A 56,783-nucleotide genomic window follows, 5' to 3' on the forward strand; every position below is an offset into this window, starting at 1 on the left:
GTCCCCCCCCCCCACCCCACCCCCCCCCCCCCCCCCCCCCCCCCCCCCCCCCCCCCCCCCCCCCCCCCCCCCCCGCGCCGCGTAGTGAGGCTTACAGGCGCTCGGGGGCGCGGATGCCCAGGAGTGCCAGGCCCCGCTGGAGCGTGCGGGCCGTGATGTCGCAGAGGAAGAGGCGGTTCTCGACCAGCTCGGGAGGGTTCTCGTCGCTCAGTACGTGGCACTGGTCGTAGAACGTCGTGAAGTGCGAGGCCAGTTGGTACAGGTACGCGGCGAGCTTGTGCGGTTCGTACGCCGACGCGACCTCCGCCAGCACCTCGCCGAACTGGTCCACGTGCAGGCCCAGCGCCCGTTCGGCCGGGGCCAGTGCCAGCTCCGGGTGGGCGGCCGGCTTCGCGTCGCCCGCCCGGCGCAGGATCGACTGGATACGGGCGTACGCGTACTGGATGTAGACGGACGTGTCGCCGTTCAGCGAGACCATCTGGTCCAGGTCGAACTTGTAGTCGCGGGCGGCGGACGTGGACAGGTCGGCGTACTTCACCGCGCCGATGCCCACCTGTCGGCCGCGCTCGGCGATCTCCTCCTCGCTGAGGTCCTTCGCCTTTTCCCGTACGACCGCCGTCGCCCGCTCGACCGCTTCTTCCAGCAGGTCCACCAGCCGTACGGTCTCGCCCTCACGGGTCTTGAACGGCTTGCCGTCCTTGCCGAGGACCGTGCCGAACGCCAGCTGAACGGCGTCGACCCCGTCGTTCAGCCAGCCCGCCCGGCGGGCGGTCTCGAAGACCATCTTGAAGTGGAGCGACTGGCGCGCGTCGACCACGTACAGCAGGGTCGTCGCCGACAGGTTCCGCACCCGGTCGCGGATCGCGGAGAGGTCGGTGGCCGCGTAGCCGTAACCGCCGTTGGACTTCTTGACGATGAGCGGGACCTGATTGCCGTCCGGGCCCTTCACATCGTCGAAGAACACACAGAGCGCGCCCTCGGAGCGGACCGCGACCCCGGACTCCTCCAGCAGCCTGCAGGTCTCTTCCAGCATGTCGTTGTAGCCGGACTCGCCGACGATGTCGGGGTCGCGGATCTCCATGTCCAGCTGGTTGAAGACCGAGTAGAAGTAGATCTTCGACTCGTCCACGAACCGCTGCCACAGGGCCAGCGTCTCCTTGTCACCGGCCTGGAGGTCCACCACCCGGTCCCGGGCGCGCGCCTTGAACTCCTCGTCGGAGTCGAAGAGCGTCCGCGACGCCTTGTAGAGGCGGTTGAGGGAGGACATCGCCTCCTCGCCGGAGGTGGCGGTGCCGGCGGTGCCCTTGTGGTCCAGCTCGTGCGGGTGCTCGATCAGATACTGGATGAGCATGCCGAACTGGGTGCCCCAGTCGCCGATGTGATGGCGCCTGACCACCTTCTCGCCCGTGAACTCCAGGATCTCCACCATCGCCGCGCCGATCACGGCGGACCGCAGATGCCCGACGTGCATCTCCTTGGCCACGTTCGGCTGCGCGTAGTCGATGACGGTCGTGCCCGGCTCCGGCTCGAACGGGACGCCGAGCCGGGCGTCCGCCGCGCGGGCCGCGAGGGTCTCGATGATCGCCCGGTCCGTGATCGTGATGTTGAGGAACCCGGGTCCTGAGACCTCGATGTCCTTGATCACGCCATCGGCGGGGAGCGACGCGACGACCCGCGTCGCCAGCTCGCGCGGGTTGCCCTTGAGCCGCTTGGCGAGCGCCAGGAGTCCATTCGCCTGGAAATCGGCCCGGTCGCTTCGGCGCAGCAGCGGGCTCGCGGGACCGGCCTCCGGCAGGGCTGCCGAGAGGGCGTCCGCGATGCGCTGATCGACGGTCGAAGCGAGGGAAGTGACCGAGGCCATGGGCTGGTGCCGTTCCTGTCGGGTACGGAGGGAAGTCCTGCCCAGTATCCCATGGTGTAACAAGCCATTTTCGCTCTCCTGGGGGGACCTGGGAGAATGGCGGCCGCCGGAATGTTTGGGCGTACGAGAAAGAAGTAAGGACGTGCCGATCGTGGCTCAGAGCACCGAGACCGACTGGGTCTCCCGTTTCGCGGACGATGTCATCGCCGAGTCGGAGCGACGTGCGCCTGGCAAACCGGTCGTCGTCGCGTCCGGACTCTCCCCCTCCGGCCCCATCCACCTGGGGAATCTCCGCGAGGTCATGACCCCGCACCTGGTCGCGGACGAGATCCGCAGGCGCGGTCACGAGGTCAGGCATCTGATCTCCTGGGACGACTACGACCGCTACCGCAAGGTTCCGGCCGGCGTTCCCGGTACGGACCCGTCCTGGGCCGAGCACATCGGCAAGCCGCTGACGTCCGTGCCCGCCCCCGCGGGGTCCGCGTACCCGAACTGGGCCGAGCACTTCAAGGCGGCGATGACCGAGGCGCTGGCCGAGCTGGGCGTCGAGTACGACGGCATCAGCCAGACCGAGCAGTACACCGCCGGGGCGTACCGCGCGCAGATCCTGCACGCGATGAAGCACCGCGCGGACATCGACGCGATCCTCGACCGCTATCGGACGAAGGACAAGCCGAAGAACAACGCTCCCCAGGGGCAGAAGCAGGGGCAGGGCGGCCAGAAGCAGGGGCAGAAGCAGCCCGAGGAAGCCGAGCTGGAAGCCGCCGAGGGCTCGGGCGCCGCGGCCGAGGACGACGGCAGCGGCGGGGCCGCCGGCTACTTCCCGTACAAGCCCTTCTGCGGCGGCTGCGGCAAGGACCTCACCACCGTCACCGCGTACGACGACGAGACGACCGCGCTCACGTACACCTGCGCGGAGTGCGGCTTCTCCGAGACCGTCCTGCTCAGCGAGTTCAACCGCGGCAAGCTGGTCTGGAAGGTCGACTGGCCGATGCGCTGGGCGTACGAGGGCGTGATCTTCGAGCCGTCCGGGGTCGACCACTCCTCGCCGGGGTCCTCGTTCGTCGTCGGCGGGCAGATCGTGCGCGAGATCTTCGACGGCGTCCAGCCGATCGGCCCGATGTACGCCTTCGTCGGGATCTCCGGGATGGCGAAGATGTCGTCCAGCAAGGGCGGCGTGCCGACCCCGGCCGACGCGCTGAAGATCATGGAGGCGCCGCTGCTGCGCTGGCTCTACGCGCGGCGCAGGCCCAACCAGTCGTTCAAGATCGCCTTCGACCAGGAGATCCAGCGGCTCTACGACGAGTGGGACGCGCTGGAGCGGAAGGTCGCCGACGGCTCCGTCCTGCCGGCCGACGCCGCCGCGTACTCCCGCGCCACGAGCACGGCGGCCGGTGCGCTGCCGCGTACGCCGCATCCGCTGCCGTACCGCACGCTGGCCTCGGTCGTGGACATCACGGCCGGTGCCGAGGAGCAGACCCTGCGGATCCTGAGCGAACTGGACCCGGCTCGTCCGCTGGCCTCGCTGGACGAGGCGCGTCCCCGGCTGGACCGCGCGCAGAACTGGATCACCAGCCAGGTACCGGCCGAGGCGCGGACGATCGTGCGCTCCGAGCCCGACCGGGAGCTGCTCGACTCGCTCGACGCGCGGGGGCGCGAGTCGCTGCGGCTGCTGCTGGAGGGTCTGGACAGCCACTGGTCGCTGGACGGGCTGACCACGCTCGTCTACGGCGTGCCCAAGGTCATGGAGGGGCTGGCGCCCGACGCCAAGCCGACGGCCGAACTGAAGACCGCCCAGCGGTCGTTCTTCGCGCTGCTCTACCGGCTGCTGGTCGGCCGGGACACCGGGCCGCGGCTGCCCACGCTGCTGCTGGCGGTGGGCGCGGACAGGGTGCGGGTGCTGCTCGGCGGCTGAGCCGGGGCCCGGTTGGGCCGGGGCCCGGTTGGGCCGGCGTCCGGCCCGGCCGGGCCTTGTCCCGGTCTCGCCGGGCTCGGTCCCGGCTCGCCGGTGAGGCCGGCCGGTCGGCTCCGGCCGCCCTCGGTCGGCTCCGGCCGCCGCGGGCGGGCTTACTCGTCCAGGTCCTGTCCGACCGGACAGGACCTGGTGCTGTGACCGGGATGGCCCACCGTGACCGGACGGCGGCTCGCGGGCCGAGCGCACGCGCAACGGCTGGTATTACTGGGGCATGCAGGAAGAGACGGCACGCTCCGCGATCGACACGTTCATCTCCGCGTTCAACGCCTCGGACGACAGCTATGTGACTGCCCTGCTCTCCCAGGCCCTGACCTCAGACGTGGTCTTCTGGGGGCCGTTGGGCCGCAGCGAAGGAATCGCGGCGGTCGAGCGGTTCGTGCTGGACATCCGGCGCCACCCGGCGGGGACCGGCACGATGGTGCGCTGCTCAGCGGTGGACATGCCTGGGGAGTGGGCCCGGTACCAGTGGGTCTTCACCACGCCGGATGGAGGCCCCCGCCTGGCGGGAACGGACGTCGTCCATCTGCGGCGGAGCCTCATCGACCAGGTCATCGTCTTCGCGGGAGAGATCGAGCCGTCCGCCTCCTGAGCTGTCCTCCTGAGCTGTCCTTCCGCCGCTGTCCTTCTGTCGCCGTCCTTCTCGTGAACCTGTCCCTTGCGGCACTCCGGGGCTGCGGTTCATCCGACCGTCACGACCACCAACCCGGCGAACCTACGCGGTCACAGCACTAGGCGATGTACTCCTCGTCCAGTGCCGCCTGGTACCGGGAGCGGAATTCCTTCAGGTAGGGGCGCAGCGAACTCTCGCTCAGCGGGCCGCCGGTGCGGCCGGTGATCCCGTACAGGTCGACCAAGTACAGGCCGAACTGGCGGCCGTTGGGGTAGTCGCCATGCTCGCTGATGTACTTGCGGAAGGCGTTGAAGTACGCCTCCTCGCGTGAGATGTCGTCGGGGAGCGCGGGAACGGGCAGTTCCTCGGGCTGTTCCTGGACGGGCGCGGGCTCGGCGTACTGCCGCTGTTCCGGGGCCTGTTGGGAGGCCTGTTCCGGCTCCGGGGTCGCGTACGGGCCCTCCACGCGCTGATTGGGCACCCCGCCGAGCGGGCGGCTGCGGCCGGGGCCGGCGGGGATCATCACCGGGGCGGCGGGGTCCTGGCCTTCGGCGTACGCGGGGTTGTACGCGCCCTCGTACCCCGCCTCCTGCACATGCGGGGCCGCGAACCAGGGGCTCGGCTGGGGCTGGGGCTGGGTCTGGGCTTGGGGTTGGGCTTGAGGCTCAGGCTGGGGGTGCTGCGGCTGCGGGGACTGCTCCGGGTGTTGCCGGGGGTCGGTCTGCTGCTGGTGCTGCTCCTGGGGGTCCTGGTCCTGCTTCCGCAGCTGCGGCGGGATCGGCTGCTGCTGGGGCTGTTGAGGCTGGGGCTGGGGCTGGGGCTGCTGTTCCGTCGGCTCCGGGGACGGAGACACGGACGGGCCCGCGGCGGGTATCTCGGCCCGGCCCTGCGGGAGTTCGGCCACCGGGGGCGGGGGCGGCAGCAGCACCGGTTCGATACCGGCGGCGGCCAGTCCCGAGGGCGCGGTGTCGGCGAGCGGTACGCCGTACTTCGCGAGCCGGAGCGGCATCAGCGCCTCGACCGGCGCCTTGCGGCGCCAGTTGCGGCCGAACCGCGCCTGAAGGCGCGACTGGTAGATGAGCCTGTCCTGTTCGAGCTTGATGACCTGCTCGTACGAGCGCAGCTCCCACAGCTTCATCCGGCGCCACAGCTTGAAGGTGGGCACGGGCGAGAGCAGCCAGCGGGTGAGCCGTACGCCCTCCATGTGCTTGTCGGCGGTGATGTCCGCGATCCGGCCGACCGCGTGGCGCGCCGCCTCGACGGAGACGATGAAGAGGAGCGGGATCACCGCGTGCATCCCGACGCCCAGCGGGTCCGGCCAGGCGGCGGCGCCGTTGAAGGCGATCGTCGCCGTCGTCAGCAGCCAGGCCGACTGGCGCAGCAGCGGGAACGGGATCCGCATCCAGGTCAGGAGGAGGTCGAGCGCCAGCAGAACGCAGATACCCGCGTCGATACCGATCGGGAAGACCAGGGAGAAACGCCCGAAACCCTTGGCCTCGGCGAGTTCGCGCACGGCGGCGTAGGACCCCGCGAATCCGATCGCGGCGATGATCACCGCTCCGAACACCACGATCCCGATGAGAATCCGGTGCGTGCGTGTCAGCTGCATCGCGGCCACCCGCGATCTCCTCCCGTATTCGGCCTGTATGGGGCGTCAGGTACTCGACAACAATCACTCGACGCCCCGACACCCGGCGGGCACAGCCTGGCACATGTGTGCGGAGGGCGTTGCGCGGGGAGCGGAAGCCGGCCGTCAGGACGCGGCTTTGGAGCTCTCCCCGGCGCCCGGCGCGTCGCTGGAACCGCCCGGCGCGTCACCGGAGCCGCCCGACGCGTCATCGGAACCGGCGGCGACGGCCGCCACGGCTTCCTTGGCCGCCTTCTCCGCGTTCTTCGTCAGATCGGCGGGGCTGGGCGACTTCGCGCCCGCGTAGCCCGCGCCGTTGTAGGTGAGGGTGACGACGACGTTCTCCGCGCGGGCCACGACCGTCGCGTACGCGAAGTCCTCGTCGGTCTTCTTGAGGGTGTACGTGACCAGCGTCGCCTGGTCGCCGACGCCGGCCGTCTCGACGGACTTGAGGCTCTTGGCGCCCGCCGTGCCCTGGGCCCCGGCGACCTCCTTCGCGTAGTACTCGCCGGCGCGCTTGGCGCCGCTGCCGAGCGTGGCGTCGGAGTCGTACCGCATGAGGGAGACGTCGAGCCAGCGGTACTGCGAGCCCTTGACGCCCTTGTCGTCCAGACCGTTCCAGGAGCAGCTGCCGCGGGTGTCGATGTCGCTGGACTTGCCCGACGTACCGGCCTTGGACTTGACCTTGGGAACGAGCGAGCCGACCGTCTTCGCGCCGATCGTGGCGCAGGCGTCGGGGAGCCCGCTGTACTTGGCCGGCGCGATCTCCGGGGACGGCGCGGCGCTCGGGCTCGACGAGGAGCCGTCGGCGCCGCTCTTGTCTCCGGAGTCGGACGAGCAGCCGGCGACGACGAGCATCACCGGAACGGCTGCGCAGGCGAGTATGCGGGTGAGTCGCGAGGCTGAACGGTGCATGGTTCCTTCAGTCGGTCGGTTGTCATACGGTCCGATCGGCCACGGTAACCGCCGAGCCGGGTCCGCGGGCTGCCGGAGCGGGAGTCCGTGCCCCGCGCGCGCGGGGCGGGCGGCCGGGACGAGGGCGGCTACTCGTTGAGCTGCTCGGCGAGCGTCCGGGCCAGTCCCCGCGCCTTGTCCTGCAGTTCTTTGCTGTCGGGGACCACGGTGGGGTGGGCGGGCTGCTCGGTGTACCGGACGGTCACGATCACGTTCGATGTGCGGAACACCACGCTCACCGTCCGCTGCTGAGCGGCCGCGCCGGAGCGGGCGAGGACATCGTCCAGGAAGGCGACGTCACCGAGATTGTCCAGGACGCGGGGTTCGAGGCCCTCGGAGGTCGTGCCGTCCGAGGGCGCGCCGGAGCCGGAGACGGAGCCGGACGGGGTGCCGGAGGGCGTACCGGACGGGGAGCCGGTCTGTGCGCTCGTACCGGAGTCCGTACCCATACCGGAATCCGTCGCGGAGGGCGTGCCGCCCGGCGTTCCGGGAGCCGTGGCCGCGGGCAGGCCGGCGGCCGTCTCCGCCTTCGCGTAGACCTCCTGCGCCCGGTCCGCGTCGCTCACGGCCGGGTCGTACGACACGACGCGTTCGAGGTCGATCACCAGCTGGTTCGACGCGTCGGGGGAGGTGGCCTTCCAGCTGCACCCGACGCGGCGGTCCGTGTCGTATGTCACAGCGGCCGTGCCCTCGTACGCCTTCGTCCGCTGGTCCTCGGGGAGCGAGGCGACGCCGGGCAGCAGGTCCTTGAGCATGGAGCGCGGCACGGAGCCGCAGGGCTCGCGGAGCGTGCGGTACTTGCCGGGCTGAGCGGCGGTGGCGGTGGTGGGGCCGCCGGGCTTGGTGTCGGTGATGGTGCCGTCCGCGCCACCGCCCCCCGAGCAGCCGGCGACGACCGCCACGAGGAGCGCCGCCAGGCCGGGTACGTACGCCTTGCGCGCCTTTGGCTGCACGGTCCCGGGCTCCCTTCTGTACGGGGTTCCGCGCGGGGCTCCGCGCGAAAACTGCTTGCCGCCGTATGACGGTCGATGGACACAATGTCTATCGCACGCGACGCCGTCGATGCTGGTCGGCCGTCTCTTTTGACGGCCCTGGTTCCGGCTTTTGCGTTATAGGACTTTCGGGGGAATTGAGGCGTTATGTCGTATGTAGAGATGCCGGGTGCGAAGGTACCGATCCGGATGTGGGCGGATCCCGCGACGGTCGAGGAGGGCGCCCTCCAGCAGCTCCGGAATGTCGCCACACTGCCCTGGATCAAGGGCCTCGCCGTGATGCCGGACGTGCACTACGGCAAGGGCGCGACGGTCGGTTCGGTGATCGCGATGCACGGTGCGGTCTGCCCGGCGGCGGTGGGCGTGGACATCGGGTGCGGGATGTCGGCGGTGAAGACGTCCCTGACGGCGAACGATCTGCCGGGTGACCTGTCCCGGCTGCGCTCCAAGATCGAGCAGGCGATCCCGGTGGGGCGCGGCATGCACGACGAGGCGGTGGATCCGGGGCGGATGCACGGGTTCGCCACGGCGGGGTGGGCGGATTTCTGGGAGCGGTTCGACGGAGTCGCCGATTCGGTCAAATTCCGTGAGGAACGCGCCACGAAGCAGATGGGAACGCTCGGCTCGGGCAATCACTTCATTGAATTCTGTCTGGACGAGTCGGATTCGGTCTGGCTGATGCTCCACTCCGGATCGCGGAACATCGGCAAGGAACTGGCCGACCACCACATCGGCGAGGCCCAGAAGCTGCCGCACAACCAGGGGCTGATCGACCGGGACCTGGCCGTCTTCATCGCGGACACCCCGCAGATGGCGGCGTACCGGAACGATCTCTTCTGGGCGCAGGAGTACGCGAAGTACAACCGCGCGATCATGATGGGGCTGTTCCAGGACGTGGTCCGCAAGGAGTTCAAGAAGGCCCGGGTGACCTTCGACCAGGTCATCTCCTGCCACCACAACTACGTGGCGGAGGAGCGGTACGAGGGCATGGACCTGCTGGTCACGCGCAAGGGCGCGATCCGTGCGGGCAGCGGCGACTACGGCATCATCCCGGGCTCCATGGGCACGGGTTCGTACATCGTGCAGGGCCTGGGGAACGAGGCGTCGTTCAACTCGGCCTCGCACGGCGCGGGCCGGCGGATGAGCCGTAACGCCGCCAAGCGCCGGTTCTCGACGCGGGACCTGGAGGAGCAGACGCGGGGCGTGGAGTGCCGCAAGGACTCCGGCGTCGTGGACGAGATCCCGGCCGCGTACAAGCCGATCGAGCAGGTCATCGAGCAGCAGCGGGATCTGGTGCGGGTGGTGGCGAAGCTGAAGCAGGTCATCTGCGTGAAGGGCTGAGCCGGGTGGCCGGGACCCGGGCCGTGAGGTCCTGCCTCTCCGTCCTGATGGTCCTGCCGTTTCGCGGGAGGGCGGCCGTCCCCCGGTGTTCCGCCGGGGGACGGCCGCTCAGGTCTCCCTGACCGGCGAGTGCGGCGTCACAGCTCGCGGTGGACCTTGGAGTTGGACGCCTGGGCGCGGGGGCGTACCACCAGGAGGTCGATGTTGACATGGCTCGGGCGGGTGACCGCCCAGGTGATGGTGTCGGCGACGTCGTCGGCCGTGAGCGGTTCGGCGACGCCCGCGTAGACCTTCGCCGCCTTCTCCGTGTCGCCGTGGAAACGGGTGGTGGCGAACTCGTCGGTCTTGACCATGCCGGGGGCGATCTCGATCACGCGGACCGGTGTGCCGACGATCTCCAGGCGGAGGGTCTCGGCGAGGACGTGGGAGCCGTGCTTGGCCGCGACATAGCCCGCGCCGCCCTCGTACGTGCCGTGGCCGGCGGTGGAGGAGACGACCAGGACCGTGCCGTCGCCGCTCGCGGTGAGGGCGGGAAGCAGCGCCTGGGTGACGTGGAGCGTGCCGAGGACGTTCGTCTCGTACATCCGGCGCCAGTCCATCGGATCGCCGGTGGCCACCGGGTCGGCGCCCAGGGCGCCCCCGGCGTTGTTGATCAGGACGTTCACGGAGGGGAAGCGGCCCAGCTCGGCGGCGAAGGCGTCGACGGCCGCGCGGTCGGTGACATCGAGGGCGTACGCGGTGGCCTGCTGCCCGGCGGCGGTCAGTTCGGCGGCGAGGGCCTCGATACGGTCCTTGCGGCGGGCGGTGACGATGACGTGGTAGCCGGCGTCCGCGAGTTGGCGTGCGGTGGCGGCGCCGATGCCGCTGCTCGCTCCGGTGATGACGGCGATGGGGGTCCCCGCGGCGGTCATGACGTACTCCTCGCGCGTGTGATCGATGATCGATGTCGGACACGGCCAGGATAGGCAGGGTGCGCGGGCGGGTGCCCGTGGTGTCCGGAGCGCGGACCGCCGTGCTGTCAGGGCGGTGGCCGCGGGGCGCGTACGTGACTCCGCCGTGCCCGGGGGCCGCGTGTCATGTGGGTGACCGGGGGCGCGCCGGGCCTGCGGATGGCCCGGTTCTCGGTGTGATGATCGGTATGTTCCCGCCATGGGTGTCAAGCACAGGGCGTGGCTGGTGGCGGTGTCGGTCGTCGCGACGGTGGTGACGGTGACGGGTGCGGGGCCCGACGTCGGGGCCGGGGCCGGAACCGGTGCCGAGGCCGGGGCCGCTGGTTTCCGGGGTGGTGTCGTGCCGGAGGCCGATCTCTCGCACCACGGGCATGTGTCGCTGTGGAGCCAGCAGCTGTCGGTCCGCTTCGAGTCCGAGAACCACGGCCCGTCCGCGCTCGCGGACGCGACCGTACGGCTGGCCTTCTCGGTGTCTCTCGCGGCCGGTCAGAGCCTGCCGTCGAACTGCGTGCGGGGCGGAGACCGGGTGGTGCTGTGCCGTACGGGTCCGCTCCGGGCGGTCGGGCGGAGCCCGGAGACCGTTCTCGACCTGAAGGCGGCCGGGCGGCCCGTGGAGGCGGTCGTGGAGATCGACACCGCCTGGAACGGCGGCGCGAGCGACCCGAACCCCGAGAACCACCGGCACCGGGTACTGGCCCCGGCCACCGGGGACCCGTACGCCTTCTGACCGCGTCCTCTCCGGCCGCCCCGTGATCCACGGGGGCTAAGCGTGATCCACGGGAACTACGCGGCGGCGTCGCCGAATTCCCTTACCGCGTCCTCGACGATCGCCGCCAGCCTCGCGTGGTGCGCGCCGCGCCAGTACACCCGGCCACAGGCCGTGCACTGGGCGAAGACGTCGTACGACCGCTGGGTGCCGTGCTCCAGCCGCTCCCGGACGGACTCCTTGTCGGCGGGGCCCAGGCCGCCGTTGCAGGCGGTGCAGCGGGTCCATGGCGCGAGGGCGGGGGCGAAGCGTTCCAGCACGTCCCGGAGCTGGACCTCGGGGCGGTCGCTGTAGATGTACGCCCCGGCCCAGATCTCGCGGCGCCGCAGCAGCCCGCGGTCCCGGGACAGCATCACCCGGCGCTCGGCGGCGGAGAGGGTGGCCAGGGCGGGATCGCCGAGGTCCTCGTTCTCGTACGCCGCGTCGATGCCGAGCAGCCGCAGCCGTCGCGCGAGCGTGCCGAGATGGACGTCGAGCAGAAAGCGGAGGGGAGCGCCCGGCACCCGCTGGGGGCGGTTCACGGCCCGTACCTCGACGGATTCGCCCGCGGCGGGGATGTGCGAGACGGGCACCTCACGGCCGTCCACGAGCAGCGCTCCGGCCTCGGTGAGCGGGACGCCGAGCGATTCGACCGTGTGACCGAGCGTGGACGCACCGTCGGTGAGGAGGGACGTACGTCCGTGACGCCGCTCGGCGGGAACGAAAAGGCGCAGCTCGGGGGCGAAATCGATCTGGATCTCCGGTCCGTTCACGTCGTCAGGATGCCATCGGACGCGGGGGCCGGGCCAGGATTTTCCTGGTCATCGGCGCCGGGTGTCAGATCCAGCCGCCAGTCGTTGGCGCGCATCAGACGCCCCTTCGGGTACTCGACCTCGCACTCGCCCCTGAGCGAGAACCCCGCCCGGCGGCACAGCGCGTTCGACGAGCCGTTGTCTACGGACGGGAAGGCGTGGAGATAGCGGTGCCTGTGCTCGGCGCGCGCCTTCGCCACGACGGCCGCCGCCGCTGCCGCCGCGATGCCGCGCCCCTGATGAGCGGTGAGCACCCCCCAGCCCGTCTCGTACACCTGCTGTCCCTGCCAGGTCTGCTCCCAGAACCCGATCGTGCCGACGGCCTCGCCGGACAGCGGCAGCACGATCCGGAACATGCGGCCCCGGCCCGTCCGGTCCGCGCTCAGGTCGACGTACCGCCGGTGCCGCGTGAGCAGCTGTTCCTCGGTCTCGGGGCCGCCCAGATGGCTCATCAGCTCCGGCGCGTTCATGGCGCGGAGCAGGCCGAGATCGCCCTCGGACCAGGGATCCAGCCGTACCCCCGGTGGTTCGCTCCGTGTGGCAGGCATGTCAGGCGTGTGAGGCATGTCAGGCACTGTAGGGCGGGGGTCTGACATCGGGGCGTCCGGCCGCCGGCGGCCCGGCGTCCGGAGGGCCGGCTTCCGGGGGGCCCGCGGCCGGGGGTTTGGCGTACGCCGTCGGAGGGACTCCGACCGTCGCCGTGAAGTCCCGTACGAGATGGGCCTGATCGCTGTAGCCGAGTTCGGTCGCCAGCTCCGCCCAGTCCACCTCCGCCGCCGCACCCGCCGCCACACCCGTACCCGCATCCGGCCCCGTAGCCGTTCCGGACTCCGCGCGCTCCAGGGCCTCGTGGATGCGGTAGCGCAGGATCACCCACTTCGGTCCCACCCCCACATACGTGGCGAAGAGCCGTTGCAGCGAGCGCACCGACACCCCTTCCGCCTCGGCGAGCGGGGCCACGCGCCGGATCGTGCGGTCCGTACGGATCCGGTCGGCGAGCGCCATGGCCCGCGCCGCGCGCGGGTCCTGGCGCGGGCCCACGCCCAGCAGATACGCGTCGAGCGCGGCCACCCGCGCGTCCTCCGTGGCGTCGGGCGGGCCGAGCACCGCCGCGATGTCCGCGGCGGTCGCCGGCATGACCTCGGCGATCGGCACGCGCCGCCCCGTCCACTCCGACACGGGCCATCCCGGTGCGAACGGCCGGAAGCCGCCGGGCCTGAACTGCACCCCGCACACCCGGCCGCGCCCCTCCAGCTTCCGCGTGAACAGCTCCAGACCGATCCCCGCGACCTCGCCGAAGGCCGGGCTGTCCGCTCCGCGGCCGAACCGCTGGAACACGACATTGACCGAGGGGTGCGGCACGACATGGGAGGCGTAGGGCTGTTCGAGATCCCAGTCGATCAGCCAGTAGTGCTCCAGATACGGCCGCAGGGCCGGAGCGGGCTCGCGGCGCCGGAACCGTACCCGCGCGAAGAGCCCCGGGGCGTCGACGATGCCTTGGGTGTCACGCCGCGGTCCTGCCACGTACGGATCCTATGTCGCGTTTCTTCAAGACGCGGGGGACGCCGATTCCTACGATGACCGCCATGAACGACACGATCAGCAAGACGGCCACGAACGACACGATCAGCAAACTGCTGGAGGTGGCGGCCGACCGTACCGTCACCGTTGTCCGGAACATCACCGACGACCAGCTCACCGCCCCGACGCCGTGCGCGGAGTACGACGTGCACGCCCTCGTCGACCATCTCTTCCAGGTCATCGTGAACTTCCAGGCACTGGCCGCCAAGAAGGACTCCGACTTCGGCGCCGCCCCCGAGCATCTGACGGGCGCGTGGCGCGACCGGTTCGCCGACGAGACCGTGCGGCTCGTCGAGGCCTGGGGCGCGCCGGGTGCCGAGGAGGGCACCTCGGGGGCGCTGGGGATGCCGGCCAGGACGGTGGGCGTGATGGTGGTGGGCGACCTCGCCGTGCACGGGTGGGATCTGGCGCGGGCCACGGGGCAGCCGTACGAGCCGGACGCGGCGCTCGTCGGGCTGCTCGGGACGGAGTTCGGGGCGCTGGCTCCGACGGCGCGCAAGATGGGGGTGTTCGGGGAGCCCGTGGCGGTGGGCGAGGACGCGGGGCCGTTCGAGGCGCTGCTGGGCGCGACGGGGCGGGATCCGGGCTGGAGCCGCTCGTAGCCCGTCTGAAGCCCGTCCGTGGCTTGTCCGTGGCTTGTCCGGGGCCCGTCTGAAGCCCGTCCGTGGCCTGTCGTGGCGTCCGTGTCGTCGTCAGCTCTCTCCAGCTCTCCGCGTGTCGGCTCAGTGGCCGGCCGGCAGCTGTCAGCCTTCCGCGGCGGGTCCGTCGTCCGACGGCAGTGCCTGCTCGGCCCAGATGACCTTGCCCTCCGCGGTGTAGCGGGTGCCCCAGCGTTCCGTGAACTGCGCGACGAGGAACAGGCCCCGGCCCCCCTCGTCGGTGGCCTTCGCGTATCTGAGATGCGGCGAGGTGCTGCTGGAGTCGGAGACCTCGCAGATCAGGGTGCGGTCGCGGAGAAGCCGCACCTTGACCGGCCCGAGGGCGTAGCGGATGGCGTTGGTGATCAGCTCGCTGAGGATCAGTTCGGTCGAGTACGCCACCTCGGCCAGCCCCCACTCCGCCAGCTGCCGGGCCACGGCGGCGCGCAGCCGGGACACCTCCGAGGGATGGGAGGGCACCTCCCACTCCGCGATCCGGTCGGGTTCGAGCACGCGGGTACGGGCGACGATGAGCGCGATGTCGTCGCTCGGGCGGTCGGGCAGCAGCGCTTCGAGCACCGCGGAGCAGGTCTCCTCCGGGGCCCGGTGCGGGTGGGACAGCGCGGCGCGCAGCATGTGGAGCCCTTCGTCGATCTCCCGGTCGCGGTCCTCGATGAGCCCGTCGGTGTACAGCACCAGATGGCTGAACTCGGGCAGGCGCATCTCCACCGTCTCGAACGGCAGGCCACCGAGCCCCAGCGGAGTCCCGGCCGGCAGATCGAGGAACTCCACGCTGCCGTCCGTGCCGACCAGCGCGGGCGGCGGATGGCCGGCGCGGGCCATGGAGCAGAGCCGGGTCACCGGGTCGTAGATCGCGTAGAGACAGGTCGCGCCCGTGATCACGGCGCCGCCGCCCGCGATGCCCTCGTCGTGGTCGATGCGGGTGATCAGATCGTCCAGGTGGGTGAGGATCTCGTCGGGCGGCAGGTCGAGCGTCGAGAAGTTGTGGACCGCCGTACGCAGCCGGCCCATCGTCGCCGCCGCGAGCAGGCCGTGTCCGACGACATCACCCACCACCAGGGCCACGCGGGCGCCGGGCAGCGGGATGACATCGAACCAGTCGCCGCCCACCCCCGACTCCGCGGGCAGATACCGGTAGGCGACGTCGAGGGCGTTCTGCTCCGGCAGCACCTGGGGGAGCAGGCTGCGCTGGAGCGTCTCCGCCATGGCGTGCTCGCGGGTGTAGCGGCGCGCGTTGTCGATGCACACCGACGCGTGGTTGGCCAGCTCCTCGGCGAGGGAGACGTCGTCCTCCTCGAAGGGGTCCCGCTGCCCCGTACGCCAGAAATTGACGACCCCGAGGAGCACGCCCCGCGCGCGCAGCGGGCTCGTGACGAGGGAGCTGATGCCGTACGCGATGACCCGGGCGGTGTGCTCGGGGTCCTGGGCCTGCCAGCCGGCCGACACGCCGAGATCGGGCTCGACGGTGCCGCGCCCGCTCCGCAGGCTCCGTGCCTGCGGGGTGGACGCACGGAACGTGAACCGCTCGCCCAGCGGGTAGAGCGGGTGGTCGTCGCGGACGCCGACCACGGCCGTACGGCGCAGTTCGGAGACGGCGGTGACCCCCGCGGGGTCCTCACCACGCAGGATGGCCTCCGCCAGGTCCACGGTGACGAAGTCCGCGAACCGCGGAACCGCCACCCGCGCCAGCTCCTCGGCGGTCCGGGTCACATCCAGGGTGGTGCCGATCTCCACGCCCGCGTCGTACAGCAGCTTGAGGCGCTTCTGCGCCACTTCCGCCCGGCCCGTGAGCGCGCGCAGCTCGGTGGAGTCGCGGAGGGTGGCCACGCTGCCCGGCGGGCCTCCGTCACGGTCCGTGGAGCGGTTGTTCACCGCGATCAGCCGTTCTCCGGTCGCCAGCACCTCGTCGCTGGCGGCGCGGCCCGAGGCCAGCAGGGCGGCCATCTGCGGATCCAGGCCGAGATCGGTGACGGCGCGGCCCTCCGGTCGCGGGGGCAGATCGAGGAGACGGTGCGCCTCGTCGTTGGCGAGCACCAGCCGGCCGTCGCCGTCGAGGATGAGCACCCCTTCGCGTACGACATGCAGCACCGCGTCGTGGTGCTCGTACATGCGCGCCATCTCGACGGGCTCCAGGCCGTGGGTCTGACGGCGCAGCCTGCCGCTCACCAGCGCGGTGCCGCCGGTGGCGAGGGCGAGCGACGCGGCGGCGGCGGCCAGGACGATCGGGACCTCGCGGTTGGCGAGGCTGTTCACCTTGTTGATGGTGATCCCGGCCGACACGAGGCCGGCCACTTTCCCGTTCGCGTCCCTGACGGGGGTGACCGCCCGTACGGAGGGGCCGAGGGTCCCCGGGACGATCTCGGTGATGGTGCGGCCCTTCAGCGACGGCCCGATGGTGCCGATGAAGTGCTCCCCGATGCGCGCGGGGTTGGGGTGCGTGAGCCGGATGCCCTTCGTGTTCAGTACGACGACGAAGTCGACCATGGAGGCTTTGCGGACCGCCTCGGCCCGTGGCTGGAGGATCGCGCTGGGGTCGGGTGCCCGCAGGGCGGGCGCGATTCCCGGCGAGTTCGCGAACGCGGTGGCGACGGAGAGACAGCGGTTGCGCGCCTCCTGCTCGGTGTCGTGCCGGGACACCAGGAGCAGTGAGACCAGCGAGGATCCGATCAGCAGCAGCACGATGACCAGTTGCAGGATGAAGACCTGTCCGGCGAGCGTGCGGACGTTCAGCCATGACGGACGACGCCACCCCTGCGGCAACCGAGGGGCCCGGCGCTGGATCCATCGTCGCAGCCCGTCTGCCGTGCGCGGGTGCTCACGCCGCCGACTCCGTGGGCGCCGGCCGGAGCGGGCAGACAAGGCCCGAGCCCAGGATCGACCCATATGTCGGGCCATGTACCTATACCTACACCGCCGGTCTTCACAAGGCGAATGGGCGTGGGCCCGTTGTCGGTACCGGGTCCGGGCGTGTTCCGGCGGGTGTCTCAGGGGGCGGTGCTGTGGAGCGGGCGGCCGCTGAGCAGGTTCCAGCGGCCGGCCCGCCCGCTGAGTTCGGTGGCGGTGAGGGGGCGTACGTCGATACGCCAGAAGGCCGCGGGTGGTGCGCCCAGGGCGTGGACCGCGCAGGCGCGGACGATGTCGGGTTCGACGACGGCTATGAGGCGGCCGTCGGTGGCCCTGGGGCTGGGGCTGGGGCTGGGGCTGGGGGGCGTGGCGCTGGGGGTCGTGGGGCTGGGGGGCGTGGCGCTCCCGCCCGTGGCGCCGTCGGCCGGTGCGTCGTCGCTCGCCGCGCCTTCGCCGAGGGCGTCGAGCCAGTGGGCGGTGCGGGCGAGCAGCTCCAGCAGGGATTCGCCGCCGTGCGGGGCGGACGCGGGGTCCGACAGCCAGGAGGCGAGCGCGTCCGGTTCCGCGGCGGCCACTTCGTCGAGGGTCCTGCCCTGCCAGCGGCCCATCGCGCAGGGGGCGAGGGCGGGCAGCGGCTTCGCGTGCAGGCCGAGGGCCTCGGCGGTGCGACGGCAGCGGGGGGAGGGGGAGACGTATGCGATGGCGGTGGCGGGGAAGTGCTCCCGTACGGCTTCGGCCTGCCGCAGCCCGAGGGCGTCCAGCGCGTCGCCGCCGGATCGGGCGCCCGGTCCGGCGCCGGTTTCGGTACGGGGCTCGCCGCCCGGTCCGGTGCTCGGCCGGGCGCCTGCTCCGGCGCCTGCTCCGGTGCCTGCTCCGGTGGCAGGTCCGGTGGCCGCTCCGGCGGCGGTCGCGGCCGGGTCATCGGTGTGCGGGAAGCGGGCCTCGCGCAAGGCCGGGTTCATGGCCGGTGAGACGAGCATGAGGCGGGTGGTCATACGGTCCTCGCTGCCTGGTTCTGGCTCGGTCCTGCCGGGTCGGCAGATCAGGTTCCGGAAAGAGGTCCTCTTGGCCGGTCTGCCGTATCGCGGTACCTTCACGTCGCAATCACGACGGCGGAACGGAAGTCCGGTGGGAATCCGGCACGGTCGCGCCACTGTAAGCCGGGCGCCGGCCGCGTACAGCGCGGCGGGGGCCCCGGTGAGTCAGACCCGGACGCCGTCGTTCGAGCTCCACTGAATGGGACGCGAGTTCCCGCAAGGAGGTTGTGCCATGGCGCAGTCCATAGCACCCCCGACCGTTTCGTCCACCGGTACCACCGGTGCCACCGGTACGGCTGTCACCCCGCTCCCGCTCCGCGCGGTGCTGCCGTGGGCCGTGTTCGTGGGCACCCTGATGCTGGTGCTGCTGTACTTCGTCGGCGCGGAGCAGGGCGCCACCTCGGTGTTCTCCGGTGCGGAGGTGCACGAGTGGGTGCACGACGGCCGTCATCTCCTCGGCTTCCCCTGCCACTGACGACCGACGGAGAACACGCACATGCACGCGTCCACCGTCAGAAACCTCCTGGTCCGCGGCATGATCGCGGGCCTGCTCGCCGGACTCTGCGCGTTCGTGCTGGCCTACGTGGCGGGTGAGCCCTCGGTACGGGACTCCATCGCTCAGGAGGAGGCCCGCTCGGCGCCCGCGCATCAGCACGGCGGGGGAGAGCATCCACAAGGCACGGAAGAAGAGGAGGAAGAGCTGGTCAGCCGGCCGGTGCAGTCGACCTTCGGGCTGGCCACCGGCGTCCTGGTGTACGGGGTGGCCCTGGGTGGGATCGCCTCGCTGGTCTTCGCCGGCTGCCTCGGCAGGATCGGCCGCTTCGGTCCGAAGGCGACCGCGGCCCTGCTCGCGGGGGCCGCCTTCGTCACCGTCTATCTGGTGCCGTTCCTGAAGTATCCGGCGGCCCCGCCCGCGGTCGGCAACCCGGACACCATCGGTAAGCGCACCACGCTGTTCTTCCTGATGATCCTGCTGAGCGTCCTGCTGGCCGTCGTCGCGGTCATCGCGGGACGACGGCTCGCGCCGCGTCTGGGCAACTGGAACGCGGCGGCTGCCGCCGGTGGCGGTTACGTCGTCGCCGTGGTGGTGGCCTGTCTTGTCCTGCCCGGCAACTCCGATGCCGTTCCGGCCTCCTTCCCGGCTGCCCTGCTCTGGGAATTCCGGCTGGCGTCGATCGGCGTACAGGCGCTGCTGTGGACGGCCTTCGGGCTGATCTTCGGGGCGCTGGCGGAGCGGGCGCTCCGGCCGCGGCAGGCAGCGGAGGCCGCGGCGGCCGCGGCGGCGGTCGACGACAGCGCTGCCACGTCGGTGCGTACCGCCGGCTGAAGCGGCGCCCGCGCCATCGGCGGAATCACCGGCCCGGCCATCGGCTGAACCGGGACCGGCCCGCGTGTGACGCGCGGGCCGGTCCCCGGTCGTTGATGGGACGCCGGTCCGGTCTCCGGATCCCCGGACTTCGGTCTCCGCTGTCCGGTCTTCGGTCGGTCGCCGCGCCGGCCACCGTCGCGCGTCCGTCCCGCCCGCGCGTCCGTCCCGCCCGCCCGCCCGTCCGGTCGCGCGTCCGTCCGTACGTCAGTCGCTGACGCCGACCGCGTGTCCGAACGTCGCCCGGTCCGTGACGAAGTCCAGCATGGCGCGGGCCACGTCCGCGCGGGCGATCGCGTTGGCGGCCGGGCCCGCCTCCACCGCGTGCCGGTAGGTGCCCCTGCCGTCGGCGTCCGTCAGCCGGGGCGGCCGTACCGACGTCCAGTCGAGCCCGCTCTCGCGCAGGATCGTCTCCATCAGTTCGAGATCCGTGTACAGCTCCTTGAGCGCCAGCCACATCCCGGGCAGCAGCACCCGGCGCGCCAGCCACGGCTGACCGGTCCCCGAGCGGTTCAGCGGCGCCGCGCTCACCACGACGATCCGCCGCACCCCGGTCGCGGCCATCGCCTCGATCGCGGCCCGCGCCGAGGTCGAAGCGGGCTTGAGCGGGTCGTGCCGGCCTGCCTGGCCCATCCCCGACAGCACCGCGTCGGCCCCGTCGACGACCTCGGTCAGGGAGGCCGCGTCGAGGGCGTCGGCGCGTACGACCGTCAGACTCCCGTGCTCCGTCCGCAGTTTGGCCGGGTCCCGTACCGCCGCCGAGACCTTGTGTCCGTCCGCGAGAGCGTGACGGACGAGCTGCCGTCCGACGCCGCCCGTGGCTCCCAGCACAGCGATTTTCATAACCCCTCCGGGGGTGAGTGAACGCTTACCACCCATAGTGGGTGAGCGTTCACTCACTTGTCAAAGTAGGCTGGCGGGCATGACGGGTACGGGTACGAACCGAGAAGCGACCGCGCCGCCCCTGAGCGGTGGCGCCCTCACGCGCTCGCGGATCCTCGACGCCGCCGCGCGGCTGATGGGCACCGTGGGGCTGACGCGCACGACGACCAAGGAGATCGCGAGGGAGGCGGGCTGCTCGGAAGCCGCGCTCTACAAGCACTTCCGCGACAAGGAGGAGATCTTCGTCAGCGTCCTGCACGAGCGCGCGCCGCGCTTCACGGACGCGCTGGCGCGGCTCCCCGGGCGCGTGGGCGAGGGGGAGGTGGCCGGTCATCTGGAGGAGGTGGCCAGGGTCGGGGTGCGGTTCTACCGGGGAACGTTCCCGATGGCGGGGTCCCTCTTCGCCAGCCCCGACCTGCTCGCGGCCCACCGCAAGCGGCTCGGACTCGACGGCTCTGGGCCGCACGAGGTGAGCCGGTCCGTGGCCGGGTATCTCGCGGCGGAACAGGAGCTGGGCCGGGTGTCCCGGGACATCGACCCGGACGCGGCGGCGCTGCTGCTCGTCGGCGCGTGCTTCCACCGGGCCTTTCTGGACCTGTTCTTCGCCCCGGATCCCCCGGAGGGCACGCTGCGTCCGCAGAGCGAGGCGGATTTCGCGCGGGAGACCGTACGGGCGCTGCTGGCGGGCATCGCCCCACCGGGCCCGTGAACGGTCCTCGGTCTCGTCCCGCGCATCCCGCTCGTCCCGCGCCTTACTCTCATCTGTCCGAGCGGCGCCGGTCGCCCGCGCACAGCGCCCAGATGATGAAGAGATCCACGGCGAGGAGCACGAGGGCCCAGAGCGGATAGCGCGGGATCCAGAGGAAGTTCGAGACCGCGCCGAGACCCGCCAGGATCACACCCACCACGCGTGCCCACACCGCGCCCCGCAGCAGCGCGCAGCCCGCGATGAAGATGATGGCGCCGATGATGAGATGCACCCATCCCCAGCCCATCAGGCTGAACGAGAACACGTAGTTCCTCGTCGCCAGGAAGATGTCGTCCCTGGCGATGGCGGAGATGCCCGCCAGGACCGTCATCGCGCCGCCGAAGATCATGAGAACCGCGGCGAAGACCGTCCATCCGGTAGCAAGTGCCCTCTTGGCCGTCATGGGGCGCTCCCTCGGGGAGGAGAGGGGCCGCGGGCCGGTGCCGGTCCGCGGCCATTGCCGTCACCTCAAGGTTCCATACGGATGGGTCACCCGCATCTCTTCCGGAGGGCGGCCAGTAGAGTGCGGACTCGGTCTTCCCCCAGTTCAGAGGTGTACGGCAGTGACCCCCGCCCAGCCATCCGCGCCCACGGGGCCGATAGGGCCCACCGCGCCCCGCGTGCCTGCGCCGGTGCCTGTGCCTGTGCCTGCGCCTGTGCCTTTGACGGTCGTCGGGATCGGCGCCGACGGCTGGGCCGGGCTGCCCGGTGCCTCGCGGGCCGCGCTGCGCGAGGCGGACGTACTCATCGGCGGCCCCCGGCAACTGGCCCTGCTCCCCGAGGAGTGCGCGGGTGAGCGGGTGCCGTGGCCGTCGCCGCTGCGGCCCGCCGTTCCCGGCCTGCTCGCCGCCCACGCCGGGCGCCGGGTCGCCGTACTGGCCAGTGGGGACCCGATGTTCCACGGGATCGGGCGGACCCTGTCCGAGGTCCTGTCCGTGACCCTCGGCACCGATGCCCTGCGGACCGATGCCCGGCGTGGCGACGCGCAGCGGGCCGACGCCCAGCCGGGCGACGCCCTGCGGACTTATGCCCAGCAGGCCGGGGCGCTGCGCGTGCTGCCGCATCCGTCGTCCGTCTCGTACGCGTGCGCCCGGCTCGGCTGGCCGGTGGAGGACACGGAGGTGGTCACGCTCGTCGGCCGCCCCGTCGAGCGACTCGCCGCCGCCCTGTACGACGGCCGCCGGGTGCTCGTGCTCAGCGCCGGGGCGGCGACCCCGGCCGAGGTGGCGGCGCTGTTGCGGGACCGGGGTTTCGGGCCGAGCCGTATGCACGTCCTCGAACAACTCGGCGGCGGGGAACGGGAACGGCGTACCGACGGCCTCGCCCAGGAGTGGGCCGAGCCCGCCGGTGACCCGCTCAACGTCGTGGCGGTCGAGTGCCGCCGCGCGCCCGGCGCGCCGCGCCTCGGCGCCGTACCCGGCCTGCCGGACTCCGCGTACGAACACGACGGCCAGCTCACCAAACGGCATGTGCGCGCCGCGACCCTGGCCGCGCTCGCGCCCGCGCCCGGCGAGCTGCTCTGGGACATCGGCGGCGGGTCGGGCTCGATCGCCGTCGAGTGGATGCGTACGCACCGGTCCTGCCGCGCCGTCTCGGTCGAGCGCGATCCGGCGCGGGCGGAACGTATCGGCCGCAACGCGCGGGCGCTCGGCGTCCCCGGGCTGCGCGTCGTCCCCGGCGGGGCGCCCGGCGCGCTGGCCGGACTGCCGGTGCCCGACGCGGTGTTCATCGGCGGCGGGCTGACCGTGCCGGGGCTGCTGGAGAGCTGCTGGGACGCGCTGCCCGCGGGCGGCAGGCTGGTCGCGAACACGGTGACGCTGGAGTCCGAGGCGCTGCTGGCCGAGTGGTACCGCCGCCTGGGCGGGGACCTCGTACGGCTGGCCGTCGCGCACGCCGTCCCGGTGGGCGGTTTCACCGGCTGGCGGCAGGCCATGCCGGTCACACAGTGGGCGGTCACGAAGGACCGGCCTCCGCGGGACCCCTCGGAGGGCGTTCCTTCGGCAGGCGTTCCTTCAGCCCTTCGGTAGGGGTTCCCTCGGCAGGAGAAGAACGATGACGGTGTACTTCATCGGCGCAGGTCCCGGCGCCGCCGATCTGATCACGGTGCGCGGCGCCCGCAGGCTGGCCGCCTGCCGCGTGTGCCTGTACGCGGGCAGCCTCGTGCCGCGCGAGCTGCTGGCCGAGTGCCCGCCGGACGCGCGCCTCGTCGACACCGCGCAGATGGACCTGGACGGGATCACGGCCGAGCTGGTCCGGGCGCACGAGGAGGGCCACGACGTCGCCCGGCTGCACTCCGGCGACCCGTCGGTCTTCAGCGCGGTCGCGGAGCAGATGCGCCGGCTGGACGCGGCGGGCGTGCCGTACGAAGTGGTGCCGGGCGTACCGGCGTTCGCGGCGGCGGCCGCCGCGCTGAAGCGTGAGCTGACGATTCCGACGGTGGGCCAGACGGTGATCCTCACGCGGATCGCCCAGCGGGCCACCCCGATGCCGGAGGGCGAGGACCTGGCGACCCTCGGCCGGAGCGGCGCGCTGCTCGTCCTGCATCTGGCCGCGCGGTATGTGGACCGGGTCGTGGCCGAACTGCTGCCGCATTACGGGGCGGACTGCCCGGCCGCGGTGGTGGCGATGGCCAGCCGCCCGGACGAACTGGTGCTGCGCGGCACGCTGGACGACATCGCCGGCCAGGTGAAGGCCGCGGGTGTGGTGCGGACGGCGGTCATCATGGTCGGCCGGACGCTGGGCGCGGAGCAGTTCCGCGACAGCCACCTGTACTCGGCCGACAGGGAGCGCCCGCACGGCTCGCGGCCGTAGGTCTGTCGGGTTCTGTCAGGTCCTGTCGGGCGCCTCAGGCGTTTCAGGCGCTTCGAGCCCTTGGGGCCCTGATCGGTCCTGCCCCGGCCCTGCTTCTTTTTCGTCGCGGTCATGTCACATCTTCCTCATGTGTTCGACCTGGGGCTCCACGTGGGTTACGTCCGCGCGCCATACTGAGCGGGCAATCAAACATTCAATAAATCCTCAATAAACTGCCAAGCCGTACAAGGGAGTTGGGTGTACGTGGTCGAGATACCGAGTACGCCCGAGCCGCTCGCCGCCGCGGTGCTCAGGGTCCGGTATCCCGACGGTACGGCTGTCGGTGCCGGCTTTCTCGTGACCGGGGAACTGGCCGTCACCTGCGCCCATGTCGTCGCCTCCGCGCTCGGGCTGGACGAGGACGAGCGCCCGGCCCCCGGGGCGACCGTCGAGGTGGACCTGCCGCTCGGTCCTGTGGTCGTTCCGGCGGCCGGTCCGGCGGCCGGTCCCGTGGTCGTTCCCGCTGCGGTCGAGTACTGGCCCGACGGCGGCCCGTCCGGGGCCCGGGACATCGCCGTACTGCGCCTGCGGACCACCATCCCCGGCTCCGTACCCCTGCGCATGGCCGAGGCGGACGACGTATGGGGGCATCCCGTGCGGACCTTCGGCTTCCCGGCCCGCCACGACGACGGGGTGTGGCACGCGGGCGTCCTGCGGGCGCGGCAGGGAGCCGGCTGGCTCCAGTTCGAGCGGGCGGCGGGCAGCAACCACGCGATCAGCCGGGGCTTCAGCGGAGCACCGGTGTGGGACGAGCGGCTGGGCGCCGTGGTCGGCATGGTGGTCGCCGCCGACCCCCAGCAGCCGTCCGCCTTCCTCATCCCGACCGCGGAACTGCTGCTCGCCGTACCGTCGTTGCGGGACGTGGTTCTGCCGCCCTCGCCGTTCCGGGGCCTGTCGGCGTTCCAGGAGGCGGACAGCGAGGTCTTCCACGGCAGGGACGAGGAGAGCGCCGAGGTCGCCGCGCTGGTCGCCGAGCACCCGGTGGTCACCGTCTTCGGCCCGTCGGGCTGCGGGAAGTCGTCGCTGGTGCGGGCGGGTGTGGTGCCCCGGCTGCGGGAGGCCGGATACGCCGTCGTCGTCGTACGGCCCGGCGGTCCTTCCGGTCTGCTCGGCGCGCTCGCGATGGAGCTGACGCGGCTCACCCGGCCGGGACTGACGGGGAGCGCGCAGCGCGAGGAGAGCCGGGTGGTGGAGGCGGAGCTGTCCGTGCACGGCTGGGGGGAGATCCTGGCGCAGCTGACGGACGGGGGCGCGGGCCTGGGCGGAGGTCCGGGTACGGGGGGCGGTCCGGGTACGAGGGGTGGCCCCGGTGCGGTCACGCGGCGCGCTCGCGGGGCGCGTGGTCTCCGTGGGGCGGGCGGTCCCCGCGGGATGGGCGGTCCCCGCGGTCTCGTCGTGGTCGTCGACCAGCTGGAGGAACTTCTCGACAACGGCCCCGCCGCCCGGACCGCCGCCGAGGCCGTCGCCGCGCTCTTCCCCGAACACCCGCCGTCCGGGCTGCGCGTGCTGTCGACCCTCCGCGCCGACTTCCTGGAAGCCGTCAGCGCGCGGCCCGGTCTGGAACGCGCCCTGCGGGGCAAGTCCCTCCTCCTGCCCGCGATGTCCGCGGAGCAGGTGCGGCAGGCGGTGGTCCTGCCGGTCGAGACGATCGCGTCCGTCGCGTACGCGGACGGTTTGGAGCAGCGCATTCTCGCCGACTGCGGCGACGCGCACGGCGTGCTGCCGCTCCTGGAGTTCACTCTCGACCAGTTGTGGGAGCGGCAGCGGGGCGGTCTGCTCACCCACCGGGCGTACGAGGAACTCGGCGGCGTCAGCGGCGCGCCGGCCGAGCGGGCGGAGGCCGTATGGCGGCGCGCGGTGGGGCAGGCGGACGGGCCGGGCCGGCCGGAGGGGGCCGACGAGGACACGGCGCGGCGGCTGTTCACGCGTCTGGTCCGGCTGCCGCTCGGCGGCCCCGCGGCCACGCGCCGCGTCGTGCCCCGTGCGGAGCTGGGCGCGCCGGAGTGGACGTTCGCCCAGGCGCTGGCCAGGGAACGGCTGGTGGTCATCGGCCTCGACGACGAGCGGCGGGAGACCGTCGAACTGGCCCACGAGGCGCTGATCCGGGCGTGGGACCGGCTCGGCGCGTGGGTGGAACGCGACCGGGACTTCCTCGCCTGGCGGGAGGGCCTCCGGCACGACCGCGAACGCTGGGAGGCCACCGGCCGCGCGCCGGATCTGCTGCCCGCCGCGTCGGCCCTGGAGGCGGCGCGCCGCTGGGAGCGTGAGCGCGGCGAGGACCTGAGCGAGGCCGACAGCGACTTCCTGCGCCGGGGCCGCGACCGGTGGCGGACGCGAACCCTGCGCAGACGCGGCCTGTTCACCGGCCTCGGCACCGTCCTGGCGCTGGCGGCGGTGCTCGGCTCGCTCTTCGTCTACCAGAGGGGCGTCACGGAGGAGCGCGCCGCCGAGGCGGACTCCCGCTCCATGGCGGCGACTTCGACGGACCTGCGCGCCACCGATCCCGCGCTGTCGGCGCTGCTCGCGATCTCCGCGTACCGCCGCTCGCCCACCGAATCCGCGCGCGACGCCCTGCTGCAGAGCTACCTCGCGTACGGGCGGGCGCGCTGGCTGATGTCGGGGACGCTGGGCAGGGTGCGTGAGGTCGCCGCAAGTGAGGACGGGCGCGTCGTGCTGGCGACGACCGTGCTGGGACGGGCCACTGTGTTCGTACGGGACGACGACGGGCGGATCCGCCGGGTCCACCTCCCGGCGGAAGCGGAGGCGGCCCATCCGGTGGTCGCGCGGGACGGGAAGGGCGCCGGTTACGTCGCGTCCAACGGAAAGCTGCTCTGGTACCAGGTCCGCGCGGAAACGGACACGCTGGTGGCGAACGGCCGGACGATATCCGCGGCCCCGATCGCCTCCACCCGTGGCTCGGCCTTCCGGCAGGCGGCGGTCTCGTCGGACGGAAGCCGGGTGGCCGCCGTCGTCAGCGACGACCTGGTGATCTGGGATCTCGCCAGGGGCACCGTCGTCCGCAGGGCCGGCCCTCCGGAGGGCCACGATTTCCTGGCGCTCTGGTTCGGGGCGGACCGGGACACCGTACTGGCGTACACCGGCGACTCCCTGGCGGGCAGGGAGTACACACTCCGCGCGTACGAGGGCTCGCGCCCGCCGCGTACCGTCCTGTCCGACGTGAACGGGGTGGAAGTGTCCGGCGACGGAAGCGCGGTGGTCTTCTGCCGTGGCACCGGCGTCTCGGAGAAGGCGCTGTACCGGGTGGTGCGGGTGGCGGACGGCGCGGAGACCGGCCGGTTCGCGAGCGACGGTCCCTGCGTGGACAGAATGGCGATCGACCGCACGGGCCGGTACATCGCGGTCAGCGATCTCGTGGGCGACGTCATGCGGCTGGCCGACACGAAGCAGCGGAAACCGGTCGCCGCGATCGGGGCGCGGGTGGGGGCCGGGGCGCCGGACACCGCTCCGGGGAGCCGTCGCCCGTACGGCCGGCTGGTGCGCGAGGACAGCCGCGAGGACAGCGGGTTCTTTCTCCTGGGCTACGATCCGGCCGGCGTGACCGTGACCGGAATGTCCGCCGGTGTGCAGGAGTTCCTCTCCGCCGACCGGGACGGCATGGGCACGGCCCTGACACCGGACGGTGCCACGGCGATCAGCAAGTCGCGCGACGCGGAGCTGATACGGACGCACACCGTGGCCGGGGGATTCACGACGGACGCCACGGCGGACCGGCCGGGCCTGGGAGCGCGGGACAGCCTGAAGGTCAGCCGTGACGGCGCGTTGGTGGCCGATCCGGTGGACTCCGACATCGTCATCCGGGAGGTGCCGTCCCTGCGCGAGGTCAGCGTCCTGAGCCCCGCGGAGATCGGCGAGCCCTCGTTGTTCATGTTCACCGACGACCGGCATCTGCTCGTCACCACGCACACCACCGTCGAGCGCTGGGACGCCAGGAGCGGGCGGCGCCTCCACCGGATCGACCTGGCGGAACTGGAACTGGACCTGGCGGGCAGCGGGCCCGCGATCACCTGGCCGCATCCCCGGGAGGCGCATGTGGCGGTGCTCGGCGACACCGCCCTGCATGTCGTGGACCTCCGAACCGGGCGCGAGGTGAGGGAACTCCGCGTCGAGATCGGCGAGGACGCGACCGGCCTCCGTATCGACGCCACGGGCCGGTACATGGCGGTCTTCCGCCGGGGCGGCGACTGGGAGCTGTGGCGCCTCGACCCGGCCCGCAGGGAACTCGGACCCATGAGCGGCGCGGGCGGAGGCGGGACCGGCGGGGAATTCACCGGCGAGTTCATCGACGGCGAGTTCACCGACGGCGAGGGCCGCTTCCTGGTGGCGGACGCGGGAAAGGTGCGGATCTACGAGGCAGGACGCCGCTCCGCCGCGGAATCCTTCGACTTCGGAACGGCGACGAACACCACCCCGGGGACGTTCCCGGCCGTCTCGGCGGACGGCTCGACGGTCCTGTACGACGACGAGGACCAGATGATCCCGGTACGCCTGGACCCCGGGGAATGGGCGGCCGCGCTGTGCGCGGTGACCGGCCGCCGCACCCTCACGGACGCGGAACGCGAGGCGATACCGGCGGCGGTGCCGCCGGGGGCGGTGTGCGGGGACTGAGCGGGGGCGCGGGCGCGGGGAGTAAGGGCGCGGGTGGCGGGGCGCCGGGGGAGGGACGGGTCAGCCGACTCCCCTGAGGTAGACGCGGCCGGCCCGGTCGTCGAGCGGATGCACCGCGATCTGAAGGGAGTTCAGCCGGCCCTCGCACGGTGCGCGGATCTGTCCCTCCTGAACGTCAGGGAGAGTCTCGGGCTCCGCGAGGCCCAAGTGGGGGAACAGCGTGGTGGGTTTGACGGACTTACGGAGCGGTTTCTCCCGCCGCGTCAATTCGCCCTGGGGCGCCGGCCCGGTGACGAACGCGTCGACCTCCGAGGTGGACAGGGAGAACGCCGGCAGCAGTCCGTCATCCTGAAAGCCGTTCTGGTAGGCGGCCCGGCGGTCGGTGGCCGCCGCGGGGATCTCGACGCCGGGCCGCTTGCTGACGCTCGCCGGCGTAGCGTCCTCGTCCCAGCCGGACACCTGGCCGCGCGCGCCGGCACTGCCGCCGTTCGTGGCGGTCGAGCACGAGGCCAGGACCGGCCCGAGCACGACGGCCACCCCCAGGGCGAGGACGCCGCGGGTCAGGCTGTTCTTCACCGGACTCCTTCGCGACCCGGGTCCGTGCGCTCGCCATCGCGTCCCGGACCCGGGGGATCGGGCAATCTCTCCGGGCATTGTCCGGCTTGGGGCCTCCGTCGTGCTCGGCCTTTGCGGATTCGGGTCCGAGGAGTGCCGAAAAGGTGCTGGTGAGTGACGTACAACCGATGTGCGGGGGCTCGCGCGGTCACGCGGGATCGCTGCGGCCCACTACCGTGCCCGCCCTGTCGATACAGATCACGTCCACCTCCACCGGCGCTCCGCGCAGCACCCGTAGTGCCTCGTCGCGTGCCCGTCTCGCGACCTCGTCGCCCAGCGGTATGTGCCGGGACTGGCACAGGCGGAGTGCTTCCAGGCCCGTGTTGGCCGCTGTCACCCGCTCCGCCAGCGGCGCGTCCGCGCCTGCCGTCAGGGCCAGTTGGGCGAGGAAGGGCTTGTCCACCTGGGAGCGGGCCGAGTGGAGGTCGAGGTGGCCCGCCGCCAGTTTGGAGAGTTTGGCGAAGCCGCCGCAGAGGGTGAGGCGGTCGACGGGGTGGCGGCGGATGTATTTGAGTACGGCGCCCACGAAGTCACCCATGTCCAGGAGGGCGTCCTCGGGGAGGCCGTAGGCCGCGAGGACCGTCTTCTCGGAGGTCGATCCCGTACAGCCCGCCACATGCGTACGGCCCGCCGCGCGGGCCACGTCCACGCCGCGTCTGATCGAGTCGATCCAGGCGGAGCAGGAGTACGGGACGACGATGCCCGTCGTGCCGAGTATGGAGAGGCCGCCCAGGATGCCCAGGCGTGGGTTCCAGGTGGAGCGGGCGATCTCCGCGCCGTTGTCGACGGAGACGGTGATCTCCACATCGCCCGTGCCGCCGTGGCGGGCCGCCACCTCCGCCACATGGGCGCGCATCAGCTGACGCGGGACCGGGTTGATCGCCGGTTCGCCCACGTCCAGGGGGAGTCCGGCGCGGGTGACCGTACCCACACCCGGGCCCGCGCGGAAGACGACCCCCGCGCCCGGCGGCAGCAGCCGTACGGTCGTACGGATCACGGCGGCGTGCGTGACGTCGGGGTCGTCGCCCGCGTCCTTGACCACGGCCGCCATGGCCCGGTCACCGGTGGTCAGGCACTCCGAGGCGAGCGCGAAGGACGGCGTCTGGCCCTTGGGCAGCGTGATCGTCACCGGGTCGGGGAACTCGCCGGTCAGCAGCGCCGTGTACGCGGCGGTCGTGCCCGCCGTCGCGCACGCGCCGGTCGTCCAGCCAGGCCGCAGACCGGTGTGCTTGAGTTGGGCGGCGCGCCCGCCCTTCCCGCCGTCAGTCATGGAAAGACCCCGTCATGGAAAGACCCGCCGACGATGAGTGAACCGACCCCGCTCCCGAAGCCGGCCCCGGCCCATGTGCTGATCCTCGGCGGTACGACCGAGTCGCGCCGGCTCGCCGAGCGCCTGCACGGCCGGGCCCCTCTCCGTGTCACCAGCTCCCTCGCCGGCCGGGTCGCCCGGCCCGTGCCGCCGCCAGGAGACGTACGGATCGGCGGGTTCGGGGGCGCGGAGGGGCTGGCGCGCTGGCTGCGCGAGCACCGCGTGGACGCGCTCATCGACGCCACCCATCCCTTCGCCGACACCATCAGCCGCAACGCGGCACATGCCGCCCGGCTCACCCATGTTCCCCTCCTCTCCCTGCGCCGCCCCTCGTGGGTGCCGGTCGCCGGTGACGACTGGCATACGGCCGGCTCCCTGGCGGAGGCCGCCGGGAAGCTGGCCGCGCTGCGGTGCGCGCGAGTCTTCCTCACCACCGGGCGGATGGGGCTCGCCGCCTTCGAGCACCTCGACGCGGTGTGGTTCCTCGTACGGTCCGTGGACGCCCCGGAACCTCCGTGCCCGGCCCGTACGGAAGTGCTCCTGGACCGGGGGCCGTTCACCCTCGACGGCGAGCGGGAGATCCTGCGCCGCCATCGCATCGACGTCGTGGTGACGAAGGACAGCGGCGGCGCCGCCACCGCGCCCAAGCTCACGGCCGCCCGCGAGGCGGGGATACCGGTCGTGGTCGTCCGGCGGCCGGCCGTCCCCGAGGGGGTGGTCCCGGTGGCCACCGTCGAGGGCGCGGTGGAGTGGCTGGCTCAGCTTCCCGGGTTTCCGGGGCTGACCGTGCCCCCAGGGCTTTCCGGGCTCTCCGGGTAGCGGCGCGGCGTCCACACCACCGTCTCGTCCCCGTCCTCGCCCCGCCGCGCGGTCACCGTCCGCGACGAGCCGACCAGCAGGATCGTCCGCATGTCGACCTGCGCCGGATCGAGATCGGCCAGCCGCACGATCCGTACGCTCTCCTCCGGCCCGCCCACATCCCGGCCGAGGACGACGGGGGTGTCGGGCGCGCGGTGTTCCAGGAGGAGTTCGCGGGCCTTGCCGACCTGCCAGGTCCGGCTGGCGGAACCGGGGTTGTAGAGCGCCAGCACCAGATCCGCGCCCGCCGCCGCGTGCAGCCGTTCCGCGATGACCTCCCACGGCTTGAGCCGGTCGGAGAGCGAGAGCACGGCGTAGTCGTGGCCGAGCGGCGCGCCGACCCGGGCCGCGGCGGCGTTGGCCGCCGTCACCCCCGGGAGTACGCGTACGGGCACATCCCGGTACGGATCGGCGGACGCGGCCTCCAGTACGGCCGTGGCCATCGCGAAGACCCCCGGGTCGCCGCCGGAGACCACGGCCACGCGCCGGCCCCGCCGGGCGAGGTCGAGGGCGAACTCCGCGCGCTCCGACTCCACCTTGTTGTCGGAGCCGTGGCGCCGCTGGCCGGGGCGGACCGGAACACGGTCCAGATAGGTGGTGTAGCCGACGAGATCCTGGGCGGCGGCGAGCGCGCCGCGCGTCTCGGGCGTGAGCCACAGCGGCCCGGCCGGGCCCGTCCCCACGACCACCACGTCACCCGTCGCCTCGCCGGTGACCGCGCCGGTCGCCCCGCCGGTGAACGCGCCGGTGACAGCGCCGGTGACGGCGCCGGTCGCCCCGCCGGCCGTTTGACCGCTCGCCTCGCCGGAGGTGCGTTCAGCCGGTTCCTCGGCCGACCCCGCTGCCGCACGCGCGGCGACGCGGCTCGGCAGCACCGCCACCGAGAAGTACGGGACCGATTCCGGGTCCGTGTCGGCCAGCGCCCCGGTGCGTTCACCGCTCATCGTGGCGCGCTCGACGTACCGCGCGTCGGCCAGCCGGCCCGCCCGCTCGACCGCCCGCCGTACGGCCGGGAACGTACGGCCGAGCTTCATCACCACCGCCGAGTCCGCCGAGGCCAGCCGGGCCGTCAGCTCCTCCTCCGGCAGCGTGCCCGGCAGGACCGTCAGCACCTCCTCGCCCTCGACGAGCGGGGTACCGAGCCGCGCCGCCGCCGCGCTCACGGACGTCACACCGGGGATGACCTCGGTCGGATAGCGGGCGGCCAGCCGCTTGTGCATATGCATGTACGAGCCGTAGAAGAGCGGATCGCCCTCCGCGAGCACCGCGACCGTCCGCCCGGCGTCCAGATGGGCGGCGAGCCGGGCGGCCGACTCGGCGTAGAACTCGTCCATCGCGCCCTGGTAGCCGCCGGGGTGGTCGGTGGTCCCGGTCGTGACCGGGTAGACCAGCGGCTCCTCGATGTGATCGGCGCGCAGATGCTCGGCGGCTATGGACCGGGCTATGGACCGGCCGTGGCGGGCGCTGTGATACGCGATCACATCGGCCTCGGCGATGACCCGTACGGCCCGTACGGTCATCAGGGACGGGTCTCCCGGCCCCAGACCGACCCCGTACAGCCGGCCCACGGACGTGCCCGCGTTCGTGCCCGCGTCCGGCCGGACGTCCGTGCCCGCGTCCGCCCGGACGTCCGTGCCCGCGTCCGTGCCCGCCCGGCGTCCCGTGTCCGCCGCCCGGACGTCCGCGCCCTGCTCGTCGGTGATGCTCCGGGCGCTCATTCTTCCTCGCTCGCGATCGCGTTGACGGCCGCGGCGGCGAGGGCACTGCCGCCACGCCGTCCCCGTACGACCAGGTGTTCCAGGCCGGAGTGGTGTCCGGCGAGCGCGTCCTTGGACTCGGCCGCGCCGATGAAACCGACCGGCACTCCGATGACCGCCGCCGGGCGCGGGGCGCCGTCCTCGATCATCTCCAGCAGCCGGAAGAGGGCGGTCGGCGCGTTGCCGACGGCCACCACCGCGCCTTCCATCCGGTCCCGCCACAGCTCCAGCGCGGCGGCGCTGCGTGTCGTTCCCAGCTCGGCGGCGAGCGCGGGCACCGACGGATCGGAGAGGGTGCAGACGACCTCGTTGTCCGCGGGCAGCCGTTTGCGGGTGACCCCGCTGGCGACCATCGCCACATCGCACAGCACGGGCGCGCCCGCGCGCAGCGCCTCGCGGGCGCGGACCACCACACCGGGGCTGAAGGCGAGGTCGCGGACCAGGTCGACCATGCCGCAGGCGTGGATCATCCGCACCGCGACCTGGGAGACCTCGGCCGGCAGCCCGGTGAGGTCCGCCTCGGCGCGGATCGTGGCGAAGGACTGGCGGTATATCGCCGCGCCGTCCTTCTCGTACTCGAACCCTGTGGGCACTGTGGACACCGTGGTCTTCTCGCTCATCTCGTCGAACTCGTCGAACTCGTCGAACTCGTCAAAGGGGTTGTGCGTGCCGCCGCAACCGCGTCGGCGAGTTCCGGTCCTGTGGTGGGGGACTTCGGGGTGGTGTCCGGGGCGTCTCCCTGTACGGAGATGTCGTAACGGCCTTCGCCCGTCGCGACCACATCCACCCACCGGCCCCGCGGATGGCCGCAGCGGCGTGCGCACCCCGACCAGTAGACGGGCAGGCCGCCCGAGCCGTGGGACACGGCCGCCGCCGCGTCGGACCGTACGTCCGCCAGCGCCTTCGCGCAGCCGGGCCGGCCGGTGCAGGCGCCGACGCCGTGCCAGGGGGAGCCTGGGCCGGTGATCAGCCCGGCCGTACGGAGCCGGTCCAGGGCGGAGCCGGCCGCTGCCGGAGCCACCCCCGGCACGATCACTCCGCGCCACGGGGTCACGCGCAGCGGTCCGTTCGCCGCCGCCGCGAGCAGCCGCCACTGCGCCACGGTCAGCCGGCCGAGGCGGGCGTGGACGGAGAGGGCCATGGTCCCGTCGGGCGACGGTACGAGGCCAGGAACGGGACCTGGAACGGGACCGGACGCAGGGCTCGGAACGGGACGAGGAGCAGGGCTCGGAACGTGATCCGGAACGGGGTCCGGAATGGGAAGCTCCTCTTCCGAGCCCGAGCCCGAGCCCGAGCCCGAGCCCGAGCCCGGACCCGGGTGGTTCGGCCCCGCACCCGCCGCCTCCGCCCCCGTCACGTACTCCGTCCCGATCCCGGCGTCCCCCAGCCCCGCCCGTACCGCCGCCTCCAGCCCCCGGCCGTACTCGGCGGGCAATTCCCGTACCCGCCACGCCCCCGAGCCACTCGCCTCCGCGACCGTGAGAAACGTCTCCGCCGCCAACAGGGCCGCGCGCGGTGCGTCCTCGGGGGTCACGCGCAAGCCCGACCTGTTTGCCCCGATACGTACGACAACCGACTCGTCCCCGCGTGCGAGCAACGTCACATCGGCGCCGAGGGCCGCCACATCACCGCGTCCGTCGTCCAGCGCGAAGAGGAACCGCCCGGAGAGCGCCGCCGCCCGCGCGCTCGCGCACAGCAGCCCGTCCAGCTCACGCGCCCACAACTGGACGTCGGCGGACGGGAGTTCGTCGAGCCCGGCCAGCGGTGACGCCACGATGTTCCGTACCCGCTCGTGGGTCTCCGAGGGCAGCAGCCCGGCCTCGTGCAGCAGCCCGGCGAGTTCCGCGCCGCGGTTCCCGCCCACGTCGTCCAGGCCGCGCAGTTGCACATTGCCGCGGGAGGTGAGGTCCAGATGTCCGTCGCCCAGCCGCTCCGCCGCGTCCGCCAGTACCTCCGCCTGACGGACCGTCAAAAGTCCGGCGGGCAGCCGCAACCGGGCCAGCCGGCCGTCGTCCGCGGTGTGCAGCCGCAGCGCGCCGGGGCAGGCGTCGCCGCGCTCCCGCAGAGGGGCCCGTACGGACTCCTGCGAGGACTCCCGTACGGCGGCCCGCGGGGGCGCTTCGTCCCGGTTCACGGGTGTTGGCGAGGTGGGCGGCATGGCGGCGAGCATACCCACGCGCCCACGCCCGCTCCCGTCCCGCCGCCGGGCCGCCTCTCCGGCCACCACGGCCGGCCACGGCGCCGCTCGCCACCCAGCCATCGCCCGGTCACCCGCCCGGTCGCCATCCAGCCATCACCCAGCCACCGTCCGGCCACCGCCCGGCCCGCTCCCGCCCCTGTCGGGCCCGTATCAGCCTCGTATCGGCCTCCTACCGGCCCGCGTTCCAGGCACCCTCCCCCGCCCGTGACCTCAGCACTTACTATGCAGACGACGGGTCTGCCCAGGCCCGTCAACGCCAGCGACGGCGTCTTGGGGAGGAAGCCCGGTGCGAACCCGGCGCGGTCCCGCCACTGTGAGTCCGGCAGCAGCCGGGCGAGCCAGGAACTCCCGCCGTCCTCCACACCTCGCCCGGGGCGCGGACCCCGAGGAAGGCCAGACGCCGCATGCTTCTGCTCCTGTCGACGTCCGACACCGATCTGCTGAGCGCCCGCGCGGCGAACGCGGCGGGCGGGCCCGTCCCGTACCGCTTCGCCAACCCCGCCCGGCTCGCGCTCGACGAACTGCCCGCGCTGCTCGACGGCGCCGACCTCGTGGTCGTACGGCTCCTCGGCGGGCTGCGCGCCTGGCAGGACGGGATCGACCTGCTGCTCGCGGGCGACCGGCCCGTCGTGGTCCTCACCGGTGAACAGGCCCCCGACGCCCAGCTGATGGAGGCGTCGACCGTCCCCATCGGTATCGCGGCCGAGGCGCACGCCTATCTCGCGCACGGCGGTCCGGCCAACCTGGACCAGCTCGCGCGGTTCCTCTCCGACACGGTCCTGCTCACCGGCCACGGCTTCGAGCCGCCCGCCGCCGCGCCCACCTGGGGCCGGGTGCCCCGTCCGGTACGGGCCACCGCGCCGGGCGCCGACCGGCCGACGGTCGCCGTGCTCTACTACCGCGCGCACCACCTCAGCGGGAACACCGCCTTCGTGGACACGCTGTGCGAGGCCGTCGAGGCCGCCGACGCCCGCGCCCTCCCGCTCTACGTCTCCTCCCTGCGCGCGCCCGAGGCCGAGCTGCTGGTGGCCCTGCGCGAGGCCGACGCCATCGTCACGACCGTGCTCGCGGCCGGCGGCACCAAACCCGCCGAGGCGTCGGCGGGCGGGGACGACGAGGCATGGGACGCGGGGGCGCTCGCCGCGCTCGACGTACCGATCCTCCAGGCCCTCTGCCTCACCGGCAGCCGCGCCGCCTGGGAAGAGAGCGACGAGGGGCTGTCCCCGCTGGACGCCGCCTCGCAGGTCGCGGTGCCGGAGTTCGACGGCCGCCTGATCACCGTCCCGTTCTCCTTCAAGGAGCTGGACCCGGACGGTCTGCCGGTCTACGTCGCCGACCCCGAGCGGGCCGCCCGCGTGGCCGGGATCGCCGTACGCCACGCCAGGCTGCGGTATGTCACGAACGCCGAGAAGCGCGTCGCGCTGGTCCTCTCCGCGTACCCCACCAAGCACTCCCGTATCGGCAACGCCGTCGGTCTCGACACCCCCGCCAGCGCGGTGTCCCTGCTGCGCCGGCTGGACGAGGAGGGCTACGACTTCGGTTCCGAGCCCGTCCCCGGGCTGGCGTCCGGCGACGGCGACGAGCTGATCTACGCCCTCATCGAGGCCGGCGGCCATGACCAGGAGTGGCTGACCGAGGAGCAGCTCGCCCGTAACCCGGTCCGTATCCCGGCCGCCGACTACCGGCGGTGGTACGGCCAACTCCCCGCCGAGCTGCGCGAGTCGGTGGAGCGGCACTGGGGGCCGCCGCCCGGTGAGATGTTCCTCGACCGCAGCCGCGTCGGCGCGGGCGGGGACCCGGACGGCGACATCGTGCTCGCCGCCCTGCGGCGCGGCAATCTGCTGATCCTCATCCAGCCGCCGCGCGGCTTCGGCGAGAACCCCATCGCGATCTACCACGACCCCGATCTGCCGCCCTCGCACCACTACTTGGCGGCCTACCGCTGGATCCAGGCCGCCCGCGAGGACGGCGGCTTCGGCGCCGACGCGATGATCCACCTCGGCAAGCACGGCAATCTGGAGTGGCTGCCCGGCAAGAACGCGGGAATGTCGGCGGCCTGCGCCCCCGACGCCGCGCTCGGCGACCTGCCGCTGATCTACCCGTTCCTGGTCAACGACCCGGGCGAGGGCACGCAGGCCAAGCGGCGCGTGCACGCCACGCTCGTGGACCATCTCGTACCGCCGATGGCGCGCGCCGAGTCGTACGGCGACATCGCGCGCCTTGAGCAGCTGCTCGACGAGTACGCGGCGATCTCGTCCATGGACCCGGCGAAGCTGCCCGCGATCCGCGCCCAGATCTGGACCCTGATCCAGGCGGCGAAGCTCGACCACGACCTCGGGCTCGAAGACCGGCCGGACGACGACGGGTTCGACGACTTCCTGCTCCATGTCGACGGCTGGCTCTGCGAGGTCAAGGACGCGCAGATCCGCGACGGTCTGCATGTGCTCGGCGGCGCGCCGGCCGGCGAGGCGCGCGTCAACCTGGTCCTGGCGATCCTGCGCGCCCGGCAGATCTGGGGCGGTACGGCCTCCCTGCCCGGTCTGCGCGAGGCCCTCGGGCTCGACGAGTCGGCCGCGACCCGTACCGACGCCGACGCGGCGGAGGAGCGGGCCCGCGCGCTCGTCCAGGCGATGGAGGACGCGGACTGGGACCCGGCGGCGGTGGAGGGCGTCGCCGAGGGCCTCCCGGCGGGGGTCGCGGCGATCCTCGACTTCGCGGCGCGCGAGGTCGTACCGCGGCTCGCGGGCACCATCGACGAGATCGAGCATGTGGTGCACGCGCTGAGCGGCGGGTTCGTACCGGCGGGCCCGTCCGGGTCCCCGCTGCGCGGCCTGGTCAACGTCCTGCCGACCGGCCGCAACTTCTACTCCGTCGACCCCAAGGCCGTACCGAGCAGGCTCGCCTGGGAGACCGGCCAGGCACTCGCCGACTCCCTCCTCACCCGCTACCGCACCGACAACGGCGACTGGCCGACCTCCGTCGGGCTGTCCCTCTGGGGTACGAGCGCCATGCGCACCTCGGGCGACGACATCGCGGAGGCGCTCGCGCTGCTGGGCGTCCGCCCGGTGTGGGACGACGCGTCGCGCCGGGTGACGGGCCTGGAGGCGATCCCTCCCGCCGAACTCGGCCGCCCGCGCGTCGACGTCACCCTGCGCATCAGCGGCTTCTTCCGTGACGCGTTCCCGCACGCGATCGGGCTGCTGGACGACGCGGTACGGCTCGCGGCCTCGCTGGACGAGCCGGCCGACGTCAACTTCATCCGCGCCCACGCCCAGGCGGACCTCGCCGAGCACGGCGACGAACGCCGCGCCACGACCCGTATCTTCGGCTCCCGGCCCGGCACGTACGGCGCGGGCATCCTCCAGCTCATCGACAGCCGCGACTGGCGCACGGACGCGGACCTCGCCGAGGTCTACACGGTGTGGGGCGGCTACGCGTACGGCCGGGAACTCGACGGCCGCCCGGCGCGCGACGAGATGGAGACCGCGTACAAGCGCATCGCGGTGGCCGCCAAGAACACCGACACCCGCGAGCACGACATCGCGGACTCGGACGACTACTTCCAATACCACGGCGGCATGGTCGCCACCGTCCGCGCGCTCAAGGGCACGGCCCCCGAGGCGTACATCGGCGACTCGACCCGCCCCGAGACGGTCCGTACGCGCACGCTGGTCGAGGAGACGTCACGGGTCTTCCGCGCCCGTGTGGTCAACCCCCGCTGGATCGAGGCGATGCGCCGCCACGGCTACAAGGGGGCCTTCGAACTGGCCGCGACGGTCGACTACCTCTTCGGGTACGACGCGACGACGGGCGTGGTCGCGGACTGGATGTACGACAAGCTCACGGAGACGTACGTCCTGGACCCCGAGAACCGCGAGTTCCTCCAGGAGGCCAACCCCTGGGCCCTGCACGGCATCGCGGAACGGCTGCTGGAGGCGGAGTCGCGCGGGATGTGGGCGAAGCCCGACCCGGCGGTGCTGGACGCGCTGCGGGCGGTGTTCCTGGAGACCGAGGGGGAGTTGGAGGGGGAGTTGGAGGGGGAGGACTGAGCCCGGTCCGGGGGCGGGCGCGGGGCGCGAGGCCGTTGCGGAGGACACGCACCATGCCGCGCGGCCCGGCGCTGCCGGCTCTGCCCGGGCTCCCGCGTCTTTCGTGTGGACACGGCGGGCCCGTCCTTCGGGCGGACGGCGCTGCCGTGAAGACAGCCCCTGATGTCGCGGCGGCCAACAGCCCGCACATGCCTTCGCGTCATCGCGTCCGCCACTGATCCGTCACGGAGAGCAAGGCTCATCTCCGACATCCGCCCGAGGCGTCCAACCGCGCCTTTCAGCCACGCAGTTGGCGGGCCGGAGGGGGCCGGGGCGGCGGCGCGTCCGGGCGGCGCCGCGTCCGGGGCGGGGTGGCGTCCGGTTCGCCGTGCGCGTGCCCCGGCCTTGTCCTCCGGTTCCGTCCGTCAGGTGGGGATGGGCTTGGTCTTCGTGCAGTTCTTCCATTCGACCCAGGGCCGGGCGCCGCCGTTCTTGGGGCCGGTGGCGTAGGTGGGGTCGCCGGTGATCGTCTGGTTCTTCTCCTCGTGGGTGATGTCGATGCCGAAGAGTTTGAAGCCGAGGGAGAACTGTCCGGCGGAGATACCGAAGCCGATGCCGAGTGAGGCGTTCCACCAGTCGGTGTTGGCCTCGTAGTCGAGCCGGCTGAGCTTCCCCTTGTTGTGCAGGAGGTGTTCGAGCGGGCCGGCGTCCGAGTCCGGTACTTCCGCGGCGTCGGAGGGGGAGGGCAGCGGGTTGCTGGCGGGGTCGTCGCCACGCCCGCGCAGCCAGTCCTCGACGGTGGTGCTGTCGGTGTCGTTGTCGAGGATGAGCTCGGCCGTCTCGGTGTGTATCCGCGACTCGGTGGATCCGCCGCCGCCACCGACATCGATGGTGACGGGACCGGCGTTGGCGCCTCCCTCGACCTTGACGCCGCCGCCGTCCCCGGCTTCCTGGCTGGTGGTGATGACCAGCTTCTCCGGGTGGTGCGGGTCGTCGTTCTTCTCCTCCTCGTCATAGGCCGCCGCGTCGTACGTGACCGCGACCTGCTGCATCCTCTCGCCGGTGGCGACGCCGCCCGCGCCGGCCGAGCCCTTGACGGTGAAGGTGTAGATGAAGGTGATCTTCCCGGCGTTGACACCGGTGTTGGTGCGCATCACCACGACGTCCTCGGTCATGGTGCCGTTGAGCACTTCGCCGGAGATCTTGCCGAGGTCCTTGGGGCCGTCGCTCTTCCCCGCGTCTTTGCCGCCCTTGCCGTTGCTCTTGAACTTCCCGCCGAAGCTCACATTGCCCGACGCCTCGGTGGAGGTCTTGGTGATGTCGACGTCCGGCGCCTTCTCCGGTTCGAGGTCGGGCTTCTTCTTGCCCGCGTGGTAGCCGCAGATCATCCCCAGCTCGGAGGAGCGCGGACCGGCGGGCCTGCTGTTGCACTTGTCCTGCGCCTTGAGGTACTCGGTGAACTGCTGGGCGTCCTCAAGATTGGCCGCCAGGTCCGCCTGGGGATCGCCGCTCTTGTTCCCGTTGAACAGCCACTGCCCGCCGCTGCCGCTGCCCGCCAGGTAGGTGCCGCTGAGCTTGGCGCTGCCGCCCCAGTCCTTCAGCCCGGGGATGCCGGCGGAGATGCTCGCCGTGACCCCGCCTCCGACCTCGGTCACGCGCTCCAGGGTGACCGTGCCGTCCGACCACTGCTGGAGCTTGACCGTCTCCGAGCTGCTGATCTTGATGAAGAGGATCTGGATGACGACGGTGGTCTTGGTCTGGTCCTGGGACAGCAGGCACCGAGCGGGCTCGAACGGATCCCCGTTGGGTACGAAGGGATCGCCCGGACCGCCGGGCCCGCCGCCCCCGTCGCCGCCCCCGTCTCCGCCGTCACCGTCGCCCGCGTAGTCGCCGGAGGAGCACGCCTCGGCCCCGCTCAGCGGGTGAAGTATTCGGCATACGGCGCTCTTCAGCCCGGTCGCCTCGTCGGCGGGCACGCTCAGACCGACGATCGCCGCCACGACCAGGGACACCACCCCGACCATCGCCGCGTACTCGGCCCCGCTCTGCCCCAGGTCGCGATGCGCCCTGTCGCCCAGCCCATGGTTGTGCCGGTGCCATCCGCGCAACCTGTCGGCGCCCCTCATCAGTTCTCCTCGCCCACGCCGTCCCCGAACCCCCGAGCGAGAGCAGCGTATGGATGGGGCCGGGCCCAAACGCAGGGTCCCCGGGCCCACTTGAGGGGCCCACTCAGAGGGCCGCGCACCCCCTCCTACCTGCGAAAAGTGGCGCCCGCCGCACTGTTGGGTGAACTCTGCGGGGACGCCTCGCGTCTTCCGTGCCGCCGAGGTCCCGCAACCGCCGTTGCCCTCCCGGCCGTTAGGGTCTGGGGCATGACCACGGGAGAGCGCGTTGCCACTGCCGGGGCGCGGGCGCGCCGATGAATGACCAGCCGAAGAAGCCGTTCCTTTATGTCGTCGTGTGCGCGGCCGGCGTCGCCGGCGACGTCGCCAACCTGATCACGGCTGCCCAAGAGGCGAATTGGGACGTCGGCGTCATCGCCACCCCGCAAGGGCTCGGCTTCATCGACGCCGAGGCGGTGGAGGCCCAGACCGGCCACCCCATCCGCTCGGCCTGGCGCAGCCCCGGCGACCCACGCCCGCTGCCGCCCCCGGACGCCATCGCTGTCGCGCCGGCCACCTTCAACACGATCAACAAGTGGGCCGCCGGAATCGCCGACACTCTCGCCCTGGGGATCCTGTGCGAGGCGTACGGACTGGGCATTCCGACCGCGGCCCTCCCGTACGTGAACGCGGCCATGGCCTCGCACCCCGCGTACGCCCGAAGCCTGGACCAACTGCGGGAGATGGGCGTTCTGCTGGGGTCGTACCGGCCCCACAGCCCGAAGTCCGCGAAGCCGGAGGGAGCCACGGACCGGTTCCGCTGGGAGGAGGCGCTGGACCTCCTCGCCCCGGCGATCTCGCCCCGGCGCTGACCCCCGCGGCTCACCTCAGCCGGGCGAACGGACGTCAGGTCAGGGCCACACCAGGCAGTACGGCTGGTGCCCCGCCTCGTGCAGCCGGTGGCTGAAGTCCTGCCATTCGTGCAGCAGTTGGTAGACGTTGTACGCGTCCCTCGGGCCGCCCCTGTCCGGGACCGTCGACCAGATGAAGGCCGCCGCGCCCACGGATTCCTCGCCGATTCCGCGCAGCGGGTCCACCACCGTCATCGGGAGTTTGACCACCGCGTAATCGGGGTGCAGCACGACCAGTTCAAGCGGCGGCACTTTGTACAGGGGCAGGCCCTGAATGCCCGTGAGGACCATCGCCGCTATCGTCTCCGGCTTGATCTTCGTGAACATGCCACCCATGCCGAGCTCATCGCCGCCCAGCTCCTCCGGGCGCATGGAAATGGGCACACGCGCGGCCGTGGCTCCGTCGGGCGCGCCGAAGTATTTGTAGGTCACCCCCACCCGGCCACCACTCCTGCTTTCCGGCGTTGTCGGCGGTTGATCCCGCGCCTCACGTTCGCGCCGTCGATGCTTTCCACGCCGGGCAGGCTCGGGACCGAGGTCGTCGGTTCCCTCGCCCAGTCCGCCACCGCGATGCATATCTCCACCCGACCACTCGCAGCCATGGCCGCGCAACCCGATCATCGTGACAGTGACCTCCCCCACGGACGTCCGGTGAAACACCTGTCCGCAAGAACGTCCGAGCCTCTGACACCATGGATTCCGTGAGCTTCCCCTATGACGCCCCAGTTTCGCAGACGCTTTTCGACCGTGCGGCCCTCGTGACGCCCGGCGGCGTGAACTCTCCCGTCCGTGCCTTCCGCGCGGTGGGCGGTACGCCCCGGTTCATGGTGTCCGGTAACGGTCCATACCTCATCGATGCGGACGGTCGCGAATATGTCGACCTCGTATGTTCTTGGGGGCCGATGATTCTCGGTCATTCCCACCCGGAGGTCATCGAAGCGGTCCAGGCCGCGGTCGCCCGCGGTACGTCCTTCGGTACGCCCGGTGAGGGCGAGGTCGCGCTCGCCGAGGAGATCGTGGCCCGGGTCGGCCCCGTCGAGCAGGTGCGGCTCGTGTCGTCCGGGACCGAGGCGACCATGTCCGCCATCCGGCTCGCCCGCGGTTTCACCGGGCGCGCCAAGGTCGTGAAGTTCGCCGGCTGCTACCACGGGCACGTCGACGCGCTGCTCGCCGCGGCGGGCTCCGGGGTCGCGACCCTCGGGCTGCCCGACACCCCCGGGGTGACCGGCGCGCAGGCCGGGGACACCATCGTCCTGCCGTACAACGATCTTGAGGCCGTGCGCCGCGCGTTCGCCGCGCACCCCGGTGAGATCGCCTGTGTGATCACCGAGGCCTCGCCCGGCAACATGGGCGTCGTCCCGCCCAGGGACGGGTTCAACGCGGGGCTCAAGGAGCTCTGCGCCGCCGACGGCGCGCTCTACATCTCGGACGAGGTGATGACCGGGTTCCGTACGTCGAAGGCCGGCTGGTACGGCGTCGACGGCGTCGTGCCCGATCTGATGACCTTCGGCAAGGTCATGGGCGGCGGGTTCCCGGCCGCCGCGTTCGGCGGGCGCGCCGACATCATGGGGCGGCTCGCCCCCGCGGGCCCCGTCTACCAGGCGGGCACGCTCTCCGGGAACCCGGTCGCCACCGCCGCGGGCCTCGCGCAGCTGCGGCTGCTCGACGACGCGGCGTACGCGAAGATCGACGCCGTCTCGCGGCAGATCCAGGGGCTGGTGACGGACGCGCTCAGCAAGGAGGGCGTGGCCCATCGCGTACAGACGGCGAGCAACATGTTCTCCGTCTTCTTCACCGCCGACGAGGTCCACGACTACGAGGGTGCCAAGAAGCAGGAGTCGTTCCGCTTCACCCCCTTCTTCCACTCGCTGCTGGCCGACGGCGTGTATCTGCCGCCGTCCTCCTTCGAGTCCTGGTTCGTCTCCACCGCCCACGACGACCGTGCGATCGAGCGGATCGCCGCCGCGCTGCCGGCCGCCGCACGCGCCGCCGCCGAAGCGACCGCCCCCGAGCCCAGCGCCCCCGAGCCCAGCGCCCCCGAGCCCAGCGCCCCCGACACCATCGGCGCCGGGACCGGCGCACCCGAGCCCACCGATCCGGAGAACGCCGCATGAGCACGAGCGAAGAGATCACCGTCGTCCATCTCGTGCGCCACGGCGAAGTGCACAATCCGGACGGTGTCCTCTACGGCCGGCGCCCCGGCTACCACCTCTCCGAGCTGGGCAGGCAGATGGCCGACCGGGTCGCGGAGTACCTCGCGGACCGTGACATCGCCTACGTCGTCGCCTCCCCCCTGGAGCGCGCGCAGGAGACCGCGGCCCCCGTCGCCAAGAGCCACGGACTGGCCCTCGACACCGACGACCGGCTGATCGAGGCCGCGAACGTCTTCGAGGGCAAGGCCTTCGGGGTCGGAGACGGCGCGCTGCGCAGGCCCGGGAACTGGAGGTATCTCACCAACCCGTTCCGGCCGTCCTGGGGCGAGCCGTACATCGAGCAGGTCGTACGGATGATGGGCGCCCTGAACGCCGCGCGCGACGCGGCCCGCGGGCACGAGGCGGTCTGCGTCAGCCATCAGCTGCCGATCTGGATCGTGCGGAGCTTCGTCGAGCGGCGCCGGCTGTGGCACGACCCGCGCCGCCGGCAGTGCACGCTCGCGTCCCTGACCAGTTTCACCTATCAGGGCGACAAGATCGTCTCCGTCGGCTACTCCGAGCCCGCCCGCGATCTTGTCCCGGCACATCTGCTCGCCGGCGCCCGGCCGGTCAAGGGCGGCACCAAAGCCTTCGGCGCCTGAATGCGCGGGAACCGGCGCTCGCTCCGAACTGACGCCCGCTCGCGTTCCGCTGATCACTTTCTGTCATATCCACTGATACATCAGTGAAGATCAGTAAAGATATGACAATTACAGGAACCTCCCCGTTCGCTCTCTCATCTCTGGTGTTGCCGCTTGTAAGACTTTTACAAGCGGCATACGCACCAGACGAGCGCGGATGGGAACGGTATGCGCGACATCAGCCGAAGGAGTCTACTCGGAGCGGGAATTGGAGCGGCTGCCGCGATCGGGATCGCGGGCTGCTCCACCGGTGAGAGCGGTTCGGTCCGGCACGCGGGCGTGGGCAAGGGCGGTGAGAGCGGAGGCGCGACGGGCAGTGCGCGCCCCCTCGCCAAGGAGGTCCGTCTCATAGGCGACGGTTCCACTTCCGACACGGGAAAGCAGCCGCACCAGCCGGCCGCCCCGGTCCCCCTGGAACCCGGCCAGACCCCGCCGCAGTTCGTGATCTTCTCCTGGGACGGAGCCGGTGAGGTCGGCAACGGTCTCTTCCCCCGCTTTCTGGAACTCGCCAAGAACCACGACGCGGCGATGACCTTCTTCCTCTCCGGCCTCTATCTGCTGCCCGAGTCGAAGAAGACGCTCTACCGCCCGCCGAACAACCCCGTCGGCGCCTCCGACATCGGCTATCTCACCGACGGCCATATCAAGGACACCCTCAAGAACGTCCGCCAGGCATGGCTGGACGGCCATGAGATCGGTACGCACTTCAACGGGCATTTCTGCGCCGGCTCCGGCAGCGTCGGCGACTGGACCCCGCAGCAGTGGCGCAGCGAGATCGACCAGGCTGTGTCCTTCGTCACCGAGTGGCGTACGAACAGCGGCTGGACCGATCTCGACCCGCTGCCCTTCGATTACCGCAAGGAACTGATCGGCAGCCGTACGCCCTGTCTGCTCGGCCAGGAGAATCTGCTGCCGACGGCGAAGAAGCTGGGCTGGCGTTACGACGCGAGTTCGCCCGGCGGTACGCAGCGGTGGCCGGACAAGAAGATGGGGATCTGGGATTTCCCGTTGCAGCAAGTCCCGTTCCCCGGGCACAGTTTCGAGGTCCTTTCCATGGACTACAACATTCTGGCGAATCAGTCGAAGAATTCGACGAACGGCATGACCTCGCGTTACGCGGGCTGGCGCAAGCAGGCCACCGAGGCGTATCTCGGCGGTTTCCGCCGTGCCTACGAATCGAATCGCGCGCCGTTCTTCATCGGCAACCACTTCGAGCAGTGGAACGGCGGGATCTATATGGACGCCGTGGAGGAGGCGCTGAAGGGGATGGCGGGCAAGAAGGACGTACGGCTCGTCTCGTTCCGGCAGTTCACCGACTGGCTCGATGTCCAGGACCCCGCCGTACTCGACAAGCTCCGCACATTGGAGGTCGGCCAGGCCCCCGCCGGCGGCTGGAACGCATTCTTCAAGGCATGAGCACGAGAAGGCCGCCTGAGAAGGCCGCTTGAGAAGGCCGCCTGAGCGGACCGGCTGAGCGGATCGTCGCGCGGACCCCCGGCTGTTGCCCGTACACGGCCCTTTACAACGGGCTTTACGGGCAGCCAGGGGGGTGCGCAAGATCCCTGAATCGCCCATGCGAAACTTTTCACATGAACTCAGGCCGCGCTTCCCGACGCCGCTCCGAGCGACGATTCCGCGCCCTCCCGCCGGTTGTCGTCGGCGTGGCGGCCCTGACGCTCTCGGCCTGCGGGGGCGGCGGCAAGTCCGGTGGCGGTGGTGACACCAACTTCGTCACGAACACGGGTGGCATCTCGACCGTCGCGGCAGCCGACCGCAAGCCCGCCAACCGGCTCGCGGGCGAGACCCTGGAGGGCCAGCGGCTCGACGTCGCCGACCTCAAGGGCAAGATCGTCGTGATGAACGTATGGGGCTCGTGGTGCCCGCCCTGCCGCGCCGAGGCCCCGCACTTCGCGAAGGTCGCCAAGGAGACCGAGTCGAAGGGCGTGGCGTTCGTCGGGATCAACACCCGGGACGCCAACAAGGGCCCGGCGCTCGCGTTCGAGAAGGACTACGGCGTCCCCTACCCGAGTCTGTACGACCCGACGGGCAAGCTCATCGTCAACGGCTTCCCCCGGGGAAGTCTCAACCCGCAGTCCATCCCCTCCACGATCGTGCTCGACCGGGACGGGAAGATCGCGGCCCGCGCGCTGATGGCGCTCGACGCGGAGAAGCTGCGCAAGATGATCGACCCGCTGATCGCGGAGAAGTGATCCCGTGCAGGTTCTCGCCGCGGTCCCCGGCATGAATGAGACGGTCTACAGCGGAGCGCTGCTGGTCGCGCTGCCGATCGCCCTGCTGGGCGGGCTCGTCTCCTTCTTCTCGCCCTGCGTGCTGCCGCTCGTGCCCGGCTACCTCTCGTATGTCACCGGCGTCAGCGGCACCGATCTGGCGGACGCCAGACGCGGCCGGATGGTCGCCGGCGCCTCGCTCTTCGTCGTCGGCTTCACCGCGGTCTTCGTCTCGGGCGGGGCGCTGTTCGGCTTCGCCGGCGAGACGCTCCAGGACCACCGCGCCGTCCTCTCCAAGGTGCTCGGCGTCCTGATGGTCCTCATGGGTGTGTTCTTCCTGGGGATGATGCCCTGGCTCACCCAGCGCGAATTCCGCTTCCACAAGCGCCCGGTGTCCGGCCTGGCGGGCGCGCCGCTGCTCGGCGCCCTCTTCGGGATCGGCTGGACGCCCTGCCTCGGGCCGACCATCTCCGCGGTGAACGCCCTCGCGTTCGATCAGGCGAGCGCCGGCCGGGGGGCCATACTGACCGTCGCGTACTGCCTCGGTCTCGGAGTGCCGTTCGTGCTCGCGGCGGTGGCGTTCCGCAAGGCGCTCGGGGCGTTCGGCTGGATCAAGCGCCATTACGTATGGGTGATGCGCATCGGCGGCGCGATGATGATCCTGACGGGTCTGGCGCTGCTGACCGGCGCGTGGGACAGCCTCGTGCAGTCCATGCAGACCTGGACCAACGGCTTCACGGTGGGGATCTAGTTCCATGAGCAAGGCGTCCATGAACGACACCGGGTCCGACACCCCGACCGTGGCCGGGACCGACAACGACAGCGACAACGCCACCAACACCGGCGACGACACCGACTCCGCCGCGCGGGCGGCATCGGACGCGGCCCGCGCCGCTTCCGACGCCCGTGACGCGCGCGAACTCGGCGACGCCGGGTCCACCCTCTCCACCGCCCCCCGCGAGGAGCGTGAGGACACCGTCATCGGCGGCCCCACCCTCGGGATCGTCGGCTGGCTCCGCTGGTTCTGGCGCCAGCTCACCTCCATGCGCGTCGCGCTGATCCTCCTCTTCCTGCTCTCCCTCGGCTCCATCCCCGGCTCGCTGATCCCGCAGACCGGCATCGACGAGGTGAAGGTGCAGGACTTCAAGGAGCGGCACGAGACACTCGCGCCGATCTACGACAGCCTCCAGCTCTTCCACGTCTACAGCTCGGTGTGGTTCTCCGCGATCTACATCCTGCTGTTCATCTCCCTCATCGGCTGTATCGTCCCGCGCACCTGGCAGTTCGTCGGCCAGCTGCGCGGCCGGCCGCCGGGCGCGCCCAAGCGCCTCGACCGGATGCCCGCGTACGCGACGTGGCGCACCACCGCCGAGCCCGAGGCCGCCCGCGAGGCCGCGCTCGCGATCCTCAAGAAGCGCCGCTTCCGGGCGCATACGGTCGGTGACGCGGTCGCCGCGGAGAAGGGCTATCTCCGCGAGGCAGGCAATCTCGGCTTCCACATCGCGCTGATCGTGATGCTGGTGGCCTTCGCGAGCGGACAGCTCCTCAAGTCGGAGGGCGGCAAGCTGATCGTCGAGGGCGACGGCTTCTCCAACACCCTCACCCAGTACGACGACTTCAAGTCCGGCTCCCTCTTCAACACGGACGAGCTGGCGCCGTTCAGCTTCACGCTGGACGCGTTCACGGGAACGTACGAGCGCAGCGGGCCGCAACTGGGTACCCCCCGGACCTTCAAGGCCGACGTCCGGTACACCACCGACCCGGCCGGCCCGGAGAAGAAGGCCGTCATCGAGGTCAACAAGCCCCTCGACGTCGACGGCTCGAAGGTCTATCTCATCGCCCATGGATACGCCCCCGTCGTCTCCGTCAAGGACGGCCGCGGCAAGGAGGTCTTCCGGGGCGCGGTCCCGCTGCTGCCGATCGACAACAACGTCTCGTCCACGGGCGCCATCAAGGTCATGGACGGCTACCGCGACAAGAACGGCAAGAAGGACCAGCTGGGCTTCGCCGCGTTCTTCGTGCCGACGTACGGCGGGAAGGGCTCGGGGCAGATGTTCTCCCGGTTCCCCGCGCTCGACTTCCCGGTGCTCAACATCGGCGCCTACCACGGCAGTCTCGGTGTCGACTCCGGGCTGCCGCAGAACGTGTACCAGCTGAACACCGACAAGATGACGGCCTTCAAGGACGCCAAGGGCAATGTCCTGAAGAAGACCCTGATGCCGGGCGACTCACTGACGCTGCCCGACGGCGCCGGCTCCATCACCTTCGAGAAGGAGGTCAGGGAGTGGGCGAGCTTCCAGATCACCCATCAGCCCGGTGACGCCTGGGCCCTCGCCGGTGCGATCGCCGCCATCGCGGGGCTGGCCGGCTCGCTCTTCATCCAGCGGCGCCGGGTCTGGGTCCGGGCGGTACGGGGCGCCGACGGCGTCACCGTCGTCGAGATGGCGGGACTCGGCCGCAGCGAGTCCGCCAAGCTCCCCGAGGAACTGGCCGAACTGGCCGGCACCCTCCATTCAGAGGCGCCCAGCGCGCCTGATCCCGCAGAAAAGACTGTTGAAGGGGCTGAGAAGTGAATCTCGCCGCCACAGCAACCAATGAGAGCCTGGCACAGACCAGCAATGTGCTGATCTATTCGGCCATGGCCGTCTACCTGCTGGCCTTCTTCGCGTACATGGCCGAGTGGCTGTTCGGCAGCCGCAGCAAGGTCGCCAGGACCGCCGCCGCGCTGACCGGCGGCGACCGGACGTCCGCGGCGGCGCCGGTGACGGTACGGTCCGCGCGGGAAGGCGGTTCCACGGCCGTCCTGGAGCGGCCGGAGGTCATCACCCGCTCCGCGAGCGGCACCCGCGACCTGCCCGACGGCCCCGGCGCGGCGGGCGGTGACGCGCAGGGCGATCTGTACGGCCGGATCGCCGTCTCCCTCACGGTCCTCGCCTGGGGCATCGAGGCGGCCGGGGTGGTCACCCGCGCGCTGTCCGTGCAGCGGGCGCCGTGGGGCAACATGTACGAGTTCAACATCACTTTCACCACCGTGGTCGTCGGGGTCTATCTCGCGCTCCTGGCGCTGCGGAAGAACGTCCGCTGGATGGGACTGCCGCTCGTCACCGTGGTCCTCCTCGACCTCGGGCTCGCGGTCACCGTCCTGTACACCGCCAGCGACCAGTTGGTTCCGGCGCTGCACTCGTACTGGCTCTGGATCCATGTCTCCACGGCGATCTTCTGCGGCGCGGTCTTCTACGTCGGCGCGGTCGCCACGCTGCTCTATCTCTTCCGTGAGCGGTACGAGTCGAAGCTCGCCGCCGGCCTCAAGCCCGGCGCCTTCGCCACCTCGGTGATGGAGCGGCTGCCGGCCTCGGCGTCGCTCGACAAGTTCGCGTACCGCGTCAACGCGGCGGTCTTCCCGCTCTGGACGTTCACGATCATCGCGGGCGCGATCTGGGCCGGCGACGCCTGGGGCCGCTACTGGGGCTGGGACCCCAAGGAGGTCTGGTCCTTCATCACCTGGGTCGCGTACGCCTGTTACCTGCACGCCCGCGCCACCGCCGGCTGGAAGGGCCGCAAGGCCGCCTATCTGGCGCTGGCCGCCTTCGGCTGCTGGCTCTTCAACTACTACGGCGTGAACATCTTCGTCACGGGCAAGCACTCGTACGCGGGGGTGTAACTCGCGTACACCGGTGCACCGCCAGGACACCGGATGCAACTCCCGTACGCCGGATGCATCCCGCGTACACCGGATACATCAAGAGGCGCCCTCCGCGGTATTGACTCCGCGTGGGGCGCCCCTGTAGGTGCGTATGCCTGATGGGTGTATGTCCGTCCGAAGGGGCGGCTGTCAGGGCTTCGGCGGGGTGTCGTCCGCGCTGCCGCCGCCCTTCTCACGCCGCTCGATCTCCTCCTCGCGGCGCCTCAGATCCGCTTCCCACTGCGCGAGATGAGCGGAGTCCTCGTCGCTTCCCCCCACGTCCTCGGCGTCCTTGGAGCCCTTGACGTTCTTCTCGTCCTTGAGGGAGTTGAGGAACTCCGGGTTGTCGTCGGGCGCCACCCAGCCGCCTCCACGGCGCACCGCCGTCGTCCGCTCCCGGCCCACGATCAGCCACGAGATGGAGCCGACCAGAGGGAAAAGCAGCACCAGAATCGCCCAGATGGGCTTGGGGAGGTACCGGATCTCCTTCTCATCGGTGGTGATGCAGTCGATGAAGGCATAGATGCTGAGAGCCAACGGCACCAGAATCATCAGCACCCGAAGCATGGAGTCCCCTTTTTAGTGGAGATCGAGATTTTGGCGGAGATCGAGACCGCGTCAGCGGCCCCCTGACAGCACCAGGGTAACGAGTAACCGATCAGACCCGGTCCCGGACGGTCAAGCGGTCTTCTCGCCGCACAGGGGTCTTCTCGCCGCACGCAGGTCTAGTCGGCACGTGGGCCCCGTCCGGTCGGTAAGCCCCCGGCGGGCCGCGCCGGGGAGGATGACACACTGGAGCGCATGGCTTACGACGATCTCCGCTCGCTGCTCCGGGCGCTGGAGCGCGAGGGCGACCTCAAGCGCATCAAGGCCGAAGTCGATCCGTACCTGGAGGTCGGGGAGATCGTCGACCGGGTGAACAAAGCGGGCGGGCCCGCGCTGCTCTTCGAGAACGTCCGCGGCTCGGCGATGCCTCTCGCCATGAACGTGTACGGCACGGACCGCCGGCTGCTGAAAGCGCTGGGGCTCAAGGCGTACAGCGATATCAGCGACAAGATCGGCGGGCTGCTCAAGCCCGAACTGCCGCAGGGCTTCATCGGAATGCGCGAGGCGTTCGGGAAGCTCAGCTCCATGGCGCACGTACCGCCGAAGAAGATCAAGGACGCGCCTGTCCAGGAAGTGGTCCTCACCGGCGACGACGTCGATCTGGACCAGCTGCCCGCGCTGTTCACCTGGCCCGAGGACGGCGGCTCCTTCTTCAACCTCGGTCTCACCCACACCAAGCACCCCGAGACCGGCGTCCGCAATCTCGGGCTCTACCGGCTCCAGCGCCATGACCGGCGCACCATCGGGATGCACTGGCAGATCCACAAGGACAGCCGCAACCACTACCAGGTGGCCGCCAAGCGCGGTGAACGGCTGCCCGTCGCGATCGCGTTCGGCTGTCCGCCCGCCGTGACGTACTCCTCGACCGCCCCGCTGCCCGGCGATATCGACGAGTACCTCTTCGCGGGCTTCGTCCAGGGCCGGCGCATCGAGATGGTCGACTGCAAGACCGTCCCGCTCCAGGTGCCCGCCAACGCCGAGGTCGTCATCGAGGGGTGGCTCGAACCGGGCACGATGCTGCCCGAGGGCCCGTTCGGCGATCACACGGGGTTCTACACCCCGCAGGAGCCGTTCCCCGCGCTCACCATCGACTGCGTGACGATGCGGAAGCGGCCGCTGCTCCAGTCGATCGTGGTCGGCCGGCCGCCGACGGAGGACGGGCCGCTGGGGCGTGCGACGGAACGGTTCTTCCTGCCACTGCTGAAGATCATCGTGCCGGACATCGTGGACTACCACCTCCCCGAGTCGGGCGGCTTCCACAACTGCGCGATCGTCTCGATCGACAAGAAGTACCCCAAGCACGCGCAGAAGGTGATGCACGCGATCTGGGGCGCGCACATGATGTCGCTGACCAAACTGATCGTGGTCGTCGACGCGGACTGCGATGTGCACGATCTGCACGAGGTGTCCTGGCGGGCGCTGGGCAACACCGACTACGCGCGCGACCTCACCGTCGTCGAGGGCCCGGTCGACCATCTCGACCACTCCTCCTACCAGCAGTTCTGGGGCGGCAAGGCGGGGATCGACGCGACGAGGAAGCTCCCCGAGGAGGGGTACACCCGGGACGGCGGCTGGCCGGAGATGGTCGAGTCCGACCCGGAGACGGCGGCGAAAGTCGACCGCCGGTGGAGGGAGTACGGGCTGTGACGAGCGCAGCGGCGGCGGTACCGCAGCCGGGCAGGACCAGGGCTTTTCTGCGGCTGGTGATGATCGAGCACTCGGTCTTCGCGCTGCCGTTCGCGTATATCGCCGCGCTGACCGCGATGTTCCAGCTGGACGGGAACGTCCACTGGGTCCGGCTGCTGCTGGTCACCATCGCGATGGTCGGGCTCCGTACGTTCGCGATGGCCTGCAACCGGATCATCGACCGCGAGATCGACGCGCGCAATCCGCGTACGGCGGGACGCGAACTGGTGACGGGCGCGGTCTCGGTGCGCTCCGCGTGGACGGGCGCGCTCGTGGCCGTCGTCGTCTTCCTCGGGGCCGCGGCGGCGCTCAATCCGCTCTGTCTCGCCCTCGCGCCCATCGCCGTGATCCCGATGGTCGTCTATCCGTACGGGAAGAGGTTCACCAACTTCCCGCACGCCATCCTCGGCCTCGCCCAGGCCATAGGCCCGGTAGGCGCCTGGCTCGCGGTCACCGGCAGCTGGTCGTGGGACGCGGTGATCCTCGGGCTGGCGGTGGGCATCTGGATCGGCGGCTTCGACCTGATCTTCGCCTGCCAGGATGTCCAGGCCGACCGTGCGCACGGCGTGCTGTCCGTACCGGCGCGGTTCGGTATCCCGGCGGCGCTGTACGGGGCGCGGGCCTGCCATGCCGTGACCGTGGCGCTGCTGGTCTGGTACGCGCTGGCCACGGACGCCGGAGCGTTCTTCTGGACCGGGCTGGCCGTCGTCGCGGGGGCGTTCCTGTACGAGCACACGATCGTGAAGCCGGGCGATCTCTCGCGGCTGAACCGCGCGTTCTTCAGCGTGAACGGCTTCATCGGGATAGCCCTCTTCGTGGCCGCGCTGCTGGATCTCCTGGTGCGGGGCCTGACGCTGTAGGGCGGCCGGCGCGGCAGGCGGGTACGGCCGGTGTCCGGATGCGGCGGTGTCCACGTGCGGCGGTGTCCACGTACGGCCGGTGTCCTGTGCCTCAGCCGCTCAGCCCCGCGAGCCGCTCAGCCCCGCGCCGTTATTCGTTCGTTCAGCGGGGGCTGCCTGCGGAACATGAACGCGGCCAGCACCCCGCCGATCAGCCCGAAGAGATGGCCCTGCCAGCTGACGGCCGAGTTCGTCGGCAGGACGCCCCACAGGGCCGAGCCGTAGAACGCGAGGACCAGCAGACCGGTCACGATGTCCACCGCGTTGCGGTCGACGAAGCCGCGCACCAGCAGATAGCCGAGCAGCCCGAAGACCACCCCGGAGGCGCCCGCCGTGACCGTGTGGTCGGCGGCGGTGAGCCAGACGCCCAGGCCGCCGACGACCATGATCGTGAGCACGACGGCGGCGAACCGCCGCAGGCCGGTCAGCGCGGCGAGGAAGCCGAGGATCAGCAGGGGCAGGGAGTTGGACACGAGATGGTCGTAGCCGTGGTGCAGGAAGGCCATCGGGATGACATCGCGCAGCTCGCCGACGTCACGCGGGCTCAGTCCGTACGTACTGAGCGAGCCGGTCGGGCCGTTCACCGCTTCGAGCACCCAGAGCAGGGCGACCCAGCCGATCATGACGGCCGCGGCCGGCTTCATCCGTGAGGTCCGGCTCCGGCTCCGTGCGGTCGAGCCCGCGGGCGGTCGGGCGGTCGGATACGGCATCGGGGCCCCCTCTGGTCACTGCTCGTCCGTGTTCCCGAGGTTCTGCGCCCCGTGAACGTCCGGGGTACGGTCATCGGTTCCTGCCCCGGCCCGCCGGATAGGCTCGGATCCGTGAAGCCCGGATCGTACGAAGACGAGCACAGCCCGCGCCAGCCCCGGCGGCCCTGGGTCGTCGGCGTCTCGGGAGCGTCGGGGACGCCGTACGCCGCGGCCGTGCTGCGGGGGCTGCTGGACGGGGGCGAGAGCGTCGATCTCGTGGTCAGCCGGGCGTCACGGCTGACGCTCCTCGACGAGACGGGCATCGCCTTCAGGGACGCGCGCTGGCGGGCCGATCTGCGCACCTGGCTGGCGCGCGGCGCGGACGGCAAGCCGGACACCTTCGACGTGAAGCTGAGCCCGGACCCGGGCGCGGACGACGTACGGCACTGGCCGGCCGGCGATCTGGCGGCGGGCCCCTCCTCGGGCTCGTACCCCGCGAAGGGGATGCTGATCGTGCCCGCGTCCACGGCGAGTGTGGCCGGGGTGGCGCTCGGCCTGTCCAAGGATCTGCTCCAGCGCGCGGCGAGCGTGACTCTGAAGGAGCGGCGGACACTGGTGGTCGCCGTACGGGAGACGCCGCTGAACGGCCAGACGCTGAGACATCTGGTGACCCTGGACGAGGCGGGCGCCGTGGTGCTGCCCGCCTCTCCGGCGTTCTACGCGGGGGCGACACATATCCAGGACCTGGTGGACTTCGTCGCCGGGCGGGTCCTGGACGCGGCAGGGGTGCCGCACCGGCTGTACCGCCGTTGGGAGGGAGAGCTAGGCGGCTCTCGTGGGTGACGACGAGACCGACTGGGACGAGGAAAGGGCCCTGAACCAAATATTCGTAGGGTTTCGACCCTGCATGCCTTAGATTTTATCTATAATCTTGTGGGATTGCTGAATAATGGAAGGCTTCAGGCATATGGACGCCGTGGATAGGCAGCTCATCCAGGCCCTCAGGGAGAACGGCAGAGCCTCGTACGCCGAGCTCGGCAGGCTCGTCGGACTCTCCGGGCCCAGCGTCACCGACCGTATCAACCGTCTCGAAGCGGCGGGCGTCATCACCGGCTACCGCGCCACGGTCGACTCGGCCTCACTCGGCCTCGGCGTCACCGCGCTGATCGGGATCTCGCTCTCCGACGCCGCCGACCACGAGGACGTGGCACGCCGGATGCGCGATCTCGGGGAGATCGAGGACTGCTGGTTCATCGCGGGCGACGACTCGTACATGCTGAAGGTCCGCGCGAGCGACGTGGACGGCCTGGAGAAGACGATCGGCCGGCTGAGCGGTACGAAGGGCGTCTCCCGGACCCGTACCACCATCGTGCTCTCCACCAAGTGGGAGAACAGGGTGGGGGAGTTGCCCGAGGAGGTGTGACCCCGGCGGGTCCACCCGGAAGCGCGGAACCGGAAGCACGGAACCGGAAGCACAGAACCGGAAACGCAGCAGAGGAAGAGGAAGCGACTGTGCGTATCGTCCGGCACCACGAGTACGGCCCGTCCCGGGTGTTGCGGACCGAGAAGGCAGAGCCGCCCGCCCACGGCCCCGAGGACGTGCTCGTCCGCGCGGAGGCCATCGGCGTCGACCACGCCGACGTACAGCGCCGCCTCGGCACCTTCCCGCTCGGCGCCCCGCCGCTCCCGTACTGCCCGTCCACGGATGTCGCGGGCGTCGTGGTCGAGACCGGCGACCGGGTGACCGGGATCGAGCCGGGACAGCGGGTCATCGTATGGAAGGCCCGTGACGCCTACGCGGAGTTCGTCGCCGCCCCCGCCGCGCGGGTGCTGCCGCTGCCCGACGGCCTCGGTTTCGCGGAGGCCACACTGCTCGGCTCCACCGGCCGGATCGCGGTGCACCTGCTCCAGACCGCGCGG

At 71.6% G+C, this 56,783-nt stretch carries 46 protein-coding genes, 1 pseudogene and 1 riboswitch (1 of these 48 only partly in view); of the genes and pseudogenes, 26 read left to right on the plus strand and 21 right to left on the minus strand.

The window, feature by feature from the left end:
- Positions 1–91: 91 nt before the first annotated feature.
- On the minus strand, positions 92–1,861 hold the full coding sequence (gene argS, locus ACZ7LS_RS33085; protein ID WP_382525626.1) for an arginine--tRNA ligase: 1,770 nt from the start codon (positions 1,859–1,861) through the stop codon (positions 92–94).
- Between the two features lie 142 nt (positions 1,862–2,003).
- Here argS and lysS point away from each other — a divergent pair, with 142 nt between their 5' ends.
- A complete protein-coding gene (lysS, locus tag ACZ7LS_RS33090; protein WP_382525628.1) occupies positions 2,004–3,776 on the plus strand; it encodes a lysine--tRNA ligase in 1,773 nt (590 codons plus the stop codon).
- Between the two features lie 271 nt (positions 3,777–4,047).
- Entirely contained in the window at positions 4,048–4,425 is a 378-nt protein-coding gene (locus tag ACZ7LS_RS33095) for a nuclear transport factor 2 family protein (RefSeq protein WP_030278697.1), read from the plus strand.
- A 139-nt stretch (positions 4,426–4,564) separates the two neighbouring features.
- Here ACZ7LS_RS33095 and ACZ7LS_RS33100 read toward each other — a convergent pair whose 3' ends face one another.
- The 3 genes from ACZ7LS_RS33100 to ACZ7LS_RS33110 form a co-directional block, all read right to left on the minus strand.
- A complete protein-coding gene (locus tag ACZ7LS_RS33100; RefSeq protein ID WP_385137393.1) occupies positions 4,565–6,064 on the minus strand; it encodes a DUF2637 domain-containing protein in 1,500 nt (499 codons plus the stop codon).
- A 135-nt stretch (positions 6,065–6,199) separates the two neighbouring features.
- Positions 6,200–6,988 carry a DUF3558 domain-containing protein gene (locus ACZ7LS_RS33105; RefSeq protein ID WP_385137391.1) on the minus strand — a complete coding sequence of 263 codons (789 nt, stop codon included), beginning with the start codon at positions 6,986–6,988 and terminating at the stop codon, positions 6,200–6,202.
- Between the two features lie 128 nt (positions 6,989–7,116).
- A complete protein-coding gene (locus ACZ7LS_RS33110; protein WP_385137389.1) occupies positions 7,117–7,980 on the minus strand; it encodes a DUF3558 domain-containing protein in 864 nt (287 codons plus the stop codon).
- Between the two features lie 186 nt (positions 7,981–8,166).
- Here ACZ7LS_RS33110 and ACZ7LS_RS33115 point away from each other — a divergent pair, with 186 nt between their 5' ends.
- Complete coding sequence (locus tag ACZ7LS_RS33115) at positions 8,167–9,360, plus strand: RtcB family protein (RefSeq protein WP_382525635.1); 1,194 nt, start codon at positions 8,167–8,169, stop codon at positions 9,358–9,360.
- A gap of 137 nt (positions 9,361–9,497) precedes the next feature.
- Here ACZ7LS_RS33115 and ACZ7LS_RS33120 read toward each other — a convergent pair whose 3' ends face one another.
- Entirely contained in the window at positions 9,498–10,271 is a 774-nt protein-coding gene (locus tag ACZ7LS_RS33120; protein WP_382525637.1) for an SDR family NAD(P)-dependent oxidoreductase, read from the minus strand.
- A 238-nt stretch (positions 10,272–10,509) separates the two neighbouring features.
- Here ACZ7LS_RS33120 and ACZ7LS_RS33125 point away from each other — a divergent pair, with 238 nt between their 5' ends.
- Entirely contained in the window at positions 10,510–11,037 is a 528-nt protein-coding gene (locus ACZ7LS_RS33125) for a hypothetical protein (RefSeq protein WP_385134554.1), read from the plus strand.
- 56 nt (positions 11,038–11,093) lie between these two features.
- Here the strand turns inward: ACZ7LS_RS33125 and ACZ7LS_RS33130 are convergent, their stop codons facing one another.
- From ACZ7LS_RS33130 to ACZ7LS_RS33140, 3 genes are read right to left on the minus strand one after another with little or no spacing between them, the layout of a single operon-like run.
- Positions 11,094–11,828, minus strand: coding sequence for a Mut7-C RNAse domain-containing protein (locus ACZ7LS_RS33130; protein ID WP_382671779.1), 735 nt, complete (start codon positions 11,826–11,828; stop codon positions 11,094–11,096).
- Positions 11,825–12,433, minus strand: coding sequence for a GNAT family N-acetyltransferase (locus tag ACZ7LS_RS33135; RefSeq protein ID WP_382671776.1), 609 nt, complete (start codon positions 12,431–12,433; stop codon positions 11,825–11,827). The genes ACZ7LS_RS33130 and ACZ7LS_RS33135 overlap by 4 nt, the downstream gene beginning before the upstream one ends.
- A 1-nt stretch (position 12,434) precedes the next feature.
- A complete protein-coding gene (locus ACZ7LS_RS33140) occupies positions 12,435–13,391 on the minus strand; it encodes a DUF6597 domain-containing transcriptional factor (RefSeq protein WP_385134556.1) in 957 nt (318 codons plus the stop codon).
- Between the two features lie 62 nt (positions 13,392–13,453).
- On the opposite strand from ACZ7LS_RS33140, the gene ACZ7LS_RS33145 reads away from it, so the two are divergent.
- The gene (locus ACZ7LS_RS33145) at positions 13,454–14,050 is read left to right on the plus strand and encodes a TIGR03086 family metal-binding protein (RefSeq protein ID WP_382671770.1); all 597 of its coding nucleotides are present in this window, start codon (positions 13,454–13,456) and stop codon (positions 14,048–14,050) included.
- Positions 14,051–14,191: 141 nt separating this feature from the next.
- On the opposite strand, the gene ACZ7LS_RS33150 is transcribed toward ACZ7LS_RS33145, so the two are convergent.
- On the minus strand, positions 14,192–17,002 hold the full coding sequence (locus ACZ7LS_RS33150; RefSeq protein ID WP_385134558.1) for a SpoIIE family protein phosphatase: 2,811 nt from the start codon (positions 17,000–17,002) through the stop codon (positions 14,192–14,194).
- A gap of 89 nt (positions 17,003–17,091) precedes the next feature.
- Positions 17,092–17,946, minus strand: coding sequence for a histidine phosphatase family protein (locus tag ACZ7LS_RS33155; RefSeq protein WP_385134560.1), 855 nt, complete (start codon positions 17,944–17,946; stop codon positions 17,092–17,094).
- A 274-nt stretch (positions 17,947–18,220) separates the two neighbouring features.
- Between ACZ7LS_RS33155 and ACZ7LS_RS33160 the strand changes: the two genes are divergently transcribed.
- Both ACZ7LS_RS33160 and ACZ7LS_RS33165 read left to right on the plus strand, forming a co-directional pair.
- Entirely contained in the window at positions 18,221–18,463 is a 243-nt protein-coding gene (locus ACZ7LS_RS33160; RefSeq protein ID WP_382671765.1) for a CbtB domain-containing protein, read from the plus strand.
- Positions 18,464–18,484: 21 nt separating this feature from the next.
- Positions 18,485–19,315, plus strand: coding sequence for a CbtA family protein (locus tag ACZ7LS_RS33165; protein ID WP_382671761.1), 831 nt, complete (start codon positions 18,485–18,487; stop codon positions 19,313–19,315).
- 246 nt (positions 19,316–19,561) lie between these two features.
- Here the strand turns inward: ACZ7LS_RS33165 and ACZ7LS_RS33170 are convergent, their stop codons facing one another.
- Positions 19,562–20,197 (minus strand): NAD(P)-dependent oxidoreductase, encoded by a 636-nt coding sequence (locus tag ACZ7LS_RS33170; protein ID WP_382872284.1) that lies wholly within the window; start codon positions 20,195–20,197, stop codon positions 19,562–19,564.
- A gap of 79 nt (positions 20,198–20,276) precedes the next feature.
- Here ACZ7LS_RS33170 and ACZ7LS_RS33175 point away from each other — a divergent pair, with 79 nt between their 5' ends.
- The gene (locus ACZ7LS_RS33175; protein ID WP_385134561.1) at positions 20,277–20,945 is read left to right on the plus strand and encodes a TetR/AcrR family transcriptional regulator; all 669 of its coding nucleotides are present in this window, start codon (positions 20,277–20,279) and stop codon (positions 20,943–20,945) included.
- 49 nt (positions 20,946–20,994) lie between these two features.
- Here ACZ7LS_RS33175 and ACZ7LS_RS33180 read toward each other — a convergent pair whose 3' ends face one another.
- Positions 20,995–21,387 (minus strand): DUF7144 family membrane protein, encoded by a 393-nt coding sequence (locus tag ACZ7LS_RS33180; protein ID WP_382525659.1) that lies wholly within the window; start codon positions 21,385–21,387, stop codon positions 20,995–20,997.
- Positions 21,388–21,646: 259 nt separating this feature from the next.
- Here ACZ7LS_RS33180 and cbiT point away from each other — a divergent pair, with 259 nt between their 5' ends.
- The 3 genes from cbiT (at position 21,647) to ACZ7LS_RS33195 (ending at position 28,460) form a co-directional block, all read left to right on the plus strand.
- Complete coding sequence (gene cbiT, locus ACZ7LS_RS33185) at positions 21,647–23,011, plus strand: precorrin-6Y C5,15-methyltransferase (decarboxylating) subunit CbiT (RefSeq protein WP_385134563.1); 1,365 nt, start codon at positions 21,647–21,649, stop codon at positions 23,009–23,011.
- Positions 23,012–23,036: 25 nt separating this feature from the next.
- Positions 23,037–23,795 carry a precorrin-4 C(11)-methyltransferase gene (cobM, locus tag ACZ7LS_RS33190; protein WP_382525663.1) on the plus strand — a complete coding sequence of 253 codons (759 nt, stop codon included), beginning with the start codon at positions 23,037–23,039 and terminating at the stop codon, positions 23,793–23,795.
- 243 nt (positions 23,796–24,038) lie between these two features.
- On the plus strand, positions 24,039–28,460 hold the full coding sequence (locus ACZ7LS_RS33195) for an nSTAND1 domain-containing NTPase (RefSeq protein WP_385134564.1): 4,422 nt from the start codon (positions 24,039–24,041) through the stop codon (positions 28,458–28,460).
- Positions 28,461–28,520: 60 nt separating this feature from the next.
- Here the strand turns inward: ACZ7LS_RS33195 and ACZ7LS_RS33200 are convergent, their stop codons facing one another.
- Together ACZ7LS_RS33200 and ACZ7LS_RS33205 are read right to left on the minus strand one after the other, a co-directional pair.
- Positions 28,521–29,036, minus strand: coding sequence for a hypothetical protein (locus ACZ7LS_RS33200; protein WP_385134565.1), 516 nt, complete (start codon positions 29,034–29,036; stop codon positions 28,521–28,523).
- Positions 29,037–29,223: 187 nt separating this feature from the next.
- On the minus strand, positions 29,224–30,345 hold the full coding sequence (locus tag ACZ7LS_RS33205) for a cobalt-precorrin-5B (C(1))-methyltransferase (RefSeq protein WP_385134567.1): 1,122 nt from the start codon (positions 30,343–30,345) through the stop codon (positions 29,224–29,226).
- A 33-nt stretch (positions 30,346–30,378) separates the two neighbouring features.
- Here ACZ7LS_RS33205 and ACZ7LS_RS33210 point away from each other — a divergent pair, with 33 nt between their 5' ends.
- Positions 30,379–31,203 carry a cobalt-precorrin-6A reductase gene (locus ACZ7LS_RS33210; RefSeq protein ID WP_385134568.1) on the plus strand — a complete coding sequence of 275 codons (825 nt, stop codon included), beginning with the start codon at positions 30,379–30,381 and terminating at the stop codon, positions 31,201–31,203.
- On the opposite strand, the gene ACZ7LS_RS33215 is transcribed toward ACZ7LS_RS33210, so the two are convergent.
- From ACZ7LS_RS33215 to cobG, 3 genes are read right to left on the minus strand one after another with little or no spacing between them, the layout of a single operon-like run.
- The gene (locus tag ACZ7LS_RS33215; RefSeq protein ID WP_385134569.1) at positions 31,143–32,960 is read right to left on the minus strand and encodes a precorrin-2 C(20)-methyltransferase; all 1,818 of its coding nucleotides are present in this window, start codon (positions 32,958–32,960) and stop codon (positions 31,143–31,145) included. The two genes, ACZ7LS_RS33210 and ACZ7LS_RS33215, sit on opposite strands and share 61 nt — an antisense overlap.
- Positions 32,957–33,619 carry a precorrin-8X methylmutase gene (locus tag ACZ7LS_RS33220; protein WP_385134571.1) on the minus strand — a complete coding sequence of 221 codons (663 nt, stop codon included), beginning with the start codon at positions 33,617–33,619 and terminating at the stop codon, positions 32,957–32,959. Before ACZ7LS_RS33220 ends, ACZ7LS_RS33215 begins: the two co-directional genes overlap by 4 nt.
- A complete protein-coding gene (gene cobG / locus ACZ7LS_RS33225) occupies positions 33,616–35,157 on the minus strand; it encodes a precorrin-3B synthase (protein WP_385134572.1) in 1,542 nt (513 codons plus the stop codon). Before cobG ends, ACZ7LS_RS33220 begins: the two co-directional genes overlap by 4 nt.
- A gap of 257 nt (positions 35,158–35,414) precedes the next feature.
- Positions 35,415–35,566: riboswitch (cobalamin riboswitch) on the plus strand.
- Positions 35,567–35,603: 37 nt separating this feature from the next.
- Here cobG and cobN point away from each other — a divergent pair.
- Complete coding sequence (gene cobN, locus ACZ7LS_RS33230) at positions 35,604–39,248, plus strand: cobaltochelatase subunit CobN (protein ID WP_385134574.1); 3,645 nt, start codon at positions 35,604–35,606, stop codon at positions 39,246–39,248.
- 404 nt (positions 39,249–39,652) lie between these two features.
- On the opposite strand, the gene ACZ7LS_RS33235 is transcribed toward cobN, so the two are convergent.
- Positions 39,653–41,353: a hypothetical protein gene (locus ACZ7LS_RS33235; RefSeq protein ID WP_385134576.1), complete on the minus strand. Its 1,701-nt coding sequence runs from the start codon at positions 41,351–41,353 to the stop codon at positions 39,653–39,655.
- A 293-nt stretch (positions 41,354–41,646) separates the two neighbouring features.
- Between ACZ7LS_RS33235 and ACZ7LS_RS33240 the strand changes: the two genes are divergently transcribed.
- Positions 41,647–42,201, plus strand: a complete 555-nt coding sequence (locus ACZ7LS_RS33240) for a flavoprotein (RefSeq protein ID WP_385134577.1) — start codon at positions 41,647–41,649, stop codon at positions 42,199–42,201.
- Between the two features lie 39 nt (positions 42,202–42,240).
- Here the strand turns inward: ACZ7LS_RS33240 and ACZ7LS_RS33245 are convergent, their stop codons facing one another.
- Entirely contained in the window at positions 42,241–42,816 is a 576-nt protein-coding gene (locus tag ACZ7LS_RS33245; RefSeq protein ID WP_382525785.1) for a hypothetical protein, read from the minus strand.
- Between the two features lie 116 nt (positions 42,817–42,932).
- Here ACZ7LS_RS33245 and hemL point away from each other — a divergent pair.
- From hemL to ccsB, 7 genes and pseudogenes are all read left to right on the plus strand, one after another.
- A pseudogene (gene hemL / locus ACZ7LS_RS33250) lies at positions 42,933–44,246 on the plus strand (glutamate-1-semialdehyde 2,1-aminomutase); the annotation flags it as partial.
- Between the two features lie 104 nt (positions 44,247–44,350).
- Complete coding sequence (locus tag ACZ7LS_RS33255; RefSeq protein ID WP_385134579.1) at positions 44,351–45,034, plus strand: histidine phosphatase family protein; 684 nt, start codon at positions 44,351–44,353, stop codon at positions 45,032–45,034.
- A 207-nt stretch (positions 45,035–45,241) separates the two neighbouring features.
- A complete protein-coding gene (locus tag ACZ7LS_RS33260) occupies positions 45,242–46,489 on the plus strand; it encodes a polysaccharide deacetylase family protein (RefSeq protein ID WP_385134581.1) in 1,248 nt (415 codons plus the stop codon).
- A gap of 173 nt (positions 46,490–46,662) precedes the next feature.
- On the plus strand, positions 46,663–47,283 hold the full coding sequence (locus tag ACZ7LS_RS33265; RefSeq protein WP_385134583.1) for a TlpA family protein disulfide reductase: 621 nt from the start codon (positions 46,663–46,665) through the stop codon (positions 47,281–47,283).
- A 31-nt stretch (positions 47,284–47,314) separates the two neighbouring features.
- Positions 47,315–48,052 carry a cytochrome c biogenesis CcdA family protein gene (locus ACZ7LS_RS33270; RefSeq protein WP_382525787.1) on the plus strand — a complete coding sequence of 246 codons (738 nt, stop codon included), beginning with the start codon at positions 47,315–47,317 and terminating at the stop codon, positions 48,050–48,052.
- Positions 48,053–48,056: 4 nt separating this feature from the next.
- Positions 48,057–49,874, plus strand: a complete 1,818-nt coding sequence (gene resB / locus ACZ7LS_RS33275) for a cytochrome c biogenesis protein ResB (RefSeq protein WP_385134585.1) — start codon at positions 48,057–48,059, stop codon at positions 49,872–49,874.
- Positions 49,871–50,962 (plus strand): c-type cytochrome biogenesis protein CcsB, encoded by a 1,092-nt coding sequence (gene ccsB / locus ACZ7LS_RS33280; RefSeq protein WP_382525690.1) that lies wholly within the window; start codon positions 49,871–49,873, stop codon positions 50,960–50,962. Before resB ends, ccsB begins: the two co-directional genes overlap by 4 nt.
- A gap of 171 nt (positions 50,963–51,133) precedes the next feature.
- On the opposite strand, the gene ACZ7LS_RS33285 is transcribed toward ccsB, so the two are convergent.
- Positions 51,134–51,550, minus strand: coding sequence for a PLD nuclease N-terminal domain-containing protein (locus tag ACZ7LS_RS33285; protein ID WP_382525692.1), 417 nt, complete (start codon positions 51,548–51,550; stop codon positions 51,134–51,136).
- 234 nt (positions 51,551–51,784) lie between these two features.
- Between ACZ7LS_RS33285 and ACZ7LS_RS33290 the strand changes: the two genes are divergently transcribed.
- Positions 51,785–53,236: a menaquinone biosynthesis decarboxylase gene (locus ACZ7LS_RS33290; RefSeq protein ID WP_382525694.1), complete on the plus strand. Its 1,452-nt coding sequence runs from the start codon at positions 51,785–51,787 to the stop codon at positions 53,234–53,236.
- Positions 53,233–54,135, plus strand: a complete 903-nt coding sequence (gene mqnP / locus ACZ7LS_RS33295; RefSeq protein ID WP_382525696.1) for a menaquinone biosynthesis prenyltransferase MqnP — start codon at positions 53,233–53,235, stop codon at positions 54,133–54,135. Before ACZ7LS_RS33290 ends, mqnP begins: the two co-directional genes overlap by 4 nt.
- Before the next feature lie 116 nt (positions 54,136–54,251).
- Here mqnP and ACZ7LS_RS33300 read toward each other — a convergent pair whose 3' ends face one another.
- Positions 54,252–54,818, minus strand: a complete 567-nt coding sequence (locus ACZ7LS_RS33300; RefSeq protein WP_382525698.1) for a rhomboid family intramembrane serine protease — start codon at positions 54,816–54,818, stop codon at positions 54,252–54,254.
- Positions 54,819–54,995: 177 nt separating this feature from the next.
- Here ACZ7LS_RS33300 and ACZ7LS_RS33305 point away from each other — a divergent pair, with 177 nt between their 5' ends.
- The 3 genes from ACZ7LS_RS33305 to ACZ7LS_RS33315 form a co-directional block, all read left to right on the plus strand.
- On the plus strand, positions 54,996–55,706 hold the full coding sequence (locus tag ACZ7LS_RS33305) for a UbiX family flavin prenyltransferase (protein WP_385134589.1): 711 nt from the start codon (positions 54,996–54,998) through the stop codon (positions 55,704–55,706).
- Between the two features lie 124 nt (positions 55,707–55,830).
- Positions 55,831–56,286, plus strand: coding sequence for an Lrp/AsnC family transcriptional regulator (locus tag ACZ7LS_RS33310; protein ID WP_382525701.1), 456 nt, complete (start codon positions 55,831–55,833; stop codon positions 56,284–56,286).
- A gap of 89 nt (positions 56,287–56,375) precedes the next feature.
- Positions 56,376–56,783 carry the beginning of a quinone oxidoreductase family protein gene (locus ACZ7LS_RS33315; protein ID WP_385134591.1) on the plus strand. It continues 573 nt past the right edge of the window, so the window shows 408 of its 981 coding nt (coding positions 1–408); the start codon lies at positions 56,376–56,378; its stop codon lies beyond the right edge, outside the window.

It is taken from the genome of Streptomyces sp. NPDC039430 (genome assembly GCF_055639435.1).

What these genes read in the sequence shown, in the direction of transcription:
- argS (WP_382525626.1), bottom strand. Translation starts at nt 1,861, where the DNA reads ATGGCCTCGGTCACTTCCCTCGCTTCGACCGTCGATCAGCGCATCGCG.
- ACZ7LS_RS33095 (WP_030278697.1), top strand. Translation starts at nt 4,048, where the DNA reads ATGCAGGAAGAGACGGCACGCTCCGCGATCGACACGTTCATCTCCGCG.
- ACZ7LS_RS33105 (WP_385137391.1), bottom strand. Translation starts at nt 6,988, where the DNA reads ATGCACCGTTCAGCCTCGCGACTCACCCGCATACTCGCCTGCGCAGCC.
- ACZ7LS_RS33115 (WP_382525635.1), top strand. Translation starts at nt 8,167, where the DNA reads ATGTCGTATGTAGAGATGCCGGGTGCGAAGGTACCGATCCGGATGTGG.
- ACZ7LS_RS33120 (WP_382525637.1), bottom strand. Translation starts at nt 10,271, where the DNA reads ATGACCGCCGCGGGGACCCCCATCGCCGTCATCACCGGAGCGAGCAGC.
- ACZ7LS_RS33125 (WP_385134554.1), top strand. Translation starts at nt 10,510, where the DNA reads ATGGGTGTCAAGCACAGGGCGTGGCTGGTGGCGGTGTCGGTCGTCGCG.
- ACZ7LS_RS33135 (WP_382671776.1), bottom strand. Translation starts at nt 12,433, where the DNA reads ATGCCTCACACGCCTGACATGCCTGCCACACGGAGCGAACCACCGGGG.
- ACZ7LS_RS33145 (WP_382671770.1), top strand. Translation starts at nt 13,454, where the DNA reads ATGAACGACACGATCAGCAAGACGGCCACGAACGACACGATCAGCAAA.
- ACZ7LS_RS33150 (WP_385134558.1), bottom strand. Translation starts at nt 17,002, where the DNA reads ATGGCCCGACATATGGGTCGATCCTGGGCTCGGGCCTTGTCTGCCCGC.
- ACZ7LS_RS33155 (WP_385134560.1), bottom strand. Translation starts at nt 17,946, where the DNA reads ATGACCACCCGCCTCATGCTCGTCTCACCGGCCATGAACCCGGCCTTG.
- ACZ7LS_RS33160 (WP_382671765.1), top strand. Translation starts at nt 18,221, where the DNA reads ATGGCGCAGTCCATAGCACCCCCGACCGTTTCGTCCACCGGTACCACC.
- ACZ7LS_RS33165 (WP_382671761.1), top strand. Translation starts at nt 18,485, where the DNA reads ATGCACGCGTCCACCGTCAGAAACCTCCTGGTCCGCGGCATGATCGCG.
- ACZ7LS_RS33170 (WP_382872284.1), bottom strand. Translation starts at nt 20,197, where the DNA reads ATGAAAATCGCTGTGCTGGGAGCCACGGGCGGCGTCGGACGGCAGCTC.
- ACZ7LS_RS33175 (WP_385134561.1), top strand. Translation starts at nt 20,277, where the DNA reads ATGACGGGTACGGGTACGAACCGAGAAGCGACCGCGCCGCCCCTGAGC.
- ACZ7LS_RS33180 (WP_382525659.1), bottom strand. Translation starts at nt 21,387, where the DNA reads ATGACGGCCAAGAGGGCACTTGCTACCGGATGGACGGTCTTCGCCGCG.
- cobM (WP_382525663.1), top strand. Translation starts at nt 23,037, where the DNA reads ATGACGGTGTACTTCATCGGCGCAGGTCCCGGCGCCGCCGATCTGATC.
- ACZ7LS_RS33205 (WP_385134567.1), bottom strand. Translation starts at nt 30,345, where the DNA reads ATGACTGACGGCGGGAAGGGCGGGCGCGCCGCCCAACTCAAGCACACC.
- ACZ7LS_RS33210 (WP_385134568.1), top strand. Translation starts at nt 30,379, where the DNA reads ATGAGTGAACCGACCCCGCTCCCGAAGCCGGCCCCGGCCCATGTGCTG.
- ACZ7LS_RS33215 (WP_385134569.1), bottom strand. Translation starts at nt 32,960, where the DNA reads ATGAGCGCCCGGAGCATCACCGACGAGCAGGGCGCGGACGTCCGGGCG.
- ACZ7LS_RS33220 (WP_385134571.1), bottom strand. Translation starts at nt 33,619, where the DNA reads ATGAGCGAGAAGACCACGGTGTCCACAGTGCCCACAGGGTTCGAGTAC.
- cobG (WP_385134572.1), bottom strand. Translation starts at nt 35,157, where the DNA reads ATGCCGCCCACCTCGCCAACACCCGTGAACCGGGACGAAGCGCCCCCG.
- cobN (WP_385134574.1), top strand. Translation starts at nt 35,604, where the DNA reads ATGCTTCTGCTCCTGTCGACGTCCGACACCGATCTGCTGAGCGCCCGC.
- ACZ7LS_RS33235 (WP_385134576.1), bottom strand. Translation starts at nt 41,353, where the DNA reads ATGAGGGGCGCCGACAGGTTGCGCGGATGGCACCGGCACAACCATGGG.
- ACZ7LS_RS33240 (WP_385134577.1), top strand. Translation starts at nt 41,647, where the DNA reads ATGAATGACCAGCCGAAGAAGCCGTTCCTTTATGTCGTCGTGTGCGCG.
- ACZ7LS_RS33245 (WP_382525785.1), bottom strand. Translation starts at nt 42,816, where the DNA reads ATGCATCGCGGTGGCGGACTGGGCGAGGGAACCGACGACCTCGGTCCC.
- ACZ7LS_RS33255 (WP_385134579.1), top strand. Translation starts at nt 44,351, where the DNA reads ATGAGCACGAGCGAAGAGATCACCGTCGTCCATCTCGTGCGCCACGGC.
- ACZ7LS_RS33260 (WP_385134581.1), top strand. Translation starts at nt 45,242, where the DNA reads ATGCGCGACATCAGCCGAAGGAGTCTACTCGGAGCGGGAATTGGAGCG.
- ACZ7LS_RS33265 (WP_385134583.1), top strand. Translation starts at nt 46,663, where the DNA reads ATGAACTCAGGCCGCGCTTCCCGACGCCGCTCCGAGCGACGATTCCGC.
- ACZ7LS_RS33270 (WP_382525787.1), top strand. Translation starts at nt 47,315, where the DNA reads ATGAATGAGACGGTCTACAGCGGAGCGCTGCTGGTCGCGCTGCCGATC.
- resB (WP_385134585.1), top strand. Translation starts at nt 48,057, where the DNA reads ATGAGCAAGGCGTCCATGAACGACACCGGGTCCGACACCCCGACCGTG.
- ACZ7LS_RS33285 (WP_382525692.1), bottom strand. Translation starts at nt 51,550, where the DNA reads ATGCTTCGGGTGCTGATGATTCTGGTGCCGTTGGCTCTCAGCATCTAT.
- ACZ7LS_RS33290 (WP_382525694.1), top strand. Translation starts at nt 51,785, where the DNA reads ATGGCTTACGACGATCTCCGCTCGCTGCTCCGGGCGCTGGAGCGCGAG.
- ACZ7LS_RS33300 (WP_382525698.1), bottom strand. Translation starts at nt 54,818, where the DNA reads ATGAAGCCGGCCGCGGCCGTCATGATCGGCTGGGTCGCCCTGCTCTGG.
- ACZ7LS_RS33310 (WP_382525701.1), top strand. Translation starts at nt 55,831, where the DNA reads ATGGACGCCGTGGATAGGCAGCTCATCCAGGCCCTCAGGGAGAACGGC.